This window comes from Pseudomonas sp. NBRC 111133, assembly GCF_001320605.1.
Taxonomy (GTDB): Bacteria; Pseudomonadota; Gammaproteobacteria; order Pseudomonadales; family Pseudomonadaceae; genus Aquipseudomonas; species Aquipseudomonas monteilii.
The window spans coordinates 1-55,190 of sequence record NZ_BCBJ01000093.1 but is presented as its reverse complement, the minus strand read 5'-3'; the positions used below and the strand labels follow the sequence as shown (position 1 = coordinate 55,190).

Below are 55,190 nucleotides of genomic sequence, written 5' to 3'. Positions count from 1 at the left end.
ATGCACACGCCGAACCAATACCGCGACATAACCACCCAGCCCTCCAATTGATAATGGAAAGTCTAGGTGGCGATTTGTCGGGGAGCTGTCAAAACGGTGTCAAAGAGTCGATTGGGTCACTAGTAGTGATACCACTTCAGCTCCAGCATCACCTCATTCTGCGCCGTCGCCAGGTGGCTGAACTCGCGCGATGCACTTAACCGCACGCCCAGGTTCTGGCTGATCTCCCACTGCTGGTTCAGGCTCACACTGCGGCGGACTTCGCCATTGGTGAAATAGTCGCCTTTGGCCTCCAGCGTCAGATTGCCCAAGCCGTTTCGCCACAGCAGGCCGCCATTGAAGCCTGCCGCTGGAGCGATGAATTCGGCGAAATCATTGTGATGTTCGACCCGCACGGTGCCCAGAGCAAAGCCCAGCAAACCGTCGGCCAACTGCCAGGTCCCCCCGGCGCCACCATTCACATGGCTGACCAGCACTTCGTCATCATGTTTTCCCGGCACGCGCTCAAGGCCGCCAGCCACCTGCCACGACCAGGGTTTGAGCAGTTCGTTACGCGGTGTCAGCGAGCGGATGGTGGCCAGGTCCAGGCGCTGCACTTGCCAGTCGTTGCCCTCGTACTGGCGCACTTTCAACTGCAGGATCTCGATTTGGGCACCCAGCGGGAAGCCGTAGGCATTGTCGTTGAGGTCGTGATAGGCCATGCGCAGGCCGTACTCGGCGTAGGCGCGGTCTTCACGGGTGCCCACACCCAGCTGCCAGGTGCGTGAATCGTGGCCATCCTCGGGCAGGCCGGGGCGTTCGATTTGCAAGGGTGGCGGCGGGTTGCCGTTGATCGCCCGCAGCAGCTCGAAGCTGCGCTTCGCCTGCCCGGGGTCGCGTTCCTGGCCATTGGCCCGGTAGCGCTCCAGGCGGTACGCGGCATCTTGCACGAGCGCTTGCCGTTCGCGGGGCAGGGCCTTGAATTCGGGGCTCTGCAATTGTGCGGTGTCGGCACTCACGGCCAGCACCTGCTGCTTTTCGCCGTGGTCCAGTGGCTCGGCGCGGGCCAGCAATTCACGTTCGCGAGAAGGGCGGTATGTCTCGCTGGCGACCAGGCCGGACTGCTTCACGGCCTTCACGGTATCGGTCGGGATGGCGGTCAACGGGAACTGCGAAGTCAGGTCCAGGCTCGGCCGGGCCACTTGCAGCAGCTCCAGCAGGCGGTACGAGCAGTTTTCGTCGAAGAAGAAGTAGTCGAACTGGATTTGCTTCAGCTCCCACACATGTTCGACCATACGCCCGGTTTCTTCGGGGGTGAGGTCCAGCTGGTACTCCCACAGGTCGCGGTTTTCCAGGCTGCGGTATTCGGACAGCTTCTCCTGGTAGGGCATCAGTGCGAACAGCCCCGGGTAGCCGCCCATCAGGCCTTTCCAGGCGTACAGGATGCTGTTGTCGCTGCCTTCGATGTAGGCACCGAAGTTGATCGCGTAGCTCAGCAGCGTGGTGTCGTCGTTGCGGGTGTTGGACTGGTCGATGCGCAGCAGGGTATGGCCGAACATGGACGATGGGCTGTTCAGGTAGGCCGCCGGGAAAATCAACGCGGCGCTGTGCGGGTCGACCGACTGGTACCAGGTCATGAATTCCTGGCAATCCGGTTGCGGCAGGCCTTGCAGACCCAGCTGTTCGCGGAGCCAGCGGGTGCGTGCAGGGAATACACACTGGGCGTGCTTGTCGCCGAGGCTGGCCGGGGCATACAGCGCGTCGACCGTGGCCTGCAGCTCCTGGTCAGGGTGGTGTGCGCCGTCCTTGGCAAGGAAGAACGCATCGTCGTCCACATAGCTGCGCCAGCCACCGAGCTTGGCGGTTTCGTAATGGCCCAGGGCAATCCAGTAAGGGGTGTTGGCCAGTTGCTGGAGACGGCTTTGATCCAGCACGGGCGCGGCATGAACAGGGGCGCAGGCACACAGCGCCAGGGCAGCGAGGCGTTTGAGCATATCGGGCAACTACTTCTTGACGATGCCGAAAAAGGCGAAACCCGCCCCGGGTGGGGCGGGAGCAGCAGGGCTTAGGCCTCGGTAGCGTATTTGGCCAGGCGTGGGTCGTTCTTCAGAACGGCCAGGGTGTTGCTGTGAACAGTTTCAGCAGTGACATCGGCGCTGGTGAAAATCTGGTTGAAGTGCTGGTGGGCGACCGACTGGAAGTAGCTGCGGTCTTCCGGGGCCACACCGAGGACCACGGCATAGGTGGTCAGCGCTTCACCCTGGCCCATGGCCATGTCTTCGGACAGCTCGTTCATCATGCCGTTCATGGCGAACCACGACTTGCCGCCGTATGTCAGCGAGGCTTTGGTGGAGCAGCCGTTGGTGCCGGAGGTCATGCCGAAGGTGGCGTTACCGGAGGTGCCGTTGGTGGTGGAGGCCAGGAAGTGTGCCGGCGTGCCGCGCTGGCCTTCGAACAGCATGTTGCCCCAGCCGCAGTTCGGGCCGCCTGGCGCTTCAGCCATGGCGTTCAGCGAGACCACGGTGAACAGAGTACCCAGAAGAATCCGTTTCATAGCATTTGTTCTCTTTGTCTTAACCAAGGGTCAGGGTTTCTGGCAATTCGGTTGCCAGGTCGGGAAAGCATTTCACCCACCCGCGCAGCTTGGAGTTTAGGCACGATCTAAAGGTTGCGTTGTTGATTGCGAAAAATTTGCTGCTACATGACCTGCATGGGCTGCGACATAAAGTCCCGCAGAGCCTTGCAAGGCGCGCGCGGGCAGCGCCAGAATGCTGCCTATCTGCCCCGCCGAAGTAAGGAAACCCAATGCCCGATCCTGTCGCTGCGCGCCTGCGTCTCGCGCCTGAAGCCCTGACCCGGCGTTTCTCACCCGAGCAGTTTGCCTTTACCAATACCGACGATCTGGAGCCGTTTCGCGGAGTCCTGGGCCAGGAGCGTGCTGTCGAGGCCCTGCAGTTTGGTGTGGCCATGCCACGCCCCGGTTACAACGTGTACGTGATGGGCGAGCCGGGTACCGGCCGCTTCTCGTTCGTCAAGCGCTACCTCAAGGCCGAGGGCAAGCGCCAGCAGACCCCGGCTGACTGGGTCTACGTCAACCACTTCGACGACACCCGTGAACCGCGTGCGCTGGAATTGCCTTCCGGCAGCGCCGGGGCGTTCATCGCCGACATGGGCGGGCTGATCGACAACCTGCTGGCCACCTTCCCGGCCGTGTTCGAACACCCGTCGTACCAGCAGAAGAAGGGCGCCATCGACCGTGCCTTCAACCAGCGTTATGACCGCGCCCTGGATGTGATCGAGCGCGCCTCGCTGGAAAAGGACGTGGCCTTGTACCGCGATGCCAGCAACGTTGCCTTCACCCCGATGGCAGACGGCAAGGCGCTGGATGAAGCCGAGTTCGCCCAGTTGCCGGAAGACGTGCGTGAACAGTTCCACGAGGACATTGCCCAGCTCGAAGAGCAGTTGAACGAAGAGCTGGCCAGCCTGCCGCAATGGAAGCGTGAGTCGAACAACCAGCTGCGCCAGCTGAATGAAGAAACCATTACCCTGGCCTTGCAACCGTTGCTGGCGCCGTTGTCGGAAAAGTATGCCGAGAACGCCGCAGTGTGCGCCTACCTGCAGTCGGTGCAACTGAACCTGCTGCGCACCGTGGTCGAGCAATTGGTCGACGACAGCAAGACCGACGCTGCCGCGCGCAAGCTGCTCGAAGAGCAGTACGCACCCAACTTGGTGGTCGGCCACCATGCCGCCGGTGGTGCGCCGGTCGTATTCGAGCCGCACCCGACTTACGACAACCTGTTTGGCCGTATCGAATACAGCACCGACCAAGGCGCGCTGTACACCTCGTACCGACAGCTGCGCCCGGGCGCGTTGCACCGTGCCAACGGCGGTTTCCTGATTCTTGAAGCCGAGAAGATGCTGGGCGAGCCGTTCGTGTGGGATGCGCTCAAGCGTTCCTTGCAGTCGCGCAAGCTGAAGATGGAGTCACCGATCGGTGAACTGGGCCGTGTCGCCACCGTCAGCCTGCAGCCGCAGATGATTCCGCTCAACGTCAAGCTGGTGATCATCGGCTCGCGCCAGCTGTACTACGCCTTGCAGGACCACGACTCGGACTTCCAGGAGATGTTCCGGGTGTTGGTGGACTTCGACGAAGACATGCCCATGGTCGACGAGAACCTGGAGCAATTCGCCCAGCTGTTGCGCACCCGCACCAACGAAGAGGGCATGGCGCCGTTGACCAGTGACGCCGTGGCGCGCCTGGCGACCTACAGCGCCCGCCTGGCAGAGAACCAGTCGCGCCTGTCGGCGCGCATCGGTGACCTGTTCCAGCTGGTCAGCGAAGCCGACTTCATCCGCCAGTTGGCCAGTGACGAAATGACCGACGCCGGGCACATCGAACGTGCGCTCAAGGCCAAGGCCACCCGCACCGGGCGTGTGTCGCAGCGGGTGCTGGACGACATGCTTGCCGGCATCATCCTGATCGACACCGAAGGCGCGGCCATTGGCAAGTGCAACGGCCTGACCGTGCTGGAAGTGGGCGACTCGGCGTTCGGTATGCCGGCGCGCATCTCGGCCACCGTGTACCCGGGCGGCAGCGGCATCGTCGACATCGAGCGCGAGGTCAACCTGGGCCAGCCGATTCACTCCAAGGGGGTGATGATCCTGACCGGTTACCTGGGTAGCCGCTATGCCCAGGAGTTCCCGCTGGCGATTTCGGCGAGCATCGCGCTGGAGCAGTCTTACGGCTATGTGGACGGCGACAGCGCCTCGCTGGGCGAAGCCTGTACGCTGATTTCGGCCTTGTCGCGCACGCCGCTCAAGCAGTGCTTTGCCATCACCGGCTCGATCAACCAGTTTGGTGAAGTGCAGGCAGTGGGAGGGGTGAACGAGAAGATCGAGGGCTTCTTCCGCCTTTGCGAGGCGCGTGGCCTGACCGGTGAGCAGGGTGTGATCATTCCGCGTGCCAACGTTGCCACCCTGATGCTCGACGAGCGCGTGCTTCAGGCGGTGGAGAACGGCATGTTCCACGTCTACGCGGTCAGCCAGGCCGATGAGGCGCTGAGCCTGCTGGTGGGCGAGGAGGCCGGGGTGCTCGATGACAACGGCCAGTTCACCGAGGGCAGCGTCAATGCCCGTGTGGTGGAGCGCCTGCGCGAAATCGCCGAAATGATCAGCGAGGAAGAAATCGAGAAGGCAGAAAAGGAACGCCTCGAAGAGGTGATTGCCCAGGCCAAGCCGGCCTGAGTCAATAATCCGGCGCTGGAGGCGATGTGCTACCGTTCAGCGCCGGTTTTCCATCTTTCTGTACGGTTCTTCTATGCTGGAACTTAAGGACGGTACAGCGTTCAGGATGGAAACAGCCTGAGGTACAGGCTGAACAAGGCTCTTTGGAGGGGACGCGGCCATGCGCAACCTCAGCCTCACACGCCAGTGCCTGGGCCTGGTGACCCGCATCGAATGCAGCATCCGCCCACTGGCTGGGGACAACGGCATGTGGACGCTGCTGTTTGCCGCCGGAATGGCCGGTGAACAACCCTCTGCGATCAAGGCTCAAGGGCCTTTCCATGGGCCGCTTGTGGCCGAATCGGTGCTCAATGCCATTGTCGACAGCCTGACCTTGCACGGGTACCAGGTGGCCGAGGACCCGCAGATCTGGTGCCTGCACCTGCAGGCGCAGTTGCGCAGGATCAATGGCGAGCGGTGTCGGAACCTGGGGGATTACCAGTTTCATCCTGAAACCTGACGGATTGCCTTGGGCTTTTGCTGTAACAGGTGGCTGGCTATACTCGCCGTCGTTTTTCCAGTCACCTGACGAGTCCCAAACTTTCCATGGAACGTATTCTCGAAAATGCGATGTATGCCTCGCGCTGGCTGCTCGCACCCATCTACTTCGGCCTGTCCCTCGGCCTGCTGGCCCTGGCGCTGAAATTCTTCCAGGAAGTGGTCCACGTCCTGCCTAACGTCTTTGCCCTGAGCGAGGCCGACCTGATTCTGGTGATCCTGTCGCTGATCGACATGTCGCTGGTGGGCGGCTTGCTGGTGATGGTGATGATTTCCGGCTACGAGAACTTCGTCTCGCAACTGGATATCGACGAGAGCAAAGAAAAGCTCAACTGGCTGGGCAAGATGGACTCTTCGTCGCTGAAGATGAAGGTTGCTGCGTCGATCGTGGCGATTTCGTCCATTCACTTGCTGCGGGTGTTCATGGATGCGCAGAACATCTCCACCGATTACCTGATGTGGTACGTGATTATCCACATGACCTTCGTGGTGTCGGCATTCTGCATGGGCTACCTGGACAAGCTGACCAAGCACTGAGTCCGGCTGCTGCTTACACCGCCCGTCCGTTGTAAAACGGACGGGCGGTGTTGTTTCTGGCTTGTGCTTTCAGCCAGCCTGTACAAAAAATGAGCTCTCATGCGTGGTTCCCGTCGCGAGGTGCTCTCATGAACCTGCATCAGCTCAATACCGAGGCCAGGGCTGGCCATGTCGATGAACTGAACCTGATCGCCATCGAAGGCGGTGATTACCTGCTTGAGGCCCGGGTCAAAGGCCGTGCCCACCCCTTGTCCGACCCCCGTGGTGAGCGCTTGCGTGTGCACTCGGTGGAGGATGCGCGCAAGTTGCTGCAAACCATCCCCATGGTTTCGATGAACCTGGTGCACTGGTCGGTGCAGGATGAAATGTGCGGCATGGGCACGCACCCGGAAGAAGACCTGAAGGTGCCGATTTCCCAGCGTTCGGCCTGGTAGCTGCTCGCCGCGCCCCAGTGTGCTAGGCTGCTCGCCCTTTTCATCAAGGGCGCGGCTGCACTGCGCCCTGCAGTGGAGCACGACAATGTCCGAACTCAACCTGTCCACCGACGAAACCCGCGTCAGCTACGGCATCGGCCGTCAGCTGGGCGGCCAGCTGCGCGACAACCCGCCACCAGGCGTCAGCCTGGAGGCCATTCTGGCCGGCCTGACAGATGCCTTCAACGGCGCCGACAGCCGCGTCAGCGAAGCCGACCTGTCGGCCAGCTTCAAGGTCATCCGTGACGTGATGCAAGCCGAAGCCGCAGCCAAGGCCGAAGCCGCTGCTGCTGCTGGCAAAGAATTCCTGGTCGAGAACGCCAAGCGCGAAGGCATCACGACCCTGGCGTCGGGCCTGCAGTTCGAAGTGCTGACCGCCGGTGAAGGCGCCAAGCCGACCCGCGAAGACAACGTGCGCACGCACTACCACGGCACCCTGATCGACGGCACTGTGTTCGACAGCTCCTACGACCGTGGTCAGCCGGCTGAATTCCCGGTAGGTGGCGTGATCGCGGGCTGGACCGAAGCCCTGCAGCTGATGAATGCTGGCAGCAAATGGCGCCTGTACGTGCCAAGCGAGCTGGCTTACGGCGCCCAAGGCGTTGGCAGCATCCCGCCGCACAGCGTGCTGGTGTTCGACGTCGAGCTGCTCGACGTTCTGTAATACCGCTGGGGCCGCGTTGCGGCCCATTCGCGGGCAAGCCCTCTCCCACAGGTATAGCGCAGGATTTAAATCTTATGCGGTATCTGTGGGAGCGGGCTTGCCCGCGAAGAGGCCGGCCCTGGCAGCCTCAATTCCAGTCTGTTCCCGCCGGGCGCAACGCCCGCGCATAGCAGAACAGAAACAGATTCCGCACCAGCTCCTTGAGCACCCCCGGTTCACTCGAATTCAACCCGCTCATGTCCAGGTCGCCCTGGTCACGCAGTTCATCGAGTGCTTCTTCTTCAAGCACCGCGCACACTTCGCCGGTTTCCCGATGAAGAATGCGCAGGTAGGGGTGAGGGCGGTCAAGCCAGGCGTCGATCAGATAAGTCATGGCTATTCTCCTTGGGTAGCAGTCCCAATGAGAATAATTCTTATTATCTAAATAGCAAGCGCCAATTGGCAGATTTTTGTGTGATCAGACTTTGCGGACGAACTCGGACTTCAGCTTCATGGCGCCGATGCCGTCGATTTTGCAGTCGATGTCGTGGTCGCCGTCGCACAGGCGGATGTTCTTGACCTTGGTGCCGACCTTGACCACCAGGGACGAGCCCTTGACCTTGAGGTCCTTGATCACGGTGACGGTGTCGCCGTCCTGCAGGATGTTGCCGACCGAATCCTTTTTCACCACCTCGTCGCTGGCCGCCTCGGCATCGCCGCTGGCCGACCATTCGTGGGCGCATTCAGGGCAGATCAGCTGAGTGCCATCCTCATAGGTGTATTCGGAGTTGCATTTAGGGCAGGGTGGCAGAGTGCTCACTTCGGTTCCTCAAACAAACAGACGGGCGGTTAAAGGCCTGCATTGTAAAAGGTATTTTTCCAGAAGGGATTATGTCCGGACAAAAGCATTCGCGGGTAAACCCGCGAATGAAGGCGACTCGGTCTGTCAGTGAGTACGCGCTACAGCAAACTCGCTCAGCTCAACCAGCGCATCCCGGTATTCACTGGCCGGCAGCACTTCCAGGCACGCGATGGCACGCTTCACGTAATCACGGGCCAGCTCTGCGGTGTACTTCAGTGCACCCGATTCCTCGACGGCCACGCGAATCTGCTCAAGGTCCTCCAGGCCACCTTTCTGGATCGCCTGGCGCACCAGAGCAGCCTGTTCGGCAGTGCCTTCACGCATGGTGTAGATCAGCGGCAGGGTAGGCTTGCCTTCAGCCAGGTCGTCACCCACGTTCTTGCCCAGGGTTTGCGAGTCACCTTTATAGTCCAGCAGGTCATCGACCAGCTGGAAGGCCACACCCAGGTGGTCACCGAAGGTGCGCAGGGCTTCGCGCTGTTCGTCTGTCGCTTCGGCCAGCGCGGCAGCGCTGTGGGTCGAGGCTTCGAAGAGCATCGCGGTCTTGCCACGGATGACTTCCATGTAGACTTCTTCGGTGGTGCTGGCATCGCGTACTCGCGACAGTTGCAGTACTTCACCCTCGGCAATCACACGGGTGGCCTTGGACAGGATCTGCATGACCGGCATCGAGCCCAGCTCGACCATCATTTCGAACGAGCGCGAATAAAGGAAGTCGCCCACCAGCACGCTTGGCGCGTTACCCCACAGGGCATTGGCGGTGGAGCGGCCGCGGCGCATGCCGGACATGTCGACCACGTCGTCGTGCAGCAGGGTGGCGGTGTGCAGGAATTCGATGGTGGCGGCCAGCAGGCGCAGGTCGTCGCCTTCGCGGCCCAGGGCTTTGCCGCACAGCAGCACCAGCAGGGGGCGCAGGCGCTTGCCACCGGCGGACGTGATATAGTCGCCGATCTTCGATACCAGCGGCACGCGCGAGGTCAGCTGCTTCTTGATGATCTCGTCGACGGCGCTGAAATCATCAGCCACCGCACGGTAGAAGGTTTGGGGTTGCATCGGCTGCTCCAGTGAGGTTGCGCGGCATGCTAGGTCGCAGGTCCCGGTGTGTCAAGGCGCGGTGCCTGCTGGCCGGGGGCGGCACTTGCAAGCAAAACCCGGGTTGCGTACAATCGCGCACCCTAACTTCCTGGGCAGCACCTGCCTTACGCAATTGCACAGGGCCGTTCCAGCCCCATGCAGCCATGCCAGCCAATACTCATCATATAAAGCGCTGGGTGAGCAGGATTATCGGAGAAATACCATGTCTTACGCAGTAATCGTTACCGGCGGCAAGCAGTACAAAGTCGCTGAAGGTGAATTCCTCAAGATCGAAAAACTGGAAGTCGCCACTGGCGAATCCGTGACCTTCGATCGCGTTCTGCTGGTCGCCAACGGTGAAGAAGTCACCATCGGTGCTCCAGTTGTTGCTGGCGCTAAAGTAGTGGCCGAAGTTGTTTCGCAAGGCCGCCACGACAAGGTTCGCATCATCAAGTTCCGTCGTCGTAAGCACCACATGAAGCGTATGGGCCACCGCCAGTGGTTCACCGAGATCAAAATCACCGGCATCCAGGCTTAATCCCCTAGATCCCCTGAATTTATTTGGAGAATTGAACCATGGCTCACAAGAAGGCTGGTGGTAGTACTCGTAACGGTCGCGACTCAGAATCTAAACGCCTTGGCGTGAAGATGTATGGCGGCCAGGTTATCAAGCCAGGCAACATCATCGTCCGTCAGCGCGGCACCGAATTCCACGCTGGCTACGGCGTTGGCATGGGCAAGGACCACACCTTGTTCGCCAAGATCGAAGGCGTGATCAAGTTCGAGAAAAAAGGCGAGTTCATGCGCCGTTACGTGAGCATCGTCGCCGCTTAATCGCGACGTCGCTCCAGAAGCCCCGTCATGCGACGGGGCTTTTTCGTTTGTGGTGAGCCTCTTGCAAAGCTGTTTGTCTGGGTTGCCGGCGTTGGTTTCTACGGTCGTACGGGGCCGCCGCGCTCATTTTTGCAAGAGCCTCATGTTTTTGAGTCATTCAGCTCGTCTGCCGACGAGAGGCGGTTTTAATGAAGTTTGTTGACGAAGTATCCATTCGGGTCAAGGCCGGTGACGGCGGCAACGGTTGCATGAGCTTCCGTCGCGAAAAATTCATCGAGAACGGTGGCCCCAACGGCGGTGACGGTGGCGACGGCGGCTCGGTGTACATGGTCGCTGACGAAAACCTCAACACCCTGGTCGACTATCGCTACACCCGTCACCACGAGGCCCAGCGCGGCGCCAACGGCGGCAGCACCGACTGCACCGGCAAGAAAGGCGACGACCTGTTCCTGCGTGTGCCGGTCGGCACCACCGTGATCGACGCTTCCACCCAGGAAGTGATCGGTGACCTGGTGACCCCGGGTCAGAAACTGATGGTCGCCCAAGGCGGCTGGCACGGCCTGGGCAACACCCGCTTCAAGTCCAGCACCAACCGTGCACCGCGCCAGACCACCCCGGGTAAACCAGGTGACCAGCGCGACCTGAAGATGGAAATGAAAGTGCTGGCCGACGTGGGCCTGCTGGGCCTGCCGAACGCCGGTAAGAGCACCTTCATTCGCTCGGTTTCCGCCGCCAAGCCGAAAGTGGCCGACTACCCGTTCACCACCCTGGTACCGAACCTGGGCGTGGTCAGCGTCGACCGCTGGAAGAGCTTCGTCATCGCCGACATCCCCGGCCTGATCGAAGGTGCTTCCGACGGTGCCGGCCTGGGTATCCGCTTCCTCAAGCACCTGGCGCGTACCCGCGTGCTGCTGCACCTGGTCGACATGGCGCCGCTGGACGAAAGCAGCCCGGCCGATGCCGCCGAAGTGATCGTCAACGAGCTGACCCGCTTCAGCCCGTCGCTGGCAGAGCGTGAGCGCTGGCTGGTGCTGAACAAGGCCGACATGGTCATGGAAGACGAGCGCGACGCGCGCGTTCAGGAAGTGGTCGAGCGCCTGCAATGGGAAGGCCCGGTCTACGTGATTTCGGCCATCTCCAAGCAGGGCACCGAAAAGCTCAGCCACGACCTGATGCGCTACCTCGAAGACCGCGCCGACCGCCTGGCCAACGACCCGGCCTACGCCGAAGAGCTGGCCGATCTCGACCAGCGCATCGAAGACGAAGCCCGTGCCCAGCTGCAGGCCCTGGACGACGCGCGTACCCTGCGCCGTACCGGCGTCAAGAGCGTGCACGACATCGGCGACGATGACGGGTGGGACGATGATTTCGAGGACGACGAAGACGGCCCGGAAATCATTTACGTGCGCGACTGATCGGTTGCAGTACACTAAACGCCGCTCTCTGGAGCGGCGTTTTTGTATCCACGGTATCTACAGATTCGACATAGGTTGGAAGAAGATGCGAAGCAAGGTGACGGGCGCCAAGCGCTGGGTCGTGAAGATTGGCAGTGCTCTGCTGACCGCCGATGGCAAGGGCCTCGACCGCGGTGCCATGGCCGTTTGGGTCGAGCAGATGGTCGCGCTGCGTGAGGCAGGCGTGGAGTTGGTACTGGTCTCCTCCGGGGCCGTGGCTGCCGGCATGAGCCAGCTGGGCTGGACTTCGCGACCGAGCGCGATGAACGAGCTGCAGGCCGCTGCCGCGCTCGGCCAGATGCGCCTGGTGCAGGCGTGGGAGTCGAGCTTCGGCGAGCACGGCAAGCACACCGCGCAGATCCTGCTGACCCATGACGACCTGTCCGACCGCAAGCGTTACCTGAACGCCCGCAGCACTCTGCGCACGCTGGTCGACCTGGGCGTGGTGCCGGTGATCAACGAAAACGACACCGTGGTCACCGACGAGATCCGTTTCGGCGACAACGACACCTTGGCGGCACTGGTGGCCAACCTTGTCGAGGCCGACCTGCTGGTGATTCTCACCGACCGCGATGGCATGTTCGACGCCGACCCACGCAACAACCCCGAAGCCCAGCTGATTTACGAAGCCCGCGCCGACGACCCGTCGCTGGACGCCGTGGCCGGTGGCACCGGTGGTGCCCTGGGGCGTGGCGGCATGCAGACCAAGCTGCGCGCTGCACGCTTGGCTGCCCGTTCCGGTGCCCACACCATCATCATTGGTGGCCGTATCGAGCGCGTACTGGACCGCCTCAAGGCGGGCGAGCGCCTGGGGACTCTGCTGTCGCCCGAGCGCGGCATGCTCGCTGCACGCAAGCAGTGGCTGGCCGGCCACCTGCAAACCCGTGGCACCCTGGTGCTGGACGCCGGTGCCGTGCAGGCGCTGCGCCAGGCCAACAAGAGCTTGCTGCCGGTTGGCGTGAAGACGGTGCAGGGCAGTTTCCGCCGTGGCGAGATGGTGGTGTGCGTCGGCCCGGACGGTCTGGAAGTGGCGCGCGGGTTGGCCAACTACAGCGCCCTGGAAGCGCAGAAGATCATTGGCCAGCCGTCCGATGCCATCGAAAGCCTGCTGGGCTACAGCGCCGAGCCGGAGCTGGTGCACCGCGACAACCTGGTGCTGGTATGAGTCTGTTCAAGCGGGTGATCGGCGTGGCAGCGCTGGTGCTGCCCATGCTGGCCGGGGCCGAGGAAATCGGCCAGGTGTCCACCGTGTTCAAGTTCCTCGGGCCGAATGACCGCATCGTGGTCGAGGCGTTCGACGACCCCAAGGTCGAGGGCGTGACCTGCTACCTGTCGCGGGCCAAGACAGGCGGTGTGAAGGGTGGGTTGGGGCTGGCCGAGGACCGGGCAGAGGCATCGATTGCCTGCCGTCAGGTCGGGCCGATCAACTTCAAGGGTGAGTTGAAAGACGGCGAGGAGGTGTTCAAGGAGCGCACCTCGCTGGTGTTCAAGACCATGCAGGTGGTGCGCTTCCTGGACAAGAAGCGCAATACGCTGGTGTACCTGGTGTACAGCGACCGCATGATCGAAGGCAGCCCGCAGAATGCGGTGACCGCGATACCGATCTTGCCTTGGGCGCATTGATAACCTTGTAGATCGCCGGGAGGCCATTCGGCCTCCTATCGCGACCTGCGGTCGCTCCTACGGGAGATTGCGATACCCCTGTAGGAGCGACCGCAGGTCGCGATGGGCCGCAAAGCGGCCCTGGTTACCTCAGGCCAACTCTTCGGCCTGATCCTCCCGCACAACCGCCTTCACCTCATCCAGCCGGCTGATGAACTTCCAGTCCGCCTCGTCGATGTAGATGCCATTCGGCCCGCTACCGCCTTCCAGGTCGATCGCCACGCGCGCCGACACCTGCGGCTTCACACTCGCCAGAATCGGCACAAAGCCCAGCTGCAGGCTGGTTTCCAGCAGTGCTGCCTGGTTGCGTTCGTCGATGTCTGCTGCCTCATCCAGGTAGTACGGCAGGCGAATGCGCCCGGCCAGGTCACGGTCCATCAGGTGCAGCAACAGGTACATGTTGGTCAGCGCCTTGATGGTCATGGTGGTGCCGTTGGACGCCGCGCCGTCGATGTCGGCGTGGATGATCGGCTGGCCGTTGACCTTGGTGATCTCGAACGCCAGCTCGAACAGGTCCTTCAGGCCCAGCTGGTTGTGGTTGGCCGCCACCAGCCGTGCCAAGTACTCCTTGGCTTCTTCGTTCTTGTTGTCCTGCTCGGCGCTTTGGGTCAGGTCGAACACCGACAGGGTTTCGCCTTCTTCGTACTGGCCGGCACTGTGGATGATCTGGTCGATGTGCTTGAGCGCTTCCTTGTTCGGCGCCAGCACCACGCGGAAGCTTTCGAGGTTGGACACCTGCCGCTTGTTGATCTCGCGGTTGAACAGGGCCAGTTGGTGCTCGAGGCTGTCGTAGTCGCTGCGGATGTTGCGCAGGGTACGGGCAATGTCGGTGACTGCAGCGCGGCGTGCCTTGGCCAGGGTCAGGGCTTCGTCGGTGCGGTGCGCGTAAGCGTTCACCAGCAGTTGCAGGCGGCGTTCCATGTCGTCTTCGCTGTCGAACTTGGCCACGCCTTTCAGGCGCACCTGGGCGTACAGCGCCTCGATCTGGTTATCCACGCGCTGCAGGCCTTGCCAGCTGTCCTGGTAGTCATTGAGCAGCGGCAGCAGGTTGTCCATCGAGTCGTCGATGGCTTCCATGAACGGTGTGCCGTAGGGCAGGTCGGCCGGAAGCAGTTGACGACGGCGCAGGGCGTCTTCCAGGGTGCGTTGCTTGGACTCGAGGTCGCCGATCTGGCGGCCGACCAGCTGCAGCTTCGCCGACAGCTGCTGGACGCGCTCGGTGAAGGCGTCGCTGGAACGCTTCAATTCGTCCTGGGCAGCTTCCAGCTGCGACAGTTGCTCCAGCTTCTCTGGCTCTTCGGCGCTGAGGGTTTCACTGCGGCGGAAGTCTTCCAGCGCCTTTTGCGCATCCAGCACTTCCTGGTACAGGGTTTCGGTTTGCGCCTTGGAGGCAGAGCGGTCGGCGGCTACGGCTTGCTGGGTCTTGAGCTGTTTCAGCTCTTTTTCCAGGCGCTCTTTCTGGTCGCGCAGGGCGGCACGGTCGGCCAGCGCCTGCAGTGCCGGCGGGTCGATGTGGGTCAGGTCGATGGCCAAGCCCGGGGCTTCGAAGCGCTCGCCCTTGAAGCCGTCGAGCACCGCTTCCAGCGATTTTACCCACAGGTCGCTGTCGTCCAGCTCGATGCCACGGTCGCCCAGCGGCAGGCTGAACAGCGCGCCGTTGAACAGGCGCATCAGGCGGTCGACGTCGGCTTGCGAGAACTCTTCGCGCAGGCGGGCGTAGCTGTTGTTGTCGGCGTGGTCGAGCTGCTGCTTGACCTGCTTCAGGCGTTTTTCCAGGTCGCGTACGCGCTCGTCCAGGTCTTCGGCGCTGAACTGCCGCGACTGGGCCAGGGCGCCGGCCAGTTCGTCGTGGGCGTCCTTGGCTGCCAGCAGCTGCTGCTCCAGCACCTTGACGTCATCGACCAGGGCAAAGCGGTGCTTGAGCACCGACAGCTCGCCCAGCCAGCGCTGGATGCCGGTGATTTCACGCTCCAGGCGCATCAGCTCCTGGGTGCCGCCGCGCTGGTCGTTCTGCAGGCGGTCCTGCTCGCCACGGTAGTGCTCGGACTGGATGACCAGCTCTTCCTTGCGCGCCATGGCGTATTCCTGCCAGGTGCCCAGCAGGGTGTCGAGTACGGGCGAAATGCGGTGCAGCTTGCCGCGCAGGATGTCGCGCTGGGCCACGCCACCGGCCAGGGCCTCGACCAGCGGGCCGGCGGCGACCAGGGCGTTGTAATCCTGCTCCATGCGGCGCACGTCGCGGAACGCTTCTTCGCAGGCGGCGATGTAGTCGACGCTGCCCGAACGCAGGCTGTGCTCGAACGCGTCGAGGAACAGCTGCTTGAGCTTGGCGGCGGTGATTTCGCGCATGTGCAGCAGGTTGATGAACAGCGCGCGGAAGGTTTTCAGGCTTTGCTCGCTGGTGGAGCGCAGCGGGATCATGGTCAGGTCCAGCGGCACCGAGGTGTGGCCGCCAACCAGCAGGCGGCGCAGTTCGTCCGGCTTCAGCTCGTAGGCCTTGATGCCCAGGCGCTCAAGGTTGGTGAACAGCTCTTTCTGGCGCAGGCAGGTGTCGTTCTTCTGGTAGTGGGCCAGGTCCAGTTCGCCCTTGTAGGCAAAGAACTGGTGGCCGAAACCGCCACCTGGGCCGCGGCCGACCACGCCGATCACGTGCGGGCCGTGCGGCAGGCTCAGTTCGCAGAGAATGTACGAAGTGTCGCTGGCGAAGTAGAAGCGACGCGACTGCTCCAGGCTGTACTTGCCGAAGCTCATGTCCGACATGCGCGCCAGGATCGGGAACTGCAGGGCGTTGATCGACGCGGATTTACCCAGGTTGTTGGCGCCGTAGACCGACAGCGGGTGCTCCAGCGGGAACAGGCCAAGGCTGTAGCCGGCGGTGTTGAGCAATGCAAAGCGGCGGATGCCGTAGCGTTCCTGGCTCATGCGTCAATCTCCTGTTGCTCTTCGCGGATGGCCCGGGCCAGGGCTTCTTCTTCGCTCTCCTCGCCGTCGAACGGGCTGAGGTCCAGCGGGTCGTCGGTGCGGTTGAGTTCTTCGGGGCTTTCTTCCTCGACCAGTATCGGGGTGGGCAGCGGCAGGTCGCTGTGCAGGGTGGCGGCCAGGTCGCGGTCCTGCTGCACCGACAGGCACACATCAAGGAAGCGGTGCATCGGCGGCAAGAAGCGGTAGATGCCGCCTTCCTCAAAGGCGAAACCAAGCTGGGTCATGCGGCGCAGGATTTTTTCTTCCAGCTCGTCCACGGTCTGCACTTCGGCCTGCAGGAACAGGTCGCGGTACTTGTCCAGCAGCGAGGGCAGCTCGTCACGGCCAATACTGCCGCCATCGAGCACGGCCATCGGGTCGCGGCCCTGGTCGGCCAGGTGCTCGACCAGAATGAAGGTGAACAGCGACAGGCGCTGCGCGGTCTTGTTCACCTGTGCGGCGGTCATGTCCGGCACGAAGTAGTAGAAACCACGGGTATCGCACACCAGCTCGAAGCCCAGGGCCTTGAACAGGGTGCGGTACTGGTCCTGGAAGTTCGACAGCTGGGCGTACAGCTCGGGGTCGCGGCGGCTGACGTGGAAGCCTTTGAACAGCTCGCGGAAGATCGGTGCGAGCTGGGACAGTTCGGAAAGATCAAGATGCATGGGCTGGGCTCGCGTTGGGTTCGGTAGGCGCGCTGGTGGCGTCTTCGCGGCTGGAGGTCAGGGCGAACGAGCGCAGGCTGACCAAGTGTTCCTGGGTGGTGTATTCGCGGCGGTCGAGGCGTTCGCGCTTGAAGCGCTTTTCCCGCGACAGGCGCGAGAACCAGTACAGCAGCTCGTCGGTGGCGCCCTCGGGTTCCTGCTCCAGCAGCCAGACCATCAGGTCGGGCAGCGGCAGGGCCTGTTCGCAGCGTTCGGCCATCTCTTTGACCGTGCGCGGTGCACGGGGCAGGGCGCCGGACTGGGTCTTGTGGGCTTTGGGGAAGCGCGCCGGCTTGGGCTCGAAGCGGGCCAGGGCGTACACATAGGCCTCTACCTGGCTCGCGCTGCCCAGGAAGGTGCTTTGCGGGCGGGTGAACATCGGCATGGCCGCTTGCGGCACGGCATCGATGCCCTTGCGCCGGATCACCGACAGGGCCAGCGCAGCGCCACGGGTCACGGCGTTGTGCCGGCGGGCTTCTTCACGCAGCGGCAGCAGCAGTTCACGGGCATGGCGCAGGGTGAGCTGGGCGCTGGTCTGCATTTCCAGGATGCGCGCGTGGGTACGCAGCAGCATGTCGTCGTCGACCAGGTGGCCCAGGCGGGCCTGTTCGCCCAGCAGCTTCAGCAGCACGGTCTCGACCTTACGCACGCCTTGTTCGAAGGCGCCGTCGGCGTTCACCAGCTGGATCATCGGCTCGACGTATTCGTCCCAGGTGGCCAGTACTTCGGCATAACGCTGACGTAGCGGGATCTGGCGGTTGCTGGTCTTGGCCCGTTCGGCCACGGCCACCAGCGCCTGCTCGTCGTTATCGAGCTTTTTCAGCACATCGCGCACACGCATGTCGAGCAGGCGCAGCTGGCGCGCCAGGTCGTCGCTGTCGCGGTTGTCGAAGGCGTCCTGGATGTGGCCGGCCAGGCGTTCCAGGTGGCGCAGGTAGGCTTCGATCTCCAGGCACAGGCCCAGCCGGTGTTCGCGGCGCAGGTAGGCGAGGAAGTCGTGGATCTGCGCGTTGAGCTCGAAACGGTTCGGGCTTTTGGCCACCGGGACCAGGATATCCAGGCGGATCCATACGTCGAGCAGCTGGGTGATGTCCTGCGGGGTACTCTCGACCTGCTGGCGGGCCACATGCTGGCGCAGCTCGACCAGGCTCAGGGTGCCCTGGTCGAAACGCTCGCACAGCGGCTCGATCAGGGCCCAGTGTTCGGCTAGGGCGCGCAGGACGCGCTTGGGTTCGATCATTGGCTTCGACTCGTTGCCAAGAAAAAGGGGGCGATTGTACTGCATCCGGGGGGGAGGTTTTCACCCCTTGGTCTGTAATGACAGATAACCTTTTGCTTTATGGGTGTATGGCGGTGTTTCTGGGTTGGTTGTGAGATCGAGCGCGGGCGGCGCTCGGTCTGATAGGCGCTGCAAAAACCAAGGCGTACACGTTAGAATGCCCAATTGTTTTCGCCCCCTGGATACCCGCCCCTTGCTGACCGAACCCCGTCGCCGCGCCTACCTTTCCGCCATGCAAGTGGTGCACTGGCTGCCGCGCGCCGAACTGGCGTTCGCCGCACCGTCGCGCCCCGAGCTGCTGCTGCTGGTGGCACCGGTCGAGGACATCGATTTCGAGGTCAGGCCGGCACCGGCTGCAAACAATGCGCCCGCCGCCCCTCAGGCTCGCTCCGGCGAGCGGCCAAAAATCGAAATCCCGCGCCCGGGCAGTGCGCCCAAACCGGCTGCCAAGCCTGTCGAGGCCGAGGAACAGCCCGCACCGCCGCGACCTGCCCCCGTGCCGCCCCCGCGTTTCTCGCTGCAACTGCTGCGCGCCGGCAGTTGCCTGCTGCTGGTCGAACTGGCCACCGGCCAGCCGTTCCAGAGCCGCGACCCGTCCTACCTGCTGCTCAAGGACATGCTGCGCGCCGCCGGCCTGCCTGACGCCCCGCAGATCATCGGCGAACCGGTGCGCTGGCCCTTGCTGGTGCGAGGCAACATGGACCAGGGGCCGGAAGCCGCGCGTGATTTTGTCCGGGGTTTTGTCCAGGCGCGCCTCGAAGATGCCCCGAGCACCTGCCTGTGGCTGATCGGCCTGCCGGCGCTGCGCTTTGCCGCCAATGCCGACGCCGACGCCTATTACCAAACCCTGACGCTCGACGGCCTGGGCGATGCCTGGGCACTGCCGGGCCTTGAACTGTTGATGGACGAGCCGCAGCGCAAGGCGGACGTCTGGAAAGCCATGCGCCAGCTGATGGCGCGCTGGAAGCGCGTTGAATGAGTGAATCGATCAGTTTCCGCCCGATGACCGAGGCGGATCTGGATGCCGTACTTAAGATCGAATATGCCGCGTTCAGTCATCCCTGGACCCGCGGGATCTTTCTGGATGCGCTCAAGTCGTACGAAATCTGGCTGATGTTCGACGGCCAGCAGCAGGTAGGCCATGGCGTGATCAACGTGATCATCGACGAGGCGCACCTGCTCAACATCACCGTCAAACCTGAAAACCAGGGCCGTGGCCTGGGCCTGCGCCTGCTGGAGCACCTGATGGCCCGGGCCTACCAGCTCAATGGTCGCGAGTGCTTCCTGGAGGTGCGTGCCAGCAACCAGTCGGCCTATCGTTTGTATGAGCGCTACGGCTTCAACGAAATCGGCCGCCGCCGCGACTATTATCCGGTTGCCGGGGGACGCGAAGACGCGCTGGTGATGGCGTGCACCCTGCTTGAGGACTGACCGAGCATAGCCGCTACCACCTCTGGCCTGGTTTTCTTTGTTCTCTATGCACGGATGGATAAAGGATGAAAAAACGGCTTCTGGTGGCGGGCCTGCTGATTGTTGGTGCTGCACATGCCGACGAACGCGACCTGTGGATGTTCGCGCAATGGGCTGGCGAGCATCAAACCCGGCCTTTCCGTGAAATGCTGGTGGATGCCCGTCTTTACGGTGTAGTGCCTATCCACCAGTTGCTGCGCTCGGCCTCGGACTGGAGGCTGTGCCAGGCGTCTCCCTTTGCCGTGCCGCCTGCCAGCAACTGGTCGGCTGTACGTTCGACCCTCTCGCTGATCAAGACGCTTGATGATCAAGGCATCCTGCGCCCGTTCGAAGTGGTCTCCGCCTACCGGAACCCACGCCTGAATACTTGCGCGGGCGGTGCTGCCAACAGTGCCCATACCCGCGCCTTCGCCGTCGATATCCTGTTGCCGGCCTGGGCTGATCCCAACCCGCTGTGCCGCTTCTGGCAGCAGTATGGCCAGGCCTGGAACATGGGCCTGGGGCGCTATCCGTCCGGGCGTATCCATGTGGACACCGCCGGCTATCGCACCTGGGGCGGCGATGGCAGCGCTGGCTCGTCGTTCTGCATCAAGCCCAAGTGAGCCAGGCAGCGCTGGCATTCGCGTGTGACCCATTCGGCAAAACGCTGGCGCTTGCCGCCGTCTTCGACCGGCTGTGGGCTGAGCAGGTAGTAGGCTGAACCATCGCGCACAAAACCGAAGGGCGCCTGCAACTGCCCGCTGTCGAGTTCGTCGCGCACCATCAGGGCTGAGGCCATGGCCACGCCCAAGCCGGCGCTGGCGGCCTGGATCGACAGGTAGAAGTGCTCGTAGTCGCTGCGTTCGTTATGCCGCGCCTGCTGGCCGCTGAGGCGTAACCAGGTGGGCCAGGCGCCGGGGCGGGTGGTGCTGTGAAGAAGGCGCTGGCCGTTCAGCGGGTTGGGGGCGGTAGGGCGGCACACCGGGCCGATCCATTCGTCGCAGATTTTCTGGTTGTACAGCTGGTTATCCCAGTGAAAGTCGTCGCGGCGGATTGCCAGGTCGACACCGCTACGGGCGAAGTCCAGCGGCCCGCCTGCGGCTACCAGGTGCAACTGCAGGTCGGGGTGGTCGGCATGGAAGCGAGGCAGGCGCGGGATCAGCCAGCGCATGGCGATGGTCGGCTCGCAGGACAGCACCAGCACATTGTCGCGGGCCTGTTGTTGCAAGCGCTGCACGGCGCCTTCGAGCTGTTCGAAGATTGCCTGGGTAGTGCCTTGCAGGGCGCGGCCGGCTGGGGTGAGGAAAATGGCCCGGTTACGGCGTTCGAACAGGTCCACGCCGAGGTGTTCTTCAAGCAGGCGTACCTGGCGGCTGACGGCGCCGTGGGTGACGTGCAGGTGCTCGGCGGCGCGCACGAAGCTTTCGGTCCGGGCGGCGATGTCGAAGTAGCGGAGGGCGTTGAGTGGCGGCAGTTTCATGGTTTGCATGTTTTCAGGCCCGGCCTCTTCGCGGGCACGCCCGCGAAAAGGCCAGTACTGGCAAAACACCTCTGTGAGAAAAACTATCAGATATGCACCACTATAAATCGATTTTTCCATGTTCATGAGCGATCGATAATCCCCTGGTCTGTGCATTTCCATCGCCTATCGAGAGCCTCCCGCATGACCGAACTCATCGCCGTCGCCCTGTTTACCTTGCTCGCCGTCATCAGCCCTGGCGCCGATTTCGCCATGGTCACCCGCAGCAGTTATGCACAGGGCCGAAGGGCCGGGCTGGCCGCTGCCGTGGGTATTGCGCTGGGCGTGCAGGTGCACGTGCTGTACACGGTGTTGGGCATTGCAGTGCTCATCAGCCAGAGCCCGACATTGTTCTTCACCATGAAAGTGCTGGGTGCGGGCTACCTGATCTATCTGGGCTACCAGTCATTGACCAATACCCGGCGCATCAGCCTGGAGGGTGTAGGGCAAACCGCTGGTGGCGTGCTGCAAGCCCTGCGAACGGGCTTTCTGACCAATGCCCTCAACCCCAAGACCATGTTGTTTGTCATCAGTGCGTTCACCCAGGTCGTCCAGCCCGGCAGCCCGTTGGTGCTGGACTTCGCCTACGGCGCGTTCATGTCCTTTACCCATTGGCTGTGGTTCAGCCTGGTGGCGGTGTTCTTCTCCAGCACGGCACTGCGCAAGGCCATGATCGAACGGCAAATGCTGGTGGACCGTGCCATAGGCCTGGCGCTGATCGGGCTTGGCCTTGCGGTAGCCGTAACCGGCATACGGTGAAGTGTCGATTGCATGACGGGGGGATGGCCATGGCAGGCGCCTGCAGCCAGCCCGCTTTTTATCTGCAACCAGTGCCTTTCGAGTCAGGGGCTGAAAGCGATAGCCCTGATCGTGATCGTGATCGTGGCATTGGCTCTGGCGCTGTAGTTGCAGCAGGGGCGGCCTTGGCTGCAAGTGAGGGTATTGCCCGGCGCTAACTTTTTCGCAGGCAAAGAAAAAGGGCTTACCTTGCGGTAAGCCCTTCGTCTTGTTTGGTGGCTACACAGGGACTTGAACCCCGGACCCCAGCATTATGAATGCTATGCTCTAACCAACTGAGCTATGTAGCCGATGGCGCGCATTATTCTCTTGAACGCCCCCCCTGTCAACACTCATTTCAAAAAAAATTTGCACGCTTTCAAAAACTTAGCGGCCGGGCGCGGTTTCAGCGCACTACAAGCCAGTGGCCGAGCACGCCCTGAAGCTGCAAATGCTGGGCCGCAGCCAAGGCTTGCAGGCTTTCCTGTGGCCGGTCGAGGTTGAAATCACCGCTTACGCGCCGATGAGCCATGTGTTCATCCATCATCCACAGGCGTTGCCCCTGGTACCCGGCAAGGCGCTCCAGCACCTGCCCCAGAGGCATGTCGGTGGCTTTCAGGCGGCCGTTGCGCCAGCTATCGGCGGTTTTCAGGTCGGCTTTCTGCACTGGGTCGATACGCATGTCATCAAAGGTAACCCGCTCACCCGCCGAGACCATGCGTTGATCCCCCCCTTGGGTGACCATGGCCTTGCCACTGATTACCACGAGTTCATCATGATCTGCATGGCGGGCGACCAGCAGGCGAGTGCCGAACACCTGGATGCGTGTGCTGCCCACTTCCACTTCCATCGCCCGTCCATCGAGCACAACCTCCAGGTACACCTGGCCCTGCACCAGGTGCAGTTGACGCGTACGGCCGCGCAGGTCGACGTTCATGGCGCTGGCGCTGTCCATGTTAAGCGTGGTGCCATCTGCCAGGCGCGTGCTGCGGCGTTCGCCCACGTCGGTGTGCAGCTCGCTGGCCAGGCGCTGCATCAGCGGCCAGTAGAGGTAGGCTGCGGCGCTTAATACAAGCAGGAACACAAGTGCCAGCCATTTGCCCAGGTGACTGCGGCGCACGGTGACCTGCCGTGAGCGGGGGCGGGCGGGTGGTGGCTGCAACTGCTGCCAGAACGTTTCCAGCTCTGCATAGGCGCGAGCGTTATCGGGGGCCTGGCACCAGGCCGCGAATGCCTGGCGCTGGGCTTCGTCACAGCCGGGTTGGCGCAATAGCGAAAACCACTCCAGCGCTTCCTGCTGTGGGTCGGGCTGCAGTTGCATGGCGGGCATCGGGCTCATGGGTAGGTCTGCTCACGATAGGGGCCGTTTCGCCCAACGATGACAGGGGTATGGGTCAAGGATGCTAATTATATTGAGAACCATTTTCAAGTAGGTCGCGACGGAGGGATAAAAAAGGTAGCTATGTATCTATTTGTTTCCTGATAATCGGATCCCAAACCTGAGGACGGAGATTTAGGCAAATGGCCATCAGTAGTGCCTCCACCGCGTCCACCCACGCAACGGCAAACCAAGCCACGCCGCTGGTGATGCGCATCATTGGTTTCTGCGCCCTGGCGCACCTGATCAATGACCTGATCCAGTCGGTGCTGCCGGCGATCTACCCGATGCTCAAGGCCAACTACGACCTGAGCTTTGCCCAGATCGGCCTGATCACGCTGACGTTCCAGATCACCGCTTCGTTGCTGCAACCCTGGGTCGGCTTTTTCACCGACCGCCGGCCGACACCGAACCTGTTGCCGATGGGCACCTTGTGCACGCTGGTGGGCATCGTGATGCTTGCCTTCGTGGGCAGCTTCCCGATGATCTTGCTGGCCTCGGCGCTGGTCGGTATCGGCTCATCGACGTTCCACCCGGAAACCTCGCGTATTGCACGCTTGGCCTCTGGCGGGCGCTTCGGCCTGGCCCAATCGACCTTCCAGGTGGGCGGCAACACCGGTTCGGCCCTGGGCCCGCTGCTGGCGGCGGCCATCGTCATTCCATTCGGCCAGACCCACGTCGCCTGGTTCGGCCTGGCCGCGCTGTTCTTCTTTGGCGTGACCTTGATGCTGCGTGGCTGGTACAAGGAGCACCTCAACCAGGCCAAGGCGCGCAAGGCGGTGCAAGCCACCCACGGCATCTCGCGCAACCGGGTGATCGCGGCGCTGATCGTGTTGGGCTTGCTGGTGTTCTCCAAGTACTTCTACATGGCCAGCTTCACCAGCTACTTCACCTTCTACCTGATCGAGAAGTTCGATGTGTCGGTGGCCAGCTCGCAGCTGCACCTGTTCCTGTTCCTCGGCGCGGTGGCGGCCGGCACGTTCTTTGGTGGGCCGATCGGTGACCGCATCGGGCGCAAGGCGGTGATCTGGTTCTCGATTTTGGGCGTGACGCCGTTCACCTTGGCACTGCCGTATGCCGACCTGTTCTGGACCACGGTGTTGAGCGTGGTGATCGGCTTTATCCTGGCGTCGGCGTTTTCCGCGATCGTGGTGTATGCGCAGGAGCTGGTACCGGGCAGCGTGGGCATGATCGCCGGTATCTTCTTCGGGCTGATGTTCGGCTTTGGCGGCATTGGTGCGGCGCTGCTGGGGTATGTGGCGGACCTGCGCGGCATTGAATATGTGTATGGGGTATGCTCGTTCCTGCCGCTGTTCGGCTTGTTGGCGGTGTTCTTGCCGTCTACGGGTAAACGCTGATATCACTGGGGCTGCGTTGCAGCCCCGACGATTGACGACCTGACACCCTTGGCCTAGAGTGCCGCCTCTTTTTCCAACCACCTGCGTAGTAGTCAAAGCAATGCGCCGTACCCAGTCCCTGCCACACGCCCGTCAGCCTGCCTTCCAGGCCTTGCGTCGTGCGTGGCCGAGCGACACGGTGCTCAAGCGCCGCCGCAGCGTGCTGTTTGCCTTCACCTTCTCGCCACACCTCGCCTGAACTGATCTGCGCTTTTGCGTCGCTCGCCACCCTGGCGTGCGCGCCTGTGTCTGCACGTCTTTTCTGTTTGCAAGGAGTGGTACATGAACATGCGTTTGCTGGCGGGCCTGTTGTTCGCCGTGTCGGTCGTGGGTTTCAGTTTGGGGGCCAGCTTGCCGCTGGTGTCGTTGCGCCTGCATGAGGCGGGGGCGAGCACCCTGGAAATCGGCATCATCTCGGCCATCCCTGCTGCGGGCATGATGCTCTCAGCGTTTCTGGTCGATGCCTGCTGCCGTCACCTCACCCGGCGCACCATCTACTTGCTGTGTTTCAGCCTGTGCACGGTCAGCATTGCTTTGCTCGAGTCGGCATTCGGTTCGTTGTGGCTGCTGGCGCTGCTGCGCCTGGGCCTCGGGCTGGGCATGGGGATTGCCATCATCCTCGGCGAGTCGTGGGTCAACGAGCTGTGCCCGGAGCACAACCGCGGCAAGATCATGGCCCTGTATGCCACCAGCTTCACCGGCTTTCAGGTGCTCGGCCCAGCCATGCTGGCGGTGCTGGGTGCCGATAGCCCGTGGATCACCGGGGTGGTCACCGCCTGCTATGGCCTGGCGCTGCTGTGCATCGTGCTGACCGTGCCCAACGACCATGTCGAACATGAAGAGGGCGAAAAGAGCTTTGGCTTGGCCGGGTTCTTCCGTGTGGCGCCGGCGCTGTGCGTGGCCGTGCTGTTCTTCTCGTTCTTCGATGCCGTGGTGCTGTCGCTGTTGCCGGTGTATGCCACCAGCCATGGCTTTGCCGTGGGCGTCGCGGCGCTGATGGTGACTGTGGTGTTTGCTGGCGACATGCTGTTCCAACTGCCGCTGGGCTGGCTGGCCGACCGGGTGGAGCGCACCGGGCTGCACCTGGTGTGCGGGCTGGTGGCGATGGCGATCGGCATCGGCCTGCCTTGGCTGTTGAACCTCACCTGGCTGCTGTGGCCGCTGTTGGTGGTACTGGGCGCGGTGGCAGGGGGTATCTATACCTTGGCGCTGGTGTTGATCGGGCAACGCTTCAAAGGCCAGGACCTGGTCACTGCCAACGCCAGCGTAGGGTTGCTGTGGGGCGTGGGGAGCCTGATCGGGCCGCTGCTCAGTGGCGCGGCAATGAATGTGGCGCCACATGGCTTGCCCATGGCGCTGGCGCTGATGGCCGGGTTGTTCGTGTGTTTTGCCAGGCAGTCGTATCGGCGTGCTGGGCGCATCCGCGCTGTAGCGCAATGATGACCTTTCAGGCTGCGCCGACGTTTACCCAGAAGCGTGTCCGGTAGTCGACCCGCACAGGCAGGCTGCGAGTGAGCAGTTGCAGGACCCGCTCGGTGTCAGCCAACTGAAAGGTGCCAGACACTTTCAAGCTTGCCACTTCAGGCGCGCAGCGCAACAGGCCTGGACGGTACCGGCCGAGTTCGGCGACAAATTCGGCCAATGGCATCTGCTGCACACTGAGAACACCGTCGGTCCAGCCCCATGGGTCGCTGTGCAGCGTCACTGCGTGGATGCTGCCATTTGCCCCGACCTGCAAGGTTTCGCCCTGCTCGATTTGCCGCGCAGACGCGGAGGAGGGGAACAGCGTAACTTCACCACGACGGACCGACAGCAGCAGGCCCTGGCTGTTTTCGCGCAGCAACAGCTGGCTGCCGAGTGTGGTCAGCGCGCCGACATGGGTGTCGATACGGAACGGTCGGTTGTCATTCGGGTTGCTGTCCAGGCTGACCTCGCCGTGGATCAGTTCCAGCCGGCGCTGCGCTGCGCTGTAGCGCAAGTCGATGGCGCTGGCGGTGTTGAGCTGGATGCGGCTGCCGTCGCTGCCTTGCCATTGGCGCCGTTCACCTGTGGCGGTGCTGCTGTCGGCCAGCAGTTGTGGCAGGCCCAACGGTTCGCGTGCAGCCCAGCCCAGGCTGCCGCCCACCGCCAAGAGCCCCAGCAACTTAAGGTGGTTTCGGCGGCTGACGCGTTGGCGCTGGCCGCCATCCAGGGTGCGCCGGCTCAGGTCCTTGGGCAACGCGGCCATCTCGTCACTGAGGTGGCTGACACGTTGCCAGGCCAGCGGGTTGTGCGGGTGGCTGGCCAGCCATTGCCGGAACTGTTGCTCGGTGCGTGCGCTGGGGCGGTCGAAACGCAGTTTTACCAGCCAGTCGATCGCCTGGTCGACCTGTGCCTGCGCGGGTGTGCTGTCAGGTGTCGGCATAGCGCAACCGGTAGCAGACGCCCAGGGCCTTGGCCAGGTCGCGCTCGATGGTGGCGCGGGATACGTCCAGCTGGTGGGCGATCTGCACGATGCTCAAACCGTCCAGTTGGGCCAGCAGAAACGCCTGGCGTACACGCGGTTTCAACTGGTGCAGGGCACGGTCCAGGCGCTCCAGGGCATCGAGGATGACCAACCGTTCTTCCTCGCTGGGCACTTCAGCCTCGGGCAAGTGCGCAAGGCTTTCCTGGTAGGCCCGCTCCAGCGCGCGGCGGCGGAACTGGTCGATCATCAGGCCACGGGCGATGCTGCTGAGGTAGGCGCGCGGCTCTTTCAGCGGTGATACCTGGCGGGCGCGCAGCAAGCGTACGAAGGTATCCTGAGCCAGGTCGGCGGCATGCTCGCCGCAACCGACCCGGCTACGCAACCAGCCGCGCAGCCAGGCATGGTGGGACTGGTACAGCAGAGCGACCTCGGCCGGTTTGAGCGTGTCGTTGATCTGCATCGTAGCGAAGGCCCGGTCCCTTGATGTGTGCGATTGTGAATTGTTCTCAATTCTATGCGGGGATGATGGCGTGGAGCAATGGTATGCCAGGAATTAGCCGAGCAAGAACCGGCGTTTGCCCGATGAACGGCTGCGCTAAGCTGGACCTGCAATCGACTTGATGGAGCCGCCATGATTCTTGCCGACCTTTCGCCGCAGGCCTACCGCGAGGCGACCGATTACCTGGCTGCGCTCGACCCGGACTGGTCGCGGCACATTGCTGCCATTGGGCCCTGCCTGCACCAGGCCACACCGGGGCGTGAGCCTTACGAGGCGTTGGTAAGGGCGATTGCCTACCAACAGCTGCATGCCCGCGCCGCAGAGGCGATCCTTGGCCGGTTGCTGGCGCTGTTCCCGCAGGTTGCGTTCCCGGCACCTGAGCAACTGCTGGCTGTCAGCCCGGACACCCTGCGTGCCTGTGGGTTTTCGGCAAGCAAGATGGCCACGGTGCAGGGCATTGCCCAGGCCCGGCTGGAAGGCCTGGTGCCGACGCGGGAAGAGGCATTGGCCATGGCTGATGAAGCCCTGATCGAGCGCCTGGTGGCATTGCGTGGGGTAGGGCGGTGGACGGTGGAGATGCTGCTGATCTACAGCCTGGAGCGGTCGGACATTCTGCCAGTGGACGATTTTGGTGTGCGCGAGGGCTATCGACGGCTCAAGGGGCTGGAGAAGGCGCCAACGCCTGCGCAGATGCGCTCGCTGGGTGGCGGCTGGCGGCCTTACCGTACCGTGGCGGCCTGGTACCTGTGGCGGGCCTGAGGCTTTTGCACTGCCTGTGCCGGCCCTTTCGCGGGTGAACAATTCTCAAGCACCGTGGAGTACCTGTGGGAGCGGGCTTGCCCGCGAAGAGGCCGGTACAGGCAACCACTTATCCGGAATTTCTAGATGAACCACTACACAACCCCTGACCAACGTTGGCAAGCCGTCGAGTCCCGTGACTCCAACGCCAGCGGCCACTTCGTCTACGCCGTGCGCACCACCGGCGTCTACTGCCACCCCGGTTGCAAGTCTCGCATGGCCAAGCGCAGCAACGTCGAGTTCTACGACACCCCCGTTGCCGCCGAAGCGGCCGGTTACCGCGCCTGCAAACGTTGCATCAGCAAAGCCAGCACCAGCCGCCACAGCCAGTTGGTCACCCGCGCCTGTCGCCTGATCGAAACCTGCGACCCTGCCCCCAGCCTCGACCAGCTCAGTGCGCAACTGGCTGTCAGCTCCTTCCACCTGCACCGTTTGTTCAAGGCTGAAACCGGCGTAACCCCCAAGGCCTACGCCACCGCCTTCCGCGCCCGGCGTGTGCGTGCGCACCTGGAAGACGGTGAGCGTTCAGTCACTGACGCCATCTACGATGCGGGCTACAACTCCAACAGCCGCTTCTACGAAAGCGCCGGTCAGCGCCTGGGCATGCGCCCCCGGCAATTCCGTGCTGGGGGTACCGGGGCAACGATCCATTTCGCCATTGGTCAGTGTTCACTGGGCGCGATCCTGGTGGCCCAAAGCGAGAAGGGTATTTGCGCGATTCTGTTGGGCGACGATCCCGAGGCCCTGTTGCAAGACTTGCAGGACCAGTTCCCCAAAGCCCGTCTGATTGGCGGCGACAGCGCCTACGAACAGCTGGTTGCCGAAGTGGTGGGCTTCGTCGAAGCCCCGGCGCTGGGCCTGACCTTGCCGCTGGATGTACAGGGCACGGCGTTTCAGGAGCGGGTGTGGCAGGCCCTGCGCGAGGTGCCGGCCGGCAGCCGGGTCAGCTACACCGACATCGCCGAGCGCATCGGTGCGCCCAAAGCGGTGCGTGCAGTCGCCATGGCCTGCGCGGCCAACCACATTGCCGTGGCCATCCCGTGTCACCGGGTTGTGCGTCGGGACGGCGACATCAGCGGCTACCGCTGGGGCGTCGAGCGCAAACAGCAGCTACTCAAACGAGAGACGGCACTCTCCTGATGGCTTGAAGCCGCGTAGAATCCCCCGCCAAATCGAGTTGTAAAGAGGAATAGTCGATGAGGCGTGTCAGCCTTGCCCGTTATTGCGCAGGCCTAATGGTCCTGCTGTTGGCGCTTGCCAGCCCGGCGTGGTCGGCCCCGGCCACGCCATTGTCCAACCTGGCGGCAGCCGAAGCGCCAGCGCTGGATGAAAACGCCAGCATCGAGCAACTGAGCGACCGGTTGGATCAGGTCCGTCAGGGCGTCACCAGTGACGCCAACGACGACCTGCTGTCGCAATTGCGCCTGGCCGCGATGCAGGTGCAGCGCCAGGCGGACGCCTTGAGTGCGCAGCGCACCACCGATGTGGAAAAGCTCGACGACAAGCTGAAGGTGATTGGCCCGGTCCAGCCGGACGAGGCCGCCACCCTGACCCAGCAGCGCAAAGCCCTGGAGGCCGAAAAGAAGGCGCTGGTGGCCCAGCAGGATCAGGCCACCAAGCTGACCCAGTCAGCACGCGACCTGTCCACGCAGATCGTCAACCTGCGCCGCAGTCAGTTCAACTCGCAGATCACCAGCCGTGCGGCCTCGCCACTGAGCCCGGCGTTCTGGCAGAGCATCATCCGCCCCACCCAGGACGACGTGGCGCGCCTGCGTGACCTGCGCGGCGAGGCAGCCGATACCATCAGCAGTGCCTTCAGCGCCGATAACCGCTGGCTGTTCATTACCAGCCTGGTCGCGGCGATTCTGGTCTGGACCTTGGTGCGTGGGCTGTTTGAGCGCTTGCTGGCCAATGCCATGGTGGGCTGGTTACCTGAGGGTCGCCTGCGTCGCAGTGCCTTGGCCTTGGGCGTCAGCCTGGCAACCCTGGGCACCATCGCCGGTTCTGTTTCGCTGCTGCGCTGGGGGCTGGAGAGCAGCGCCGAGCTGGGCAGCGATATCGCCAGCCTGACCAACCACATTCTCGCCCTGGTGGTGTTCAGTGCCTTCATCACTGGCCTGGGCCGCGCCATGTTGATGCTGCAGCGTCCGTCCTGGCGGCTGCCGCCGATCCACGACGAAGTGGCCAGCGCGCTGGGCTGGTTCCCCAAGGTGCTGGCATTGGCACTGATGGTCATGATGACCATGGAGCGGATGAACAGCGTGATCGGCGCCAGCCTGGCGCTGACGGTGGCCGTCAACGGGCTGACCGCGCTGGTGGTGGCGTTCATCTTTGCCGGCGCGTTGCTGCGTTACCGCCGCACCCTGCGCAAGCATGACCTGGAGCGCCCCACGGGCCTGGCCGGGCTGATCCCGTTCGTGATGGTCATCTGGTTGTCGTTGATTCTGCTGGCGCTGCTCACCGGTTACCTGACGCTTGCCTACTTCCTCACCGCCAAGTTGCTGTGGGTCAGCCTGGTCGTCACCTGTGCCTACTTGCTGACCACGTTCTTTGGCGACCTGTGCGAAACCCTGTTGTCGCCGCGTCAGCCCGGTGGCCTGGCACTGGCTTCTACCCTGGGCCTGGCGCCGCGCCATCAGGCACAGGCCAGCACCATCCTGGCCGGCATCGGCCGCACCATCGTGCTGTTCCTGGCGCTGTTGCTGGTATTGATGCCATCGGGCACCAGCCCCAGCGAACTGTTGCTGAGCCTGGGCGACTGGGACGGCACCGGTGGCAAGCTGCTCGGCAACCTGAACATCGTGCCGCAGGACATTCTGCTGGCCCTGGCGATTTTCTTCGGTGGGCTGTTCGCCATTCGCGTGGTCAAGCGCTGGCTGAGTGATCGCCTGCTGCCGGAAACCGACATGGACGCCGGCATGCGCGCCTCGCTGGTGACCCTGGTGGGTTACCTGGGCTTCCTGTTCCTGGCCATGCTGGTGATGTCGACCTTGCGCATCAACCTCACCAGCCTGACCTGGGTGGTCAGTGCCCTGTCGGTCGGTATCGGTTTCGGTTTGCAGCAAATCGTGCAGAACTTCATCTCCGGCCTGATTCTGCTGACCGAGCGCCCGGTAAAGGTGGGCGACTGGGTGAGCCTGGCAGGTGTCGAGGGTGATATCCGCCGCATCAACGTGCGCGCCACCGAGATCCAGATGTCGGACCGTTCGACGGTGATCGTGCCCAACTCGCAGTTCATATCGCAGAACGTGCGCAACGTGACCATGGGCAATGCATTGGGGGTGGTCGGCATTACCCTGACGCTGCCACTGGAAACCGATGCCAACCGTGTGCGCGAGCTGCTGCTGGCGGCGTACCGCGAGCATGAGGCGATTCTGGATGCACCGGCCACTTCGGTGTCGTTCAAGGACTTGACCAGCAGCGGAATGGTGATTGGCGTGAGTGGTTATGTAGCCGGGCCGCGCCAGGTATCGGGTACCCGCAGTGACCTGCTGTTCACCATTCTCGGGCGGTTGCGCGACGAAGGCATTGCGCTGTCATCGCCACAGAGCATGGTGCTGGTGCAAGAGGGCGCTCGCCCCGCTGACGAGTCGGTGTAAAGAGCGGGGGCGCCAAGCGCCCCGACCTCAATGCTGCTTGGCTTGCCGGATCCGCAGCAAAATCACCAGCAACACCAACAACACTGGCGGCGCCATGGCCAATAACCCATCCCGCGCCGTCAGCCCTAACCCCAGCACATTCAGCCCGCCATACAGCAGCTTGAACAGATTCAGCAGGTAGTAGGTGATGGCGATGATCGACAGCCCCTCCACTGCCCGCTGGATCTTTACCTGGGCATCAGCCCGGGCATTGAGGCTGTGCAGAATGCCGGCGTTCTGTTCTTCCATTTCCACTTGCACCCGCGCCTGCAGCAAGTCGCCAAGGTTCGCCACGTTCTTCGCCAATTGTTCCAGCCGCTGCTCGGTAGCCGCGCAGTAGCGCACGGTCGGCTTGAACCGACGCTCGATGAACACCCCCAAGCGCTGACAGTCACCCACATGGCTCTCCCGCAGTTCACCCAGGCGTTCGAACACCAGTTGTGCATAGGCTTGGGTGGCGCCGAAGCGGTGGCGGGTTTTTACCGTGCGGCTTACAACCTGGCGTGACAGGTGGGCAATGGCTTCCAGCAGCCCTTTGGAGTCATGCCCTTCACCGCCGGCACTGCGCTCGGAAAGGGTGACCAGGGTTTTGTCGAAGGCATCCAGTTCCTGGCTCAGGGCCTTGGCCGTAGTCAGGGTGAGCGAGGCCATCATCCGGTACGTCTCGATCTCCAGCAGGCGGCGGATCATGCGGCCCTGGCGGTAGGCATTGAGGCGGCGGTTGATGAACAGGAAGCGGTTGGTGCCGTCCTCGGTCAGGCGGAAGTCACTCCACACCACCGCATCGCCACCACCTACGCACGAGCCGCAGGGGTCTTTGAAACCGTACTGGGGCAGGTCCAGGCCTTGCTCGTCGCGTACCAGCACCTGCACGGCGTTGATCATCTGTGCCGCCTGCGGGGCGATGGCCTCGGCCAGCACGGGTGGCAGGGCTTGCCACTCGGTATCGGCAGCTGTGCAGGGCACTACCAGTGTCAGGGTGAAGAACTCGGTGTGCCGTTCCCACTTGAACGGGTGGCCGTCCAGGCGGGTGATGCCTTGGGCTGCCGTTGCGTCCAGGGCATCCGGGCTGCAGCGCTGCAGCAGGGCCGCACAGGCAGCATCACCGCCGAGCAGGGCCAGGTGGAAGACATGCGCCGGGCCGTCGAAATACAGCGACGGGCGGGCGTGCAGTTCGTTGTGCAAGGCAGTGCGTTGAGGGTGCATGGGTGGTCCGGCCTGGTGTTGTGATTGTGGGGGTACCAGGAAGTGGGACTTTGCGGGGGGAGGGGAAAGTCACGCGGGGAGGGTTTGTATCGCGAAAAGGGCCGCAGCGCGGCCCCAGCAGTATCAGCCGAGGCACCGCGTCACATGCTTGACCGACTGGTAGGCCGACAACCCCCAAGGCCCCAGCTCACGGCCGATCCCGCTGCCTTTGGTACCGCCCCACGAGGTTTCGACGAACACGGCCTGCACCGAGTTGATCCACACATGGCCGACTTCCAGCGCATCGGCGACGCGTTCGGCACGTTCCAGGTCAGCGGAGCAGACGGTGGCTACCAGCCCGAAGCGGCTGTCGTTGGCCTCGGCAATCGCCTGTTCCTCGCTGGCAAACCGCCGTGCACACAGCACCGGCCCAAAGATCTCCTCGCTCCACAGGCGGCTGTATTTTGGCACATCGGCATACAGCGTCGGGCTGACGAACCAGCCGTCCCGGTCCAGCGCCTTGCCACCGGCCAGGCACTGCAAACCTTCCTCGCGTGCGGTGGCAAAGTAGCTGGCCACCTTCAGCCATTGTGCCTGGCTGGTCAGCGGGCCCATGTCGACTTCTTCGGTCAGCGGGTTACCCACCCGCACGTTTTCCAGTGCAGCCTGCAGGCGCGGCAGCAGCGCATCGGCAATACCGTCCTGCACCAGCAGGCGCGAAGTGGCCGAGCACATTTGCCCGGCGTTCCAGGTGATGCCGGCGACGATCCATTCCACGGCTTGGTCCACATCGCAATCATCGAACACCACGATGGCCGACTTGCCGCCCAGCTCGAGCGTTACCGGCCGGCACTGCGCCGAAGCGCTGCGCATCACCTGGCTACCGACGTTGTTGCTGCCAGTGAACGACAGCTTGTCCAGGCCGTTGTGGTTGCTCAACGCGGCGCCAGTCTCGGCCTTGCCATTGACGATGTTCAGCACGCCAGCCGGCAGGCCCAGGGCATCGGCGATCTGGCCGTAGGCCTGCTCGATCAGTGGGGTGACTTCTGACGGCTTGAGCACCACGGTGCAGCCAGCGGCCAAGGCCGGGGCGAGCTTCCAGGCGCTGGTCACCAGCGGGAAGTTCCACGGCACGATCAGGCCAACCACGCCCACCGGCTCCAGGCGGGTGCGGGCAGTGAAGCCGGGTACGGCCAGCGGTACATCGCGGTTTTTCGAGGGCAGCTGTTCTGCCAGTTCGGCGTAGTAGGTGAAAGTGGCGATGGCGTCGTCCAGGTCGATTTCGGCCTCATGGCGCGGCTTGCCGTTGTTGCGCATCTGCAAGGTGATCAGCGCTTCGCGGCGCTGCCCGAGCTGTTCGGCAAAGCCGCGCAGGAAGGCTGCACGCTCACTGGCTCGGGTGCTTTTCCAGGCGGGCAGGGCGCTACGGGCGGCGGCCACGGCCTGGTCGACCTGGGCAACGCTGGCAGCCATGAATTCAGCGAACGGTTGGCCCAGCGCAGGGTCGTTGACGCTGATGCAATCGCTGCCCTGGCCTTCGACCCAGCGGCCGGCGATATAGTGGGAAGTGGTCATGGTCGGTTTCCAGTCAGGCCATTTCGGCAGTGGTCACGGGCGTGTGCGTGGTGCTTTTGCAACGCACCCAACGCGGGCCTTGAGGGCCATACACGCCAGCAGGTTCAGGGAACAGGTTGAGCAAGAGCAGGTACAGCACGCCAGCCAGCCCCAGGGTGACCGGCAGGCTCAGGTCGATGCCGCCGGCCAGGTCGCCCAGCGGGCCGACGAACTGCCCCGGCAGGTTGACGAAGCACAGGCCGACCGCCGCGCTGGGGATCCACGCCCCCATGCCGCGCCAGTTCCAGCCGTGCAGGAACCAGTAGTGGCCACCACGCTGGCCGCGGGTGAACACCTGCAGGTCATCGGCGTGGTAGAAGCCGCGGCGGGTAATCAGGCCGAGGATCATGATCACCATCCACGGGCTGGTGCAGGTGATGATGAGTACCGCAAAGGTCGATACGCTCTGCACCAGGTTGAAGGTGAAACGGCCGACGAAAATGAAGCCGATCGCCAGTACACCGATCAGCAACGTGGCGCCGGCGCGGCTGAGCAAGCGTGGGAACACGCTGGACATGTCCAGACCGGTGCCATACAGCGCCGTGGTGCCGGTGGACATGCCGCCGATCACCGCAATCAGGCACACCGGCAGGAAGAACCAGGTCGGTGCCACGGCCAGCAGGCCACCTACATAGTTGTTGGCGGCGATGTAGTCCGGTGCCTGGGTTGCAACCAGGGTGGCCGTGCACAGGCCGAACAGGAACGGAATCAGCGTGGCGCCCTGCGCGGCAATCACGGCCAGCATGATGCGCGCCTTGGGCGTTTCACGCGGGATGTAGCGTGACCAGTCACCCAGGAAGGCGCCGAACGACACCGGGTTGCTCATGGCCAGGATCGCGGCACCGACGAAGGCTGCCCAGAAGCCCGGCTGGTCTAGGTTGACGTTGCCGGCGTAACCGGCATCGAACGGTCCGGCAAAGGCGACGATACCCAGCAGGAACAGCAGGCTCGAAGCCCACACGGCAATCTTGTTGACCCACAGCATGAAGCGGAAGCCGAAGATGCACACCACCAGCACCAGCACCGCGAACAGGCCGTAGGCCAGGCCGAGGGTAAGGTCGGTTTCCGGCAGGCCGGCCAGGCGCTTGGCCCCGCCGATCAAAGCATCGCCCGAACTCCACACCGACAGCGAGAAGAACGCCACCGCCGTCAGCAGCGACAGGAACGAGCCGACGATACGCCCATGCACGCCAAAGTGTGCGCCTGAAGACACCGCGTTGTTGGTGCCGTTCAGCGCCCCGAACAGGCCCATGGGTGCAAGGATCAGCGCGCCGACGGCAACGCCGAGCAGAATCGCCCACACACCCGCCTGGAACGACAGCCCGAACAGCACCGGGAAGCTGCCCAGCACGGCGGTAGCAAAGGTATTGGCACCGCCGAAGATCAGGCGGAACAGGTCCAGCGGGGAGGCGTCGCGTTGATCGTCGGGGATCTGTTCGACGCCGTTGGTCTCGATACCGGTCGAGTGGCTCATGGTGATGCTCCAGCGCGGTTGTTGTTGCCTGCGCAGTGCGCGGGCCTTCTTGTGGGTGCGATGGCAGGGCGGCAGGGCCGCGTAAAAAGATGATCAGGCCGGCGATACGACCGACAGGTGCTCGTGGCAAGCCAGCCACTGTTCGCCGTGGCGGCGGAACACGATGGCTTCGCGCTCGCTCAACGGGTGTTCTTCACCGGCGATGCGGATATGGGTGGCTACATCGTGCATGAAGATCGCCACATCACCTTGCAGGCTCACCTGGGCATTGCCCGACTCGCAGGCGAGCACGGTAAAACCCTCTGCCTGCCACTGGGCCCAGAGGTCTTCGTAGGCACGGCGCGACAGCAGCGGATGCGGCAAGGTGTGGAAGAGGAAGGTGGCGTCTTCGCTGAAGCAGGCGAAATAGCGGGCGGTATCGTTGCTGGCAAACGCGGCGACGAGGTCGGCGGCCGCCTGCCGTACCTGGAGAGTCTGGTCCACGGGAGTGGCCTCACGGTTTTTGTGATTATGGTGAAGCGATTCTGGTGGCGGTTGGCGAGGGGAAAAATCGCTGGCGGCAAATAATCAGTTCAGGAATTTGTGAAGTGATGGTAGCGCTTCCTTTTAAAGCTGAAGGGAGCGACCAGGCAACCGACCAAGTAACCGACCAAGTAGGTAGCCAGCCCGACGCGTACTTTGAAACCCTGCGTGAAGGTCCCACTCAACCCGACCGACGGCCTCTGCAGCCCTGCATCCTTGCCTACGCTGATACTCCCAACCCGCTGAAGCAAGGAGATCCGCCATGGCCTTCCAATACAAGCGTCTGGACAAGAACAACGCTGCGGTGCTGCTGGTCGACCACCAGACCGGCCTGCTCTCGCTGGTAAGGGACATCGACCCCGACCGCTTCAAGAACAACGTGCTGGCCCTGTCCGACCTGGCCAAATACTTCAAGCTGCCGACCATCCTCACCACCAGCTTCGAGACTGGCCCCAACGGCCCGCTGGTGCCAGAGCTGAAAGAACAGTTCCCCGACGCCCCCTACATTGCACGCCCCGGCAACATCAACGCCTGGGACAACGAAGATTTCGTCAAGGCGGTAAAAGCCACTGGCAAGAAGCAGCTGCTGATTGCCGGTGTGGTCACCGAAGTGTGCGTGGCCTTCCCGGCACTGTCGGCGCTGGAGGAGGGCTTCGAGGTGTTCGTCGTCACTGACGCCTCCGGCACCTTCAACGAACTCACCCGCGACTCCGCCTGGCGGCGCATGGAGGCTGCCGGTGCACAGCTGATGACCTGGTTCGGCGTGGCCTGTGAGCTGCACCGTGACTGGCGCAATGACATTGAAGGGCTGGGCACCCTGTTCTCCAACCATATTCCGGATTACCGCAACCTGATGACCAGCTACAACAAGTCGGCCAAGTAGGTTTTTGGGGGGCTGCACTGCAGCCCCCTTCAACCGGCAAGCGAAGCGGCAAACCGTCATGAATCGACCATACTGACTCTTCATTCCCCTTCAGGAGAGTGTCATGTCGAAGCCGTCCAGGAAGAAACTCACCCAGGAACAGCCAGAAAAACTGGGCGGCAAGGCCTACGAAAAAGCGCTCAAGCACCTGCACGTGGAACTGGTGAAGTTGCAGGAGTGGGTGGTGGCCAAAGGCCTGAAGGTATGCATCGTCTTCGAGGGCCGCGATGGCGCCGGCAAGGGCGGCACCATCAAGGCCATTACCGAGCGCGTCAGCCCACGGGTGTTTCGCGTGGTGGCGCTGCCGGCACCGACCGAGCGGGAAAAAACCCAGATGTACCTGCAGCGCTACCTGGGGCATTTGCCTGCAGCGGGCGAGGTAGTGATCTTTGATCGCAGCTGGTACAACCGTGCGGGCGTCGAGCGGGTAATGGGCTTTTGCTCCGACGAACTCGTCGACAAGTTCCTCATCGGTGTGCCCGTGTTCGAAAAGGTCATGGTCGAGTCGGGCATCATCCTCATCAAGTACTGGCTCGAGGTCAGCGCCGAAGAGCAGACCCGCCGCCTGCAGGATCGCATCAACGATGGCCGCAAGCTGTGGAAGCTTTCGCCCATGGACCTCAAGTCGTATACCCGCTGGGATGACTACACCCAGGCGCGTGACGACATGTTCGCCGCGTCGGATACTGCCTGGGCGCCTTGGTTCATGGCCCATTCCAACGATAAACGCCGCGCCCGCCTGAACATCATCAGCCATCTGCTCAGCCGGATTCCGTACAAGGACATCACCCGTGACCAGGTGGTGAAGCTGCCCAAGCGCGGCAAGATCGGCAAGTACAAGGCTGTGGCCTACCCGTTCAAGTTCGTCGAACAACGCTTCTGAACCCCTCCCTGTGGGGAGCTGCGAGGGTAAGAGCTCATGCCACATGACGGCAGCCTGTTGCAGGCGACGGTGGTGTTCTTGTTGGCCGTGGTGCTTCTGGTACCGCTGGCACAGCGCCTGAAAATGGGGGCGGTACCGGGTTACCTGCTGGCGGGTATCCTGATTGGTCCTTCGGTGTTCGGCCTGCTCGACAACCCGGACAACGTGGCGCGGCTGTCGGAGATGGGCGTGGTCATGCTGCTGTTCGTGATTGGCCTTGAGCTCTCACCCCGGCGTCTGTGGACCATGCGCCGGGCGCTGTTTGGCATCGGCAGCTTGCAGGTAGGGCTTACTGCGGTGCTGCTTGGGCTGCTGGCGTACGGGCTGTTCGACCAATCGAAACCCGCTGCCATCGTGCTGGGCCTGGGCCTGGCGCTGTCGTCCACCGCCTTTGGCTTGCAGGTACTGGCCGAGCGCAAGGACCTGGGCAAGCCGCAAGGTCGCCTGGCGGTGGCCATCCTGCTGTTTCAGGACATTGCCGCCATTCCCTTGATTGCCGTGGTGCCGCTGCTCGGGGGCGATGTCAGCACCGCCGACGAAGGGGCCTGGCCACTGCTGGCAGTGGCTGTCGGCATAGGCGTGCTGATTGTCTTTGGTCGCTATCTGTTGACCCCGGTATTCAAGTGGACGGTGGGTTCGGGCTTGCCCGAGCTGTCGACGGCCACGGCCTTGCTGGTAGTGCTGGGCACCGCCTGGCTGATGGAGCACGTGGGCGTGTCGATGGCACTGGGGGCATTTCTGGCCGGCGTGCTGATGGCCGAGTCGCCATTTCGCCACGAACTGGAAACCCAGATCGAGCCGCTCAAAGGCCTGCTGCTGGGGCTGTTCTTCGTTGGCGTGGGCATGAGTGCCGACCTGCGCCTGTTGTTTGGCATGCCACTGATGGTGTTGGGCCTGACCGTGTTGCTGGTCGCCATCAAGCTGCCCTTGCTGTATGGCCTCGGGCGTACGGTTGGCGGGCTCAACAAGGCCCAGGCGTTGTGCCTGGGCGTGGTGCTGGCCTCGGGTGGCGAGTTTGCCTTCGTGGTGTTCAAGCTGGCGCTGGAACATCAGGTGCTGACTCGGCAGGTGCATGACGTGCTGGTGCTGGCCATTACCTTGTCGATGGCGGTGGTACCGCTGGTGATGATGGCCTTGGCGCGGCAGTTACGAGACGACAGCCCCGTGCAGGCCACCCCGGAAACGAGCGACTGAACCGTGGCACATGACGAACCGAATGTTCGGAGGTGAAGCATGCAACCGGGTATCATGCTGGACAGCGCCCTGTCGCGGGGCTTGCTCGATGTGCTGATCAAAGCCGGCCTGGTGGCTGCCTTGGTGATCTTTGCCTTTCAGGTGTTCCAGCCATTTCTGGAGCTGATGCTGTGGGCGGTTATCCTGGCGGTCACCCTGTACCCGTTGCATTGCCGCCTGCAGCGCCGTATCGGCCTCAAGCAGGGGTATGCGGCGGCGCTGGTGGTGGTGCTGGTACTGGTGGTGCTGCTGGTGCCGATCTACCTGGTGGTGATGTCCATCGGCGAATCGGTGGACAGCCTGGTGACGTTGCTCAAAAGCGGAGCCTGGAGCGTGCCGACCCCACCTGACACCGTGTCGGCCTGGCCACTGATCGGGCCGAAGGTGCATGCCCTTTGGTTGGCGGCCTCCGAAAACATGGCCAGTGTGCTGAACCAGTGGATGCCCCAGCTCAAGGGCGCCGGGCGCACGGTGCTGGGGGCGGCGGCCAGTGCCGGGGGGGCCTTTTTGCTGTTCATCGGTGCGATCATCATCTCCGGGGTGATCATGGCCTTTGGTGACCGTGGTGAAATCGCGGCACAGCGCATCGCCATGCGGGTGTCGGGTGAGGAGCGGGGCAAGCCATTGGCCAAGTTGTGCACCGCGACCATTCGTGCGGTGGCCCAGGGTGTGATCGGCATTGCGTTCATCCAGATGCTGCTGATCGGCGTCGGCTTCGTGGTCAAAGGGGTGCCAGGGGCCGGCATGCTGGCCATCGTCATCCTCATGCTGGGGATTGCCCAGGCGCCCGCTACCCTTGTCACGGTGCCGGTGATCATCTATGTGTTCAACGTCGAAGGCTTTACCGCCGCGACCATCGTGTTTGCGATCTACACCTTCGTTGCCGGGCTGGCCGACAACGTGCTCAAGCCACTGTTGCTGGGGCGAGGGGTGGACGTGCCGATGCCGGTGGTGCTGATCGGGGCGCTGGGCGGCATGGTGGTCAAAGGGATCATCGGCTTGTTCATCGGCCCGGTGATCCTTGGCGTCACCTACGTGTTGTTCTGGCAATGGGTTGCACTGCAGGTGCCGGAGCAACCGGCACCACCTGCTGCCTGAGCCAGGGGCTGCCATGCCCACGCACGGCTATGGTCTAGGGCTGCTGGTAGTGCTGGCCGGCTGCACCCAGGTTGGCCCGGACTTCGAAAAGCCCCAGGCCCCTTGGCTGGCCGGCTGGAGCACGCCTTTGCTGGAGCAGGCAGGACGCAGCGCTGCGGCGCCCGACCTGCGCCGCTGGTGGACGGTGTTCGCCGACCCAATGCTGGACGCGCTGATTGCCGAGGCCGATGCCCACAACACCAACCTTCGCGTGGTAGGCCTGCGCATCGCCGAAGCCCGGGCCCAGCGGGCCATCGTGCAGACCGGGCGTTATCCACAGTTGCAACAGTTGAGCGCGCAGAGCCTGTACCTGAAGCAAGACCAGTCCGGCGCTGCAGCCGCGCGCGACTCGGTGTTCTGGCAATCCAGCGTGGGCTTTGACATCGGTTGGGAAATTGACTTCTGGGGGGCGCTTCAGCCGCGCCATCGAAAGCGCAGATGCGGCCTACTTCGTTTCCCGGGCCAACTACGCCGATGCCATGCTGCTGTTGCGTGCACAAGTGGCCGACACCTACTTCGCCCTGCGTACGGCCGAGGCACGGCTGGATATCGCGCGCGAGAACGCCGAGCGCCAGGCGCGTAGCCTGGAGATCACCGAGCGGTTGTTTCGCCCTGGCGAAAATGACGAACTCGACTGGCAGCAGGCGCGCGAGCATGTCAGCTGGGTAGCGTTGCGCGCCACGTTGATTGTGATGCCGACCTTCCTGCTGGCGCTGATTGCTCCGGATCAGTACATGCCGCTGATCATGAAGGCCGTGAGTGTGGGGCAACAGGCCGGCGAAACCCGCGCGCGGGACGCCAGCCGTGAGCTGGTTGGCTCAACATTGCTTGCCGGGTTGCTGGCGATACTGATGTGGGGCGCGTTGAGCCTGTTCGTGCACCTGTGGATGTTTTTTCTGTGGGTGCTGCTGTTCGCGCTCTGGCAGGCGCGGCGGCTGTACCAGGTGGTGCCGAACCGGCAGAGCCCGGCGTACTGGGTGAGCTGCCTGACGACAATGTTGATCCTGCTGGGGCAGTCGGTGCAGGACAGTGCTGGCGGGCAGGATGTGTACAAGGCGTTTGCCGTGCGCATGGCACTGTTTCTGGCGGTGTCGGTGTATGCCAGTGCCATGCTGATCTGGATCGATCGGCGCCGGGTTCGGGCTGGCTAGGGTTGCCAGTCAACCCCGCTCTCATCCAGGTAGGCATCCACCGCCGCGCCCACCGTTGGGTGAAAGGCTTTCTCCCCCATATGCTGGAACAACCCGAACCGCCGCATCTTATCCTTAACCGGGTCCTTCATCTCGGCAAACTGCAACTCCACCCCCCGTGCTTCCAGCGCCCGGTCCAGCTCGGCCAGCATGTCGGCCGAAGTGATGTCGATACTGGTCACTGGCTCCGCCGCGATGATCAACCGCTGCACCGGTGTAGGCGACGCGTCCACTGCCGCCATCACTGTGCTCTGGAACTGCTCGGCGTTGGCGAAGAACAGCGGCGCGTCCCAACGCAGCAGCACCAACCCTGGAATGCGTCGGGCCTGTGGATAACGCTGCACATCATGGTAGCCCCGCGTGCCATCCACCCGGCCCAGTACCGCATGGTGCGGCCGCCAACCGTCCCACAGAAACTCGATCACTGCGATGGCCACGGCGATGCAGATACCGGGAATAGCGCCAAATACGGCTACGCCGACAAAGCAGGTGAACGAGAGCCAGAACTCCCACTGCTGCATGTGGAATATACGTTTGAGGTCGGTGAACTCGAACAGGCCCAGTGCGGCGGCAATCACCACGGCGGCCAAGGCACTGTTGGGCAGGTGCTGCATCAGATTGGGCGCCACCAGTAGCAACAGGGTGACCGCCAGCGCGCCGATAATGCCGGTGAGCTGGGTTTGTGAGCCGGCAGCCTCGGCTACCGGCGTGCGCGATGAACTGCTGCTGATCGGAATACCCTGGAACAGCCCCGAAGCCAAGTTGGCTATACCCAGGCCGAACATTTCCTGGTTTGGGTTGACCGTCATTTTCAGGCGCGCGGCATAGGAGCGCGACAGCACACTGGTGTCGGCGAACGACACCAGCGCTACCGCGATGCCACCGAGCAGCACCTCCACCAGGTCGATGTCGCTGACCCAGGGCAAGACAAAACCGGGCAGCCCTTGGGGCAACTCGCCGAGCACCTTCACGCCTTGCCGGTCGAGCCCCAGCAGGCTCACCGCCAGCGTGGCCAGCACCACGGCAATGAGGATGCCCGGTACCCGCTTGAAGGGCTTGAGCAAAAGGATCAGCACCAGGCTGCCACCACCGACCATGAAGCTTGGCCAATGCCCTTGGCCGGCAAGCAAGGCCTGAATCAGGTTCCAGATATCTCGCAGCGGTCCTTGGCTGTCCACCGACAGGCCGAACAGCTTGGGCAGTTGGCTGATCAACACCGTGAGGGCGATTCCGTTCATGTACCCATAGCGGATCGGCTTGGACAGCAATTCGGTGATGAAGCCCAGGCGCAGCAGCCCGGCAATCACACAGAACGCCCCGGCGACCAGCGCCATCATGCTGGCGATGGCGATTGCCCGCTGCGGGTCGCTGGCGGCGTACTGCACCACCACCGCCAGGATTGGCGCGGCCAGTGCCGAGTCCGGGCCCAGCACGAGGATGCGGCTGGGGCCGAACAGGGCATAGGCCAGCAAGGGGATAATGGTGGCATACAGGCCATAGATGCCGGGTACGCCAGACGCTTCGGCGTAGGCAATGCCCACGGGTACCAGCATGGTGGTGAGCACCAGGCCGGCGGCGATGTCCTTGGCCAGCCAGGCTGGCTTGTAGTGGAGCAAGGTGACCAGGCCAGGTAACCAGCGTTGCCAGTCGAAGCGGGTTGGTTCGGGCATGGTGCGGGCTCTGGGGGAGGCGGGTGCTGATTGACAGAATAGGTGTTGGAGACGGGTAGCGCTTCCGGCGCCCTATCTATAAGATGCGACAAATTCTCATTAACTTCTGGTCCCGCCCGTGCCCGCATCCCACACCAGCAAGCTGGGTCTGTTTTTCAGCGATCACCACCGCTGGTTACTGCGGCATGTGCATCGGCAACTGAGCAACCGCCCGGACGCCGAGGACACGGCTGCCGAAACGTTCTGCCAGCTACTTGCCGCCCGGGTCGACCCCGCGTCCATCGAGCAGCCGCGAGCCTACCTCTCGACCATTGCCCGACGGCTGATCTCCGACCGCCTCCGCCGCCGACGCCTGGAGCAGGCCTATCTGGAGCGGCTGATGCTGCTGCCGGAGGCGCTGGCGCCCTCGCCAGAGGAAACGCACCTGCTGCTGGAGGCCCTGCACGCCATCGACCGTAGCCTGGCCGGGTTGCCACTGGTGGTGAAGAGGGCCTTTCTCATGAGCCAGCTCGATGGCCTGACCTACGCGGAAATCGGCCGACGTCTGGATGTATCCGAACGAACGGTCGGCCGCTACATGACACAGGCCTTGCGCCAGTGCTACCTGAGTGGGGTGCAATCATGAGCCGCCATGCACTGAGCCCGGCTGCCGAGCAGGCCATTGCCTGGATGGTGCGCCTGCGCTCCGGGCGTGACGACGCCCGGCAACAGGCACTGTTCCAGCAGTGGCTGGGGCACGACCCGGCCAACGCCCACGCCTGGGAGCAATTGCAGCGCGGCCTGGGCGGGCACTTTGAGGTGGTGCGTCGGGCCCCCGGTACCTTGCGCGATACCTTGCTGGAACCTGAAGCAGGCCGACGTGATGTGCTACGGGCATTGGCCGGGCTTTCTCTGCTGGGTGGCAGCCTGTGGTTTGCAGTCCGCAGCGACACCGGCCAGGCATTGACTGCCGATATCCGTACCGGCACTGGCGAGCGTCGTAGCCTGAAGTTGGCTGATGGCAGCCGGCTGACCCTGAATGCCGGCACGGCGGTCGACCTGGCCTTTTCCGACGGCCGTCGCCTGCTACGCCTGCACAGAGGAGGGCTGGTGGTGCAGGTTGCGGCAGACCCTGCCCGGCCGTTCATCGTGCGCAGCGACCAAGGTGATGTACGCGCGTTGGGCACGCGTTTTCTGGTCGAGCAACTGGCCGATGCCACACGTGTAGTGGTGCTGGAGCATGCCGTGCACGCGTCGCTGCCCAGTGGTACCGAACGGGATCTGCAGGAGGGCCAAGCGGCGTTGTTGCACGCTCAACGCATCGAGCCGTTGCTTACCGGCCAGGCCTACCGCGCCGATTGGGTACAGGGCCACCTCAGCGTGCTGGACGAACCCTTGGCGGCAGTGATCGACGCACTTCGCCCGTATCGCCCCGGGTTTATCCGCGTCATCCCACAGGTGCGCAACTTGCGCGTGCAGGGCGTGTTCCCGCTGGATGACAGCGAGCGCACCTTGGCTGCCCTTGAAGAGACCATGCCGATACGGGTGGAGCGCTATGGCCCCTGGATGACCCTGATCGAAGCGCGCTGACGAGGCGTTCATGGCCGCCGATCTTTTAACGGGGACTGTCATTGAATGAAAATTTTTATCATTCGTGTCCGGTTTTTTTCGCTCGTCCCACCTCTCTCCTGATAACAGCAAAAATTCAGGAGTATCCACGTGTTCAAACCCTGGCCCCTCGCCCTTGCCATCACCCTGGCCGCCGTGCCAACGGCCTTCGCCTGGGCAGAAGGTTCCGCGCAGCAACAGCTGCTGCGTTTCGACCTGCCCGCCGCCAGCCTGGCGCACACCCTCAACGCCATTGCCCGCCAAGGCGGGCAGGTGATGTCGCTGGACCCCGCCTTGGTCGTCGGCAAACAGGCATCTGCCATCCAGGGTGAGATGAGCGCCCTGCAAGCCGTGCAAGAGGCGCTGGCGGGCAGCAGTCTGCAACTGATCGTCACCGGCAGTGGCACCTTCAGTGTGGTGCCGGCGGTCGATGCCAAAGGCGCGCTGGAGCTGGGGGCCACCAATATCAATAGCGTGGGCCTGGGCGAAACCACCGAGGGTTCAGGCTCGTACACCACAGGTGCCGTGACCATCGGCAAAACCCCTCAGTCGCTACGGCGCACCCCCCAGTCGGTGACTGTGGTCACGCGCAAGCTGATGGACGACAAGAACCTGGTGTCACTGGACCAGGTGATGGCCCAGACCACAGGTATCACCCGCGCCAACCGTGGTTATGGCAACCACCACTTCAGTTCCCGTGGCTTCGACATCACCGACGACAGTTACATGGTCGACGGCGTGGCCGGGCAGGCCTATGCCTACACCGGCTGGATGATCCCCGACATGGCGGTGTTCGACCGTGTCGAGGTACTGCGCGGTGCCTCGGGCCTGCTGGTGGGGGCAGGTAACCCCGGGGGCGCGGTGAACCTGGTGCGCAAGCGCCCGACTGCTGAACCGCGTTTGTCCGTGACCACCCGCGCGGGCTCCTGGGATTACTACCGCCTCGACCTGGACGCCAGTGGCAGGCTGAATCCTGAAGGCTCCTTGCGTGGCCGCATGGTGGCGTCCTACGAGGACCGTGGCTACTTCACCGATGTCAGCAAGGCCAAGCGGCCGTTGCTGTACGGCATTGTCGAAGGCGACCTGAGCGACGCCACTACCGTGGCCCTGGGCTTGCGCCGGCAAACCTCGCGCATCGATGGTTACAGTGTGCTGGGCCTGCCGAACAACCCCGACGGCAGCAATCCGCACCTCAAGCGTTCCACCTTCCTGGGCCAGGACTGGGCCACGCTGCAAACCCGTACCGATGAAGTGTTTGCCGACCTGAACCACCGCTTCAACGACAGCTGGGCTGGCAAGCTGGCGCTGTCGCATTCCGAAAGCCGCTACAACCGCAGTGCCATCGAGTGGAGTGCAGAAGATACGCTGGAGTACGGCAGCCCCACGGGGCCGATGATCAACGACACCAGTTTTCACAAGTTCGATGTCACCGCCAACGCGGTGGACGGCCACCTGGACGGCGAGTTCGAGGCCTTCGGTCTGAGCCATCAGCTCTCACTGGGGGCCAACTGGTCCAGGCGCAAGATGAACGACAAGGACGCCATGGTAAAGCTGGACAGCCCCATCCCGCTCAATGTGTTCGACCCGGACCACAGCATTGTCCCCGAGCCTTCGCGCCAAGGCTGGGACTACCAGGATGACACCTTCGACACCCGCTACGGGACCTACCTCAATGCCCGCTTGCACATGACAGAGGACCTGAGCCTGGTGCTGGGCGGGCGCCTGAGCTGGTACAAGACTGAGGCTTGGGATGGCGAGCGTAAAAGCACCAATGAACAGAAGCACGAGTTCACGCCATTTGTAGGTGCCATCTACGACTTGAACAACAACTGGTCGCTGTACGCCAGCTATGCGGACATCTTCATGCCCCAAGCCAGCTACCGCAGTGCTGGCGGCAAGTTGCTCGACCCCGCCATCGGCTCCAACTATGAAACCGGCATCAAGGGGGAGTTGTTCGACAAGCGCCTGAACCTGTCCTTCGCGCTGTTCTACATCGAGCAGAAAGACGTCGCCACTCGCGACTACGCCAACGACGGCAATTGCCCGAATGACGTTGCCGGCCGTTGCTACGTGAACAGCGATGGCATCAGCCGCAGCAAGGGCTTCGAAGCGGAGGCCAGCGGTGAGTTGCTGCCAGGCCTGCAAGTGGCAGCAGGCTACACCTTCAACACCACGCAGTCAGAGACGGGTGGGCCGATCTCGGCGCAAACGCCCAAGCACCTGTTGCGGGTGAATACCAACTACACCCTGCCCGGTGAGTGGAACCGCCTCAGCGTCGGGGGCGGCGTGTCGGCCCAGTCCCATTACTACGATGCCTACAACGGAGTGAGCAACAGCGGCCGGGCGGTGTTCGATGTACGGGCGGCGTACAAGCTCGATAAGCACTGGACGGTGGGCGTGGACATGGAGAACCTGTTGGACCGCAAGTACTTCGACTCGACCGGCTACTGGACGCGCGGTACCACGTACGGCACGCCGCGCAGCTACATGCTGAGTTTGCGCGGGGATTTCTGAAGCCCGCCTCAAGCATCTCCCACAAAGCACGTACATGTACGGGCAAAACAAAACCCCTTGAAGCGTAAGCCTCAAGGGGTTTGTGGTTACAGCAGGCTAGCGCTTAGACGTTAAAGCGGAAGTGCATCACATCACCGTCCTTGACGATGTAATCCTTGCCTTCCAAACGCCATTTACCGGCTTCCTTGGCACCGCTCTCACCCTTGAACTGGATGAAGTCGTCATAGGCCACCACTTCAGCGCGGATGAAGCCTTTTTCGAAGTCGGTGTGGATCACGCCAGCGGCTTGTGGTGCGGTGGCACCCACGCGTACGGTCCAGGCACGTACTTCCTGCACGCCGGCAGTGAAGTAGGTTTGCAGGTTAAGCAGTTCGTAACCGGCGCGGATCACGCGGTTCAGGCCAGGCTCTTCCAAACCCAGGGCCTCAAGGAACATGTCCTTTTCTTCGCCGTCGTCCAGCTCGGCGATTTCTGCTTCGATCTTGTTGCACACCGGCACCACCACCGCGCCTTCTTCCTCGGCAATGGCCTTGACCACGTCCAGGTGCGGGTTATTGTCGAAGCCGTCTTCCGCCACGTTGGCGATGTACATGACCGGCTTGCTGGTCAGCAGGTGGAAGCCGCGGATGACCGCCTTGTCTTCGGCGCTCATGTTCTTCATCAGGCTGCGCGCAGGCTTGCCTTCGGTGAAGTGCGGGATCAGCTGTTCCAGGATGGCCTTCTGCGCCAGGGCTTCCTTGTCGCCGCCTTTGGCGTTGCGGGCAACCTTCTGCAGTTGCTTCTCACAGCTGTCGAGGTCGGCGAAGATCAATTCGAGGTCGATGATCTCGATGTCACGCTTGGGGTCGACACTGTTGGAAACGTGGATCACGTTTTCGTCTTCGAAGCAGCGCACCACATGGGCAATGGCGTCGGTCTCGCGGATGTTGGCGAGGAACTTGTTGCCCAGGCCTTCGCCTTTCGACGCACCCGCCACCAGGCCGGCGATGTCGACGAACTCCATGGTGGTTGGCAGGATGCGGTTTGGCTTGACGATTTCAGCCAGCGCATTCAGGCGCGCATCGGGCATCGGCACGATGCCGCTGTTTGGCTCGATGGTGCAGAAAGGGAAGTTCTCCGCCGCGATGCCAGACTTGGTCAGGGCGTTGAACAGGGTGGACTTGCCGACGTTGGGCAGGCCGACGATGCCGCAATTGAAACCCATGGGTATTCCCCTCTCTAAAGGAAATCAGGCCTTCTGGCTGTGCAGCTCGCGCATCGCCTTGGCGAAGTCGCCGGCAAGCACGTCCGGCAGCACGCCGAGGGCAAAATCGATGCTGGCGTCGAGCTTCTCCTGCTCGGCGCGCGGCGCGCGGCCCAGGACGAAGTTGGAGACCAGTTTGGCGTCGCCCGGGTGGCCGATGCCAAGCCGCAGGCGGTGGAAGTCGTTCTGGTTGCCGAGCTGCGCGATGATGTCGCGCAGGCCGTTATGCCCACCATGGCCGCCGCCGCGCTTGAGCTTGGCAACGCCCGGAGGCAGGTCGAGTTCGTCGTGCGCCACCAGGATCGCTTCCGGCTTGATGCGGAAGAAATTGGCCAAGGCCGCCACGGACTGGCCGCTACGGTTCATGTAGGTGGTGGGGATCAACAAACGAACGTCGTTGCCCTGATGGCTGAACTTAGCCGTCAGGCCGAAATATTTCTTGTCAGCGGTCAGCGAAACACGCTGGGCGCTGGCAATGCGTTCAACGAAAAGAGCCCCTGCGTTATGCCGGGTCTGTTCGTATTCGGGGCCGGGGTTACCCAGGCCGACGATCAACTGGATGGCGGTCACGTCAGGGGCTCTTCCTTGGAGTTGGTGGGTTACAGGGCGCGCGGCACTGTAACCCGATCAACGCCGGCGTGCGAGTAGATTACTCGGCAGCGCCTTCTGCTTCTGGAGCAACGCGTGGAGCGTGAACGTTGGCAACAGCTTTGTCATCACCGTGGGCCAGAGCTACGAACTCTACGCCTTTCGGAGCTTTCAGGTCCGACAGGTGGATGATGGTGCCGACTTCGGCGTTGGCCAGGTCAACTTCGATGAACTCAGGCAGGTCTTTGGCTTCGCAGGAAACTTCGATCTCGGAAACAACGTGGGAGATCTCGCCGCCTTTCTTGACCGGTGCTTCTTCGTTGATGAAGTGCACTGGAACAACAGCGGTCAGTTTCTGGCCAGCAACAACGCGAACGAAGTCGGCGTGCATGATGAACTGCTTGGCTGGGTGGCGCTGCATGGCCTTGATGATGACGTTTTGCTTAACGCCGTCAACGTTCAGCTCGATAACGTGGCTGAAGGCAGCTTCGTTTTCGAACAGCTTGGTGATTTCCTTGGCCAGGATGGTCAGGGATTGAGCTTCTTTATCGCCACCGTAGACAACGGCTGGGATGCTCTGCGAGTGACGCAGGCGGCGGCTCGCACCTTTCCCCAGGTCAGTACGCGCTTGGGCGTTCAGGATGAAATCAGTCATTTTGCTTCTCCAAAATAGCCCCCCGAGGGCGTTTGCGACCAGCGCCAACGGGGATGGCAAAAAAGCCCCGCCCCAACACATGTTGGGGCGGGGCGCTTCACATCAACACGCGTTCCGCTTAGCGGAACATCGCGCTGATCGATTCTTCGTTGCTGATACGGCGCACCGCTTCAGCGACAACCGGTGCGATATCCAGCTGGCGGATACGGTCACAGGCTTGAGCAGCGGCGGACAGCGGAACGGTGTTGGTCACCACCAGCTCGTCCAGTACCGACTTCTCGATGTTCTCGATCGCGCGGCCCGACAGGACAGGGTGCGTGCAGTAGGCGTAAACCTTGGCAGCGCCGTGTTCTTTCAGGGCTTTGGCCGCGTGGCACAGGGTACCGGCGGTGTCGACCATGTCGTCTACCAGGATGCAGGTGCGCCCTTCGACGTCGCCGATGATGTGCATAACCTCGGAGTGGTTAGCCTTTTCGCGGCGCTTGTCGATGATACCCAGGTCGACACCCAGGGACTTGGCGACTGCACGTGCACGCACGACACCACCGATGTCCGGGGAGACGATCATCAGGTTCTCGAAACGCTGGTCTTCGATGTCGTCGACCAGTACGGGCGAGCCGTAGATGTTGTCGACCGGGATATCGAAGAAGCCTTGGATCTGGTCAGCGTGCAGGTCGACGGTGAGAACACGGTCGATACCCACGACAGTGAGCATGTCAGCGACGACTTTGGCGCTGATGGCTACACGTGCCGAACGCGGACGGCGGTCCTGGCGGGCATATCCGAAGTAAGGAATCACGGCGGTGATTCGGGATGCTGAGGAGCGGCGGAAGGCGTCGGCCATCACTACCAGTTCCATCAGGTTATCGTTGGTCGGAGCACAGGTCGGCTGAATAATGAAAACATCTTTACCGCGAACATTTTCATTGATCTCAGTGCTGATCTCACCGTCGGAGAATTTACCGACAGAGACGTCACCGAGAGGGATATGCAGCTGACGTACGACACGCCGAGCCAGATCGGGGTTAGCGTTCCCCGTAAAGACCATCATCTTGGACACGCGCAGTACCTGAAGGCTGAGGGTATACCTGGATGAGTATAAGGAAAATGGCAGGGGCGGCTGGATTCGAACCAACGCATGGCAGGATCAAAACCTGCTGCCTTACCGCTTGGCGACGCCCCTGTATCTGTTGCTGCGAACGCTTATGCGCTCGACTTCTTGACCAGACTTTGCAGCTTGCGATGCAACATCGAAACATTGCTTCCTTTCGCCACAAACCCTGTTTGGGTCGCTGAAAGAAGGGCCAGAACTTTATCAGCTTCGGCTTTGCTTGGGAAGGCCCCAAACACACAACTTCCAGTGCCGGTTAGTCGAGCCTCAGTGAATTTTCCCAGTGAATTCAACGCATTGCGAACTTCTGGGTAATTCTGCTCTACCACCGGTTGGCAGTCATTTCGACTGTTTCCCTTGGGAACGGGGCGCATCTTAAGGGGGAGTGAATCACGTGTCAACTGTGGATGTGAAAAAATTTCTACTGTGCTGACAGACACTTGCGGCACCAGCACGACATACCAGGGTTCTTCCGGGTCTACAGGGGTGAGTTGTTCGCCCACGCCCTGGGCGAACGCCGCATGGCCGCGCACGAATACCGGTACGTCGGCGCCCAGGCTCAGGCCCAGTGCGGCCAGGCGGTCTTCGTCCCAGTCCAGCTGCCAAAGGTGGGCCAGGGCCAGCAGGGTGGTGGCGGCGTCCGAGCTGCCACCACCGATGCCGCCACCCATGGGCAGCACTTTGGTCAGCCAGATGTCGGCGCCGAGCGGGGTGCCGGATTGCTCCTGCAACTTGCGGGCTGCGCGCACGATCAGGTTGCTGTCGTGCGGTACGGCGTCTATCTCGGTGTGCAGGTGGATCACGCCATCGTCACGCAGGGCGAAACTCAGTTCGTCGCCATGCTCGAGAAACTGGAACACGGTTTCCAGCTCGTGGTAACCATCTGGGCGGCGGCCGATGATGTGCAGCCACAGGTTGAGCTTGGCCGGAGCGGGCAGGGTGAGCGTTTGCATGTGATCAGTGCCCCAGCTGGCGTGGCTGCCAGTCCTTGACCACCAGGGTCACGTCCAGGTCCTTGCCGTGCAGTTTCAGGCGCTCGGGCAGCCAGTAGCCGTTCTGTTCGGTGTAGCTCAGGTACTGTACTTGCCAGCCGTCCTGGTCGAGGCTGGCCAAGCGGCTGTCACCGTCCAGGGTCAGCTTGCTCTTGCTGTCGGGGGCGGGCAGGCCGCGTACCCACCAGACCAGGTGCGACACCGGCAGTTGCCAGCCAAGCTGCTCTTCCAGCAGGGCTTCGGGGCTCGTGGCCTCGTAACGGCCCTGGTTGGCCACTTCCAGTACCACGCCACCCGGGCGGCCGGTCAGGCGTGCGGCACCCCGGCCCAGCGGGCCGGCAAGGCGGATGTCGTAGTAGTCCTGGCGCTGCAACCAGAACAGCGTGCCGCTGCCGGAGTCGCGCGGGGCGCGGATGCCGACCTTGCCGTTGATCTGCCAGCCATCGAGGCTGCTCAGTTGTTCTTTATGGGCGCGCCACTGTTGTGGGTTGCCGTGGCCCTGCAGGGCCTCGCGGCTACCGAAACCGGCACAACCGGCCAGCAGGGCGATCAGGGTGAAGGTGATGCAATGGCGCAGGAACATGGCGTTAAAGGGTCTCGGATCCGGTCAGGCGCAGGAGGGTCTTGCGCAGGATGGGGCTGTCGGCCTGGGCTTCGAAGCCTTTGGCCCACACCTGGCGGGCTTCGCGGCGCTTGCCGTTGGCCCACAGCACTTCGCCCAGATGGGCGGCCACTTCATGGTCGGGGAAATTGGCAAAGGCCTGGCGCAGGTAGGTTTCGGCCTCGTCGAGGTTACCCAGGCGATAGTTGACCCAGCCCAGGCTGTCGAGCACTGCCGGGTCGTCCGGGGTCAACTGATGGGCCTTGTCGATCAGCGCCTTGGCTTCGTTGTAGCGGGTAGTGCGGTCGGCCAGGGTGTAACCCAGGGCGTTCAGGGCCATGGCATTTTCTGGTTCGCGGGTGATGATGGCGCGCAGGTCTTTCTCCATCTGTGCCAGGTCATCGCGTTTTTCGGCCAGCATGGCGCGGGTGTACAGCAGGTTGAGGTCGTCCGGGTACCGTTGGATGGCTTGTTGAAGCACCTGGTTGGCCTGGGCGTCCTTGTTGTTGTTGCTGTAGCTTTCCGACTCGATCAGGTACAGCTGGATGGCGAGGTCCGGCTGGGCTTCGCGGGCTTCGGCGAGCAGGCGCGAAGCGTCGGTGCCTCGGCCGTTGGCAATCAGGATGTCGGCCTGGCGCAGTTGCGCTGGCAGGTAATCGGGGCCAGGGCCGACCAGTGCGTATTCGCGCAGGGCGCCTGCGGGGTCGTGGCGCTCTTCCCGGATGCGGCCCAGGTTCAGGTGCGCGGCGTCGACGTTGCTGTCACGCTCGATCAGTTCCTGCAGGTAGCCTTCGGCTTCATCCCAGTCTTTGTTCTCCAGGCACACCAGCGCCAGGGAGTAACGAAGTTCGTCATCGTCGGGGTACTGCTGGACCAGGCTGAGGAACTCGCCCTTGGCATCGGCGATGCGGTCTTGCTCGACCAGGGTGCGTGCGTAGGTCAGGCGCAGGCGCTTGTCATCCGGGTTGTCGCGGATAGCGCCGCGTAGCAGTGGCAGGGCTTCCGGGCCACGGTCCAGGGCCTGCAGCAATCGGGCGCGCAGCAGGATGGGGGCGATTTCGCCGTTTTGCGCCGGATGCGACTCCAGCAGCTCCAGTGCCTCTTCGGCCTTGCCGTCCTGATTCAGCAGTAGCGCTTTGCCGAACACCAGCTGGCCGTTGTTCGGGTATTTCACCAGCAGGCGCTCGAAGCTTTGCAGCAGGCCATCGCGGGTGCTCTGGTCGGTTTCGGCGGCAGACAGGGCGAGGAAGTCGAAGTGGGTGTCGCCTTGGCCCTGCAGCACCTTTTCCATATAGGCCATGGCGTCGTCATAGCGGCCGGCACGGGCCAGCTGGATGGCGGCGGCGCGTTGGGCGTCGAGGTTTTGCGGGTCGTTGCGGGCCCAGACCAGGGCATTGTCCAGCGATGGCTCGTCGGCGCCGAGGTATTCGGCGATGCGATAGGCACGTTCGGAAACTCCGGGGTCCTGGGTTTTGGCGGCCTGGTCGGTGTAGTTGGCCAAGGCGATGTCGAAGCGGTTGCGCTGGCCGGCCAGCTCTGCGACCAGCAGGCTATAGAGTGTGTCCTGCTTGAACGAGCCATACACCACGGGCTTTTGGGCCTCGCTCTTTGCGGCCTCGGCGACGGGAGGCTCGGCCTTTTGCGGGGCCAGGCTCTGGCAGCCCTGGAGCAGGGCGAAGGCAAGCAGCAATGCGTATGGTTTGTTCATAGAAAGGCTTATAGGAGGACTCACCGGCGGTCGGAGCATGATGACACAAGCGCGGGGGCAAAACCCACCTGTGCTGCGTCTGGTTAACTCCGACCTTTGAGGGGGGGGAGGGTTCCAGAATGTGTGAGGTTGGCAAGGCGCATGTCTTGAGAGGTGTGGTTGTGCGCAAATCGAGCGG

General features: G+C 62.9%; 52 protein-coding genes, 2 tRNA genes and 2 pseudogenes (1 of these 56 running past the window's edge). 29 read left to right on the top strand and 27 right to left on the bottom strand.

Annotated elements, in window-relative coordinates; genetic code table 11:
- The 3 genes from APH36_RS22005 to APH36_RS21995 form a co-directional block, all read right to left on the bottom strand.
- Positions 1–29, bottom strand: the beginning of a protein-coding gene (locus tag APH36_RS22005) for a hypothetical protein (RefSeq protein WP_016713357.1). Its footprint begins 328 nt before the window's first position; the window shows 29 of its 357 coding nt (coding positions 1–29); its start codon is at positions 27–29; the stop codon falls past the left edge of the window.
- A gap of 90 nt (positions 30–119) precedes the next feature.
- A complete protein-coding gene (locus APH36_RS22000; RefSeq protein ID WP_060500248.1) occupies positions 120–1,973 on the bottom strand; it encodes a DUF4105 domain-containing protein in 1,854 nt (617 codons plus the stop codon).
- A 71-nt stretch (positions 1,974–2,044) separates the two neighbouring features.
- Positions 2,045–2,533, bottom strand: coding sequence for a DUF3015 domain-containing protein (locus APH36_RS21995; RefSeq protein ID WP_016713355.1), 489 nt, complete (start codon positions 2,531–2,533; stop codon positions 2,045–2,047).
- A 251-nt stretch (positions 2,534–2,784) separates the two neighbouring features.
- On the opposite strand from APH36_RS21995, the gene APH36_RS21990 reads away from it, so the two are divergent.
- From APH36_RS21990 to APH36_RS21970, 5 genes are all read left to right on the top strand, one after another.
- Positions 2,785–5,223 (top strand): Lon protease family protein, encoded by a 2,439-nt coding sequence (locus APH36_RS21990; protein ID WP_019099374.1) that lies wholly within the window; start codon positions 2,785–2,787, stop codon positions 5,221–5,223.
- A gap of 160 nt (positions 5,224–5,383) precedes the next feature.
- The gene (locus APH36_RS21985; RefSeq protein WP_003247487.1) at positions 5,384–5,722 is read left to right on the top strand and encodes a hypothetical protein; all 339 of its coding nucleotides are present in this window, start codon (positions 5,384–5,386) and stop codon (positions 5,720–5,722) included.
- A gap of 86 nt (positions 5,723–5,808) precedes the next feature.
- Positions 5,809–6,297, top strand: a complete 489-nt coding sequence (locus APH36_RS21980) for a TIGR00645 family protein (RefSeq protein ID WP_003247486.1) — start codon at positions 5,809–5,811, stop codon at positions 6,295–6,297.
- 128 nt (positions 6,298–6,425) lie between these two features.
- Entirely contained in the window at positions 6,426–6,731 is a 306-nt protein-coding gene (locus tag APH36_RS21975) for a DUF6482 family protein (RefSeq protein WP_060500246.1), read from the top strand.
- A gap of 85 nt (positions 6,732–6,816) precedes the next feature.
- A complete protein-coding gene (locus tag APH36_RS21970; protein WP_016713351.1) occupies positions 6,817–7,434 on the top strand; it encodes an FKBP-type peptidyl-prolyl cis-trans isomerase in 618 nt (205 codons plus the stop codon).
- 127 nt (positions 7,435–7,561) lie between these two features.
- On the opposite strand, the gene APH36_RS21965 is transcribed toward APH36_RS21970, so the two are convergent.
- The 3 genes from APH36_RS21965 to APH36_RS21955 form a co-directional block, all read right to left on the bottom strand.
- A complete protein-coding gene (locus APH36_RS21965) occupies positions 7,562–7,807 on the bottom strand; it encodes a hypothetical protein (RefSeq protein ID WP_016713350.1) in 246 nt (81 codons plus the stop codon).
- Between the two features lie 84 nt (positions 7,808–7,891).
- Positions 7,892–8,233 (bottom strand): zinc ribbon domain-containing protein YjdM, encoded by a 342-nt coding sequence (locus tag APH36_RS21960; protein ID WP_009686103.1) that lies wholly within the window; start codon positions 8,231–8,233, stop codon positions 7,892–7,894.
- A 126-nt stretch (positions 8,234–8,359) separates the two neighbouring features.
- Positions 8,360–9,328 (bottom strand): polyprenyl synthetase family protein, encoded by a 969-nt coding sequence (locus APH36_RS21955; protein ID WP_012270433.1) that lies wholly within the window; start codon positions 9,326–9,328, stop codon positions 8,360–8,362.
- 244 nt (positions 9,329–9,572) lie between these two features.
- On the opposite strand from APH36_RS21955, the gene rplU reads away from it, so the two are divergent.
- The 5 genes from rplU to APH36_RS21930 all read left to right on the top strand — a co-directional run bounded on the left by rplU (position 9,573) and on the right by APH36_RS21930 (position 13,260).
- On the top strand, positions 9,573–9,887 hold the full coding sequence (gene rplU, locus APH36_RS21950) for a 50S ribosomal protein L21 (RefSeq protein WP_003247466.1): 315 nt from the start codon (positions 9,573–9,575) through the stop codon (positions 9,885–9,887).
- 38 nt (positions 9,888–9,925) lie between these two features.
- Complete coding sequence (gene rpmA / locus APH36_RS21945; protein ID WP_003247464.1) at positions 9,926–10,183, top strand: 50S ribosomal protein L27; 258 nt, start codon at positions 9,926–9,928, stop codon at positions 10,181–10,183.
- 188 nt (positions 10,184–10,371) lie between these two features.
- A complete protein-coding gene (gene cgtA, locus APH36_RS21940) occupies positions 10,372–11,598 on the top strand; it encodes an Obg family GTPase CgtA (protein WP_060500244.1) in 1,227 nt (408 codons plus the stop codon).
- Positions 11,599–11,683: 85 nt separating this feature from the next.
- Positions 11,684–12,802 carry a glutamate 5-kinase gene (gene proB, locus APH36_RS21935; RefSeq protein ID WP_060500241.1) on the top strand — a complete coding sequence of 373 codons (1,119 nt, stop codon included), beginning with the start codon at positions 11,684–11,686 and terminating at the stop codon, positions 12,800–12,802.
- A complete protein-coding gene (locus APH36_RS21930) occupies positions 12,799–13,260 on the top strand; it encodes a CreA family protein (RefSeq protein ID WP_019096697.1) in 462 nt (153 codons plus the stop codon). Before proB ends, APH36_RS21930 begins: the two co-directional genes overlap by 4 nt.
- A gap of 129 nt (positions 13,261–13,389) precedes the next feature.
- Here the strand turns inward: APH36_RS21930 and mksF are convergent, their stop codons facing one another.
- Genes mksF through mksB form a run of 3 tightly spaced genes read right to left on the bottom strand, consistent with a single transcriptional unit; the run spans position 13,390 to position 18,204 of the window.
- Positions 13,390–16,221: an Mks condensin complex protein MksF gene (mksF, locus tag APH36_RS21925; protein WP_060500240.1), complete on the bottom strand. Its 2,832-nt coding sequence runs from the start codon at positions 16,219–16,221 to the stop codon at positions 13,390–13,392.
- Positions 16,218–16,925, bottom strand: a complete 708-nt coding sequence (gene mksE / locus APH36_RS21920) for an Mks condensin complex protein MksE (protein WP_060500238.1) — start codon at positions 16,923–16,925, stop codon at positions 16,218–16,220. Before mksE ends, mksF begins: the two co-directional genes overlap by 4 nt.
- On the bottom strand, positions 16,915–18,204 hold the full coding sequence (mksB, locus tag APH36_RS21915; RefSeq protein ID WP_016713342.1) for an Mks condensin complex protein MksB: 1,290 nt from the start codon (positions 18,202–18,204) through the stop codon (positions 16,915–16,917). Before mksB ends, mksE begins: the two co-directional genes overlap by 11 nt.
- 232 nt (positions 18,205–18,436) lie before the next feature.
- Between mksB and APH36_RS21910 the strand changes: the two genes are divergently transcribed.
- The 3 genes from APH36_RS21910 (at position 18,437) to APH36_RS21900 (ending at position 20,315) form a co-directional block, all read left to right on the top strand.
- A complete protein-coding gene (locus tag APH36_RS21910) occupies positions 18,437–19,222 on the top strand; it encodes a hypothetical protein (protein WP_060500269.1) in 786 nt (261 codons plus the stop codon).
- Positions 19,219–19,674, top strand: coding sequence for a ribosomal protein S18-alanine N-acetyltransferase (gene rimI / locus APH36_RS21905; RefSeq protein WP_060500236.1), 456 nt, complete (start codon positions 19,219–19,221; stop codon positions 19,672–19,674). Before APH36_RS21910 ends, rimI begins: the two co-directional genes overlap by 4 nt.
- Before the next feature lie 65 nt (positions 19,675–19,739).
- A complete protein-coding gene (locus APH36_RS21900) occupies positions 19,740–20,315 on the top strand; it encodes a D-Ala-D-Ala carboxypeptidase family metallohydrolase (protein ID WP_060500234.1) in 576 nt (191 codons plus the stop codon).
- Here the strand turns inward: APH36_RS21900 and APH36_RS21895 are convergent.
- Positions 20,255–21,172, bottom strand: a complete 918-nt coding sequence (locus APH36_RS21895; protein WP_060500268.1) for a LysR substrate-binding domain-containing protein — start codon at positions 21,170–21,172, stop codon at positions 20,255–20,257. The two genes, APH36_RS21900 and APH36_RS21895, sit on opposite strands and share 61 nt — an antisense overlap.
- A 183-nt stretch (positions 21,173–21,355) precedes the next feature.
- On the opposite strand from APH36_RS21895, the gene APH36_RS21890 reads away from it, so the two are divergent.
- Complete coding sequence (locus APH36_RS21890) at positions 21,356–21,970, top strand: LysE family translocator (protein ID WP_060500231.1); 615 nt, start codon at positions 21,356–21,358, stop codon at positions 21,968–21,970.
- Positions 21,971–22,222: 252 nt separating this feature from the next.
- Here the strand turns inward: APH36_RS21890 and APH36_RS21885 are convergent.
- A tRNA-Met gene (locus APH36_RS21885) sits at positions 22,223–22,299 on the bottom strand.
- 95 nt (positions 22,300–22,394) lie between these two features.
- Entirely contained in the window at positions 22,395–23,318 is a 924-nt protein-coding gene (locus APH36_RS21880) for a FecR domain-containing protein (protein ID WP_060500228.1), read from the bottom strand.
- 191 nt (positions 23,319–23,509) lie between these two features.
- On the opposite strand from APH36_RS21880, the gene APH36_RS21875 reads away from it, so the two are divergent.
- The 3 genes from APH36_RS21875 (at position 23,510) to APH36_RS21870 (ending at position 26,203) form a co-directional block, all read left to right on the top strand.
- Positions 23,510–24,724 carry an MFS transporter gene (locus tag APH36_RS21875; RefSeq protein ID WP_060500226.1) on the top strand — a complete coding sequence of 405 codons (1,215 nt, stop codon included), beginning with the start codon at positions 23,510–23,512 and terminating at the stop codon, positions 24,722–24,724.
- A 100-nt stretch (positions 24,725–24,824) separates the two neighbouring features.
- Positions 24,825–24,962 carry a hypothetical protein gene (locus tag APH36_RS32155; RefSeq protein ID WP_003247435.1) on the top strand — a complete coding sequence of 46 codons (138 nt, stop codon included), beginning with the start codon at positions 24,825–24,827 and terminating at the stop codon, positions 24,960–24,962.
- Between the two features lie 83 nt (positions 24,963–25,045).
- Positions 25,046–26,203, top strand: coding sequence for an MFS transporter (locus tag APH36_RS21870; protein ID WP_060500224.1), 1,158 nt, complete (start codon positions 25,046–25,048; stop codon positions 26,201–26,203).
- A 7-nt stretch (positions 26,204–26,210) separates the two neighbouring features.
- Here the strand turns inward: APH36_RS21870 and APH36_RS21865 are convergent, their stop codons facing one another.
- On the bottom strand, positions 26,211–27,167 hold the full coding sequence (locus APH36_RS21865) for a FecR domain-containing protein (RefSeq protein ID WP_060500222.1): 957 nt from the start codon (positions 27,165–27,167) through the stop codon (positions 26,211–26,213).
- Complete coding sequence (locus tag APH36_RS21860) at positions 27,154–27,669, bottom strand: sigma-70 family RNA polymerase sigma factor (protein ID WP_060500220.1); 516 nt, start codon at positions 27,667–27,669, stop codon at positions 27,154–27,156. Before APH36_RS21860 ends, APH36_RS21865 begins: the two co-directional genes overlap by 14 nt.
- A gap of 171 nt (positions 27,670–27,840) precedes the next feature.
- Between APH36_RS21860 and APH36_RS21855 the strand changes: the two genes are divergently transcribed.
- The 3 genes from APH36_RS21855 (at position 27,841) to APH36_RS21845 (ending at position 32,105) form a co-directional block, all read left to right on the top strand.
- Positions 27,841–28,467, top strand: a complete 627-nt coding sequence (locus APH36_RS21855; protein ID WP_060500218.1) for a DNA-3-methyladenine glycosylase — start codon at positions 27,841–27,843, stop codon at positions 28,465–28,467.
- A gap of 126 nt (positions 28,468–28,593) precedes the next feature.
- Positions 28,594–29,646 carry a bifunctional DNA-binding transcriptional regulator/O6-methylguanine-DNA methyltransferase Ada gene (gene ada / locus APH36_RS21850; protein ID WP_060500217.1) on the top strand — a complete coding sequence of 351 codons (1,053 nt, stop codon included), beginning with the start codon at positions 28,594–28,596 and terminating at the stop codon, positions 29,644–29,646.
- A gap of 56 nt (positions 29,647–29,702) precedes the next feature.
- A complete protein-coding gene (locus APH36_RS21845; RefSeq protein WP_060500215.1) occupies positions 29,703–32,105 on the top strand; it encodes a DUF3772 domain-containing protein in 2,403 nt (800 codons plus the stop codon).
- Between the two features lie 27 nt (positions 32,106–32,132).
- Here APH36_RS21845 and APH36_RS21840 read toward each other — a convergent pair whose 3' ends face one another.
- The 4 genes from APH36_RS21840 to APH36_RS21825 all read right to left on the bottom strand — a co-directional run bounded on the left by APH36_RS21840 (position 32,133) and on the right by APH36_RS21825 (position 36,900).
- On the bottom strand, positions 32,133–33,350 hold the full coding sequence (locus tag APH36_RS21840) for a DUF3422 domain-containing protein (protein ID WP_060500213.1): 1,218 nt from the start codon (positions 33,348–33,350) through the stop codon (positions 32,133–32,135).
- Positions 33,351–33,473: 123 nt separating this feature from the next.
- On the bottom strand, positions 33,474–34,904 hold the full coding sequence (locus APH36_RS21835) for an aldehyde dehydrogenase family protein (RefSeq protein ID WP_060500210.1): 1,431 nt from the start codon (positions 34,902–34,904) through the stop codon (positions 33,474–33,476).
- Between the two features lie 13 nt (positions 34,905–34,917).
- Entirely contained in the window at positions 34,918–36,417 is a 1,500-nt protein-coding gene (locus APH36_RS21830) for a cytosine permease (RefSeq protein WP_060500209.1), read from the bottom strand.
- A gap of 93 nt (positions 36,418–36,510) precedes the next feature.
- On the bottom strand, positions 36,511–36,900 hold the full coding sequence (locus tag APH36_RS21825) for a nuclear transport factor 2 family protein (RefSeq protein WP_060500207.1): 390 nt from the start codon (positions 36,898–36,900) through the stop codon (positions 36,511–36,513).
- Positions 36,901–37,201: 301 nt separating this feature from the next.
- On the opposite strand from APH36_RS21825, the gene ycaC reads away from it, so the two are divergent.
- From ycaC to APH36_RS32150, 6 genes and pseudogenes are all read left to right on the top strand, one after another.
- A complete protein-coding gene (gene ycaC / locus APH36_RS21820) occupies positions 37,202–37,822 on the top strand; it encodes an isochorismate family cysteine hydrolase YcaC (protein ID WP_060500204.1) in 621 nt (206 codons plus the stop codon).
- 103 nt (positions 37,823–37,925) lie between these two features.
- A complete protein-coding gene (gene ppk2, locus APH36_RS21815) occupies positions 37,926–38,744 on the top strand; it encodes a polyphosphate kinase 2 (RefSeq protein WP_060500202.1) in 819 nt (272 codons plus the stop codon).
- 36 nt (positions 38,745–38,780) lie between these two features.
- The gene (locus APH36_RS21810; protein WP_060500200.1) at positions 38,781–39,977 is read left to right on the top strand and encodes a monovalent cation:proton antiporter-2 (CPA2) family protein; all 1,197 of its coding nucleotides are present in this window, start codon (positions 38,781–38,783) and stop codon (positions 39,975–39,977) included.
- Between the two features lie 39 nt (positions 39,978–40,016).
- Complete coding sequence (locus tag APH36_RS21805; RefSeq protein ID WP_060500198.1) at positions 40,017–41,114, top strand: AI-2E family transporter; 1,098 nt, start codon at positions 40,017–40,019, stop codon at positions 41,112–41,114.
- A gap of 416 nt (positions 41,115–41,530) precedes the next feature.
- Positions 41,531–41,749: pseudogene (locus APH36_RS32800) on the top strand (TolC family protein); the annotation flags it as partial.
- 54 nt (positions 41,750–41,803) lie between these two features.
- Positions 41,804–42,304: pseudogene (locus tag APH36_RS32150) on the top strand (hypothetical protein); the annotation flags it as partial.
- On the opposite strand, the gene APH36_RS21790 reads toward APH36_RS32150, so the two are convergent.
- Positions 42,301–44,013 carry a SulP family inorganic anion transporter gene (locus APH36_RS21790; RefSeq protein WP_060500194.1) on the bottom strand — a complete coding sequence of 571 codons (1,713 nt, stop codon included), beginning with the start codon at positions 44,011–44,013 and terminating at the stop codon, positions 42,301–42,303. The pseudogene APH36_RS32150 and the gene APH36_RS21790 overlap by 4 nt on opposite strands.
- 118 nt (positions 44,014–44,131) lie before the next feature.
- On the opposite strand from APH36_RS21790, the gene APH36_RS21785 reads away from it, so the two are divergent.
- The 3 genes from APH36_RS21785 (at position 44,132) to APH36_RS21775 (ending at position 48,114) form a co-directional block, all read left to right on the top strand.
- Positions 44,132–44,638: a sigma-70 family RNA polymerase sigma factor gene (locus tag APH36_RS21785; protein ID WP_060500192.1), complete on the top strand. Its 507-nt coding sequence runs from the start codon at positions 44,132–44,134 to the stop codon at positions 44,636–44,638.
- Positions 44,635–45,582, top strand: a complete 948-nt coding sequence (locus tag APH36_RS21780) for a FecR domain-containing protein (protein ID WP_060500190.1) — start codon at positions 44,635–44,637, stop codon at positions 45,580–45,582. The genes APH36_RS21785 and APH36_RS21780 overlap by 4 nt, the downstream gene beginning before the upstream one ends.
- A 129-nt stretch (positions 45,583–45,711) precedes the next feature.
- Positions 45,712–48,114 carry a TonB-dependent siderophore receptor gene (locus tag APH36_RS21775; RefSeq protein WP_060500188.1) on the top strand — a complete coding sequence of 801 codons (2,403 nt, stop codon included), beginning with the start codon at positions 45,712–45,714 and terminating at the stop codon, positions 48,112–48,114.
- A gap of 103 nt (positions 48,115–48,217) precedes the next feature.
- Here APH36_RS21775 and ychF read toward each other — a convergent pair whose 3' ends face one another.
- The 8 genes from ychF to APH36_RS21735 form a co-directional block, all read right to left on the bottom strand.
- The gene (gene ychF, locus APH36_RS21770; RefSeq protein ID WP_016713314.1) at positions 48,218–49,318 is read right to left on the bottom strand and encodes a redox-regulated ATPase YchF; all 1,101 of its coding nucleotides are present in this window, start codon (positions 49,316–49,318) and stop codon (positions 48,218–48,220) included.
- Between the two features lie 24 nt (positions 49,319–49,342).
- Positions 49,343–49,927, bottom strand: coding sequence for an aminoacyl-tRNA hydrolase (pth, locus tag APH36_RS21765; protein ID WP_012270476.1), 585 nt, complete (start codon positions 49,925–49,927; stop codon positions 49,343–49,345).
- A gap of 79 nt (positions 49,928–50,006) precedes the next feature.
- On the bottom strand, positions 50,007–50,600 hold the full coding sequence (locus APH36_RS21760) for a 50S ribosomal protein L25/general stress protein Ctc (RefSeq protein ID WP_060500186.1): 594 nt from the start codon (positions 50,598–50,600) through the stop codon (positions 50,007–50,009).
- A 118-nt stretch (positions 50,601–50,718) separates the two neighbouring features.
- Positions 50,719–51,660, bottom strand: coding sequence for a ribose-phosphate pyrophosphokinase (locus tag APH36_RS21755; RefSeq protein WP_003247410.1), 942 nt, complete (start codon positions 51,658–51,660; stop codon positions 50,719–50,721).
- A gap of 48 nt (positions 51,661–51,708) precedes the next feature.
- Positions 51,709–51,783: transfer RNA gene (locus APH36_RS21750), tRNA-Gln, on the bottom strand.
- Between the two features lie 20 nt (positions 51,784–51,803).
- A complete protein-coding gene (ispE, locus tag APH36_RS21745; RefSeq protein WP_060500184.1) occupies positions 51,804–52,664 on the bottom strand; it encodes a 4-(cytidine 5'-diphospho)-2-C-methyl-D-erythritol kinase in 861 nt (286 codons plus the stop codon).
- Between the two features lie 4 nt (positions 52,665–52,668).
- Entirely contained in the window at positions 52,669–53,286 is a 618-nt protein-coding gene (gene lolB, locus APH36_RS21740) for a lipoprotein insertase outer membrane protein LolB (protein WP_016713311.1), read from the bottom strand.
- A 4-nt stretch (positions 53,287–53,290) separates the two neighbouring features.
- A complete protein-coding gene (locus APH36_RS21735; RefSeq protein ID WP_060500183.1) occupies positions 53,291–55,012 on the bottom strand; it encodes a tetratricopeptide repeat protein in 1,722 nt (573 codons plus the stop codon).
- Between the last annotated feature and the right edge of the window lie 178 nt (positions 55,013–55,190).

What these genes read in the sequence shown, in the direction of transcription:
- APH36_RS22000 (WP_060500248.1), bottom strand. Translation starts at nt 1,973, where the DNA reads ATGCTCAAACGCCTCGCTGCCCTGGCGCTGTGTGCCTGCGCCCCTGTT.
- APH36_RS21995 (WP_016713355.1), bottom strand. Translation starts at nt 2,533, where the DNA reads ATGAAACGGATTCTTCTGGGTACTCTGTTCACCGTGGTCTCGCTGAAC.
- APH36_RS21990 (WP_019099374.1), top strand. Translation starts at nt 2,785, where the DNA reads ATGCCCGATCCTGTCGCTGCGCGCCTGCGTCTCGCGCCTGAAGCCCTG.
- APH36_RS21985 (WP_003247487.1), top strand. Translation starts at nt 5,384, where the DNA reads ATGCGCAACCTCAGCCTCACACGCCAGTGCCTGGGCCTGGTGACCCGC.
- APH36_RS21980 (WP_003247486.1), top strand. Translation starts at nt 5,809, where the DNA reads ATGGAACGTATTCTCGAAAATGCGATGTATGCCTCGCGCTGGCTGCTC.
- APH36_RS21975 (WP_060500246.1), top strand. Translation starts at nt 6,426, where the DNA reads ATGAACCTGCATCAGCTCAATACCGAGGCCAGGGCTGGCCATGTCGAT.
- APH36_RS21970 (WP_016713351.1), top strand. Translation starts at nt 6,817, where the DNA reads ATGTCCGAACTCAACCTGTCCACCGACGAAACCCGCGTCAGCTACGGC.
- APH36_RS21965 (WP_016713350.1), bottom strand. Translation starts at nt 7,807, where the DNA reads ATGACTTATCTGATCGACGCCTGGCTTGACCGCCCTCACCCCTACCTG.
- APH36_RS21955 (WP_012270433.1), bottom strand. Translation starts at nt 9,328, where the DNA reads ATGCAACCCCAAACCTTCTACCGTGCGGTGGCTGATGATTTCAGCGCC.
- rplU (WP_003247466.1), top strand. Translation starts at nt 9,573, where the DNA reads ATGTCTTACGCAGTAATCGTTACCGGCGGCAAGCAGTACAAAGTCGCT.
- rpmA (WP_003247464.1), top strand. Translation starts at nt 9,926, where the DNA reads ATGGCTCACAAGAAGGCTGGTGGTAGTACTCGTAACGGTCGCGACTCA.
- cgtA (WP_060500244.1), top strand. Translation starts at nt 10,372, where the DNA reads ATGAAGTTTGTTGACGAAGTATCCATTCGGGTCAAGGCCGGTGACGGC.
- proB (WP_060500241.1), top strand. Translation starts at nt 11,684, where the DNA reads ATGCGAAGCAAGGTGACGGGCGCCAAGCGCTGGGTCGTGAAGATTGGC.
- APH36_RS21930 (WP_019096697.1), top strand. Translation starts at nt 12,799, where the DNA reads ATGAGTCTGTTCAAGCGGGTGATCGGCGTGGCAGCGCTGGTGCTGCCC.
- mksF (WP_060500240.1), bottom strand. Translation starts at nt 16,221, where the DNA reads ATGAGCCAGGAACGCTACGGCATCCGCCGCTTTGCATTGCTCAACACC.
- mksE (WP_060500238.1), bottom strand. Translation starts at nt 16,925, where the DNA reads ATGCATCTTGATCTTTCCGAACTGTCCCAGCTCGCACCGATCTTCCGC.
- mksB (WP_016713342.1), bottom strand. Translation starts at nt 18,204, where the DNA reads ATGATCGAACCCAAGCGCGTCCTGCGCGCCCTAGCCGAACACTGGGCC.
- rimI (WP_060500236.1), top strand. Translation starts at nt 19,219, where the DNA reads ATGAGTGAATCGATCAGTTTCCGCCCGATGACCGAGGCGGATCTGGAT.
- APH36_RS21900 (WP_060500234.1), top strand. Translation starts at nt 19,740, where the DNA reads ATGAAAAAACGGCTTCTGGTGGCGGGCCTGCTGATTGTTGGTGCTGCA.
- APH36_RS21895 (WP_060500268.1), bottom strand. Translation starts at nt 21,172, where the DNA reads ATGAAACTGCCGCCACTCAACGCCCTCCGCTACTTCGACATCGCCGCC.
- APH36_RS21890 (WP_060500231.1), top strand. Translation starts at nt 21,356, where the DNA reads ATGACCGAACTCATCGCCGTCGCCCTGTTTACCTTGCTCGCCGTCATC.
- APH36_RS21880 (WP_060500228.1), bottom strand. Translation starts at nt 23,318, where the DNA reads ATGCCCGCCATGCAACTGCAGCCCGACCCACAGCAGGAAGCGCTGGAG.
- APH36_RS21875 (WP_060500226.1), top strand. Translation starts at nt 23,510, where the DNA reads ATGGCCATCAGTAGTGCCTCCACCGCGTCCACCCACGCAACGGCAAAC.
- APH36_RS32155 (WP_003247435.1), top strand. Translation starts at nt 24,825, where the DNA reads ATGCGCCGTACCCAGTCCCTGCCACACGCCCGTCAGCCTGCCTTCCAG.
- APH36_RS21870 (WP_060500224.1), top strand. Translation starts at nt 25,046, where the DNA reads ATGAACATGCGTTTGCTGGCGGGCCTGTTGTTCGCCGTGTCGGTCGTG.
- APH36_RS21865 (WP_060500222.1), bottom strand. Translation starts at nt 27,167, where the DNA reads ATGCCGACACCTGACAGCACACCCGCGCAGGCACAGGTCGACCAGGCG.
- APH36_RS21860 (WP_060500220.1), bottom strand. Translation starts at nt 27,669, where the DNA reads ATGCAGATCAACGACACGCTCAAACCGGCCGAGGTCGCTCTGCTGTAC.
- APH36_RS21855 (WP_060500218.1), top strand. Translation starts at nt 27,841, where the DNA reads ATGATTCTTGCCGACCTTTCGCCGCAGGCCTACCGCGAGGCGACCGAT.
- ada (WP_060500217.1), top strand. Translation starts at nt 28,594, where the DNA reads ATGAACCACTACACAACCCCTGACCAACGTTGGCAAGCCGTCGAGTCC.
- APH36_RS21845 (WP_060500215.1), top strand. Translation starts at nt 29,703, where the DNA reads ATGAGGCGTGTCAGCCTTGCCCGTTATTGCGCAGGCCTAATGGTCCTG.
- APH36_RS21840 (WP_060500213.1), bottom strand. Translation starts at nt 33,350, where the DNA reads ATGCACCCTCAACGCACTGCCTTGCACAACGAACTGCACGCCCGCCCG.
- APH36_RS21835 (WP_060500210.1), bottom strand. Translation starts at nt 34,904, where the DNA reads ATGACCACTTCCCACTATATCGCCGGCCGCTGGGTCGAAGGCCAGGGC.
- APH36_RS21830 (WP_060500209.1), bottom strand. Translation starts at nt 36,417, where the DNA reads ATGAGCCACTCGACCGGTATCGAGACCAACGGCGTCGAACAGATCCCC.
- ycaC (WP_060500204.1), top strand. Translation starts at nt 37,202, where the DNA reads ATGGCCTTCCAATACAAGCGTCTGGACAAGAACAACGCTGCGGTGCTG.
- ppk2 (WP_060500202.1), top strand. Translation starts at nt 37,926, where the DNA reads ATGTCGAAGCCGTCCAGGAAGAAACTCACCCAGGAACAGCCAGAAAAA.
- APH36_RS21810 (WP_060500200.1), top strand. Translation starts at nt 38,781, where the DNA reads ATGCCACATGACGGCAGCCTGTTGCAGGCGACGGTGGTGTTCTTGTTG.
- APH36_RS21805 (WP_060500198.1), top strand. Translation starts at nt 40,017, where the DNA reads ATGCAACCGGGTATCATGCTGGACAGCGCCCTGTCGCGGGGCTTGCTC.
- APH36_RS21790 (WP_060500194.1), bottom strand. Translation starts at nt 44,013, where the DNA reads ATGCCCGAACCAACCCGCTTCGACTGGCAACGCTGGTTACCTGGCCTG.
- APH36_RS21780 (WP_060500190.1), top strand. Translation starts at nt 44,635, where the DNA reads ATGAGCCGCCATGCACTGAGCCCGGCTGCCGAGCAGGCCATTGCCTGG.
- ychF (WP_016713314.1), bottom strand. Translation starts at nt 49,318, where the DNA reads ATGGGTTTCAATTGCGGCATCGTCGGCCTGCCCAACGTCGGCAAGTCC.
- APH36_RS21760 (WP_060500186.1), bottom strand. Translation starts at nt 50,600, where the DNA reads ATGACTGATTTCATCCTGAACGCCCAAGCGCGTACTGACCTGGGGAAA.
- ispE (WP_060500184.1), bottom strand. Translation starts at nt 52,664, where the DNA reads ATGCAAACGCTCACCCTGCCCGCTCCGGCCAAGCTCAACCTGTGGCTG.
- lolB (WP_016713311.1), bottom strand. Translation starts at nt 53,286, where the DNA reads ATGTTCCTGCGCCATTGCATCACCTTCACCCTGATCGCCCTGCTGGCC.
- APH36_RS21735 (WP_060500183.1), bottom strand. Translation starts at nt 55,012, where the DNA reads ATGAACAAACCATACGCATTGCTGCTTGCCTTCGCCCTGCTCCAGGGC.